General features: G+C 54.7%; 40 protein-coding genes. 19 read left to right on the top strand and 21 right to left on the bottom strand.

From position 1 onward, the window contains the following. Window positions 1–1,547: 1,547 nt before the first annotated feature. The gene (locus tag ACF8D4_RS17990; protein ID WP_144128465.1) at window positions 1,548–4,181 is read right to left on the bottom strand and encodes a TonB-dependent receptor; all 2,634 of its coding nucleotides are present in this window, start codon (window positions 4,179–4,181) and stop codon (window positions 1,548–1,550) included. A gap of 483 nt (window positions 4,182–4,664) precedes the next feature. Between ACF8D4_RS17990 and ACF8D4_RS17985 the strand changes: the two genes are divergently transcribed. Then, window positions 4,665–5,681 (top strand): LacI family DNA-binding transcriptional regulator, encoded by a 1,017-nt coding sequence (locus ACF8D4_RS17985; protein ID WP_234520735.1) that lies wholly within the window; start codon window positions 4,665–4,667, stop codon window positions 5,679–5,681. A gap of 63 nt (window positions 5,682–5,744) precedes the next feature. Here the strand turns inward: ACF8D4_RS17985 and ACF8D4_RS17980 are convergent, their stop codons facing one another. The 13 genes from ACF8D4_RS17980 to ACF8D4_RS17920 form a co-directional block, all read right to left on the bottom strand. Continuing rightward, window positions 5,745–7,034: an NAD(P)/FAD-dependent oxidoreductase gene (locus ACF8D4_RS17980; RefSeq protein ID WP_028779000.1), complete on the bottom strand. Its 1,290-nt coding sequence runs from the start codon at window positions 7,032–7,034 to the stop codon at window positions 5,745–5,747. A gap of 137 nt (window positions 7,035–7,171) precedes the next feature. Next, a complete protein-coding gene (locus ACF8D4_RS17975; protein WP_342203050.1) occupies window positions 7,172–8,533 on the bottom strand; it encodes an MATE family efflux transporter in 1,362 nt (453 codons plus the stop codon). Window positions 8,534–8,709: 176 nt separating this feature from the next. Continuing rightward, entirely contained in the window at window positions 8,710–9,843 is a 1,134-nt protein-coding gene (locus tag ACF8D4_RS17970) for a CobW family GTP-binding protein (protein WP_392466094.1), read from the bottom strand. 122 nt (window positions 9,844–9,965) lie between these two features. Continuing rightward, window positions 9,966–10,313: a hypothetical protein gene (locus tag ACF8D4_RS17965; RefSeq protein ID WP_223828920.1), complete on the bottom strand. Its 348-nt coding sequence runs from the start codon at window positions 10,311–10,313 to the stop codon at window positions 9,966–9,968. A 98-nt stretch (window positions 10,314–10,411) separates the two neighbouring features. Continuing rightward, the gene (locus ACF8D4_RS17960) at window positions 10,412–11,680 is read right to left on the bottom strand and encodes a DEAD/DEAH box helicase (RefSeq protein ID WP_392466092.1); all 1,269 of its coding nucleotides are present in this window, start codon (window positions 11,678–11,680) and stop codon (window positions 10,412–10,414) included. A 53-nt stretch (window positions 11,681–11,733) separates the two neighbouring features. Next, complete coding sequence (locus ACF8D4_RS17955; RefSeq protein WP_392466089.1) at window positions 11,734–14,787, bottom strand: EAL domain-containing protein; 3,054 nt, start codon at window positions 14,785–14,787, stop codon at window positions 11,734–11,736. 73 nt (window positions 14,788–14,860) lie between these two features. Then, entirely contained in the window at window positions 14,861–16,513 is a 1,653-nt protein-coding gene (locus ACF8D4_RS17950; RefSeq protein WP_392466088.1) for a glycogen synthase, read from the bottom strand. After that, window positions 16,513–17,781 carry a glucose-1-phosphate adenylyltransferase gene (gene glgC, locus ACF8D4_RS17945; RefSeq protein ID WP_044733960.1) on the bottom strand — a complete coding sequence of 423 codons (1,269 nt, stop codon included), beginning with the start codon at window positions 17,779–17,781 and terminating at the stop codon, window positions 16,513–16,515. The genes ACF8D4_RS17950 and glgC overlap by 1 nt, the downstream gene beginning before the upstream one ends. A 33-nt stretch (window positions 17,782–17,814) precedes the next feature. Then, a complete protein-coding gene (locus tag ACF8D4_RS17940) occupies window positions 17,815–20,355 on the bottom strand; it encodes a glycogen/starch/alpha-glucan phosphorylase (RefSeq protein WP_304715966.1) in 2,541 nt (846 codons plus the stop codon). Next, on the bottom strand, window positions 20,348–22,675 hold the full coding sequence (glgX, locus tag ACF8D4_RS17935; RefSeq protein ID WP_392466085.1) for a glycogen debranching protein GlgX: 2,328 nt from the start codon (window positions 22,673–22,675) through the stop codon (window positions 20,348–20,350). The genes ACF8D4_RS17940 and glgX overlap by 8 nt, the downstream gene beginning before the upstream one ends. After that, window positions 22,675–24,894, bottom strand: a complete 2,220-nt coding sequence (gene glgB / locus ACF8D4_RS17930; protein ID WP_304716022.1) for a 1,4-alpha-glucan branching protein GlgB — start codon at window positions 24,892–24,894, stop codon at window positions 22,675–22,677. Before glgB ends, glgX begins: the two co-directional genes overlap by 1 nt. Window positions 24,895–24,919: 25 nt before the next feature. Continuing rightward, complete coding sequence (malQ, locus tag ACF8D4_RS17925) at window positions 24,920–27,184, bottom strand: 4-alpha-glucanotransferase (RefSeq protein WP_304715968.1); 2,265 nt, start codon at window positions 27,182–27,184, stop codon at window positions 24,920–24,922. 341 nt (window positions 27,185–27,525) lie between these two features. Further along, window positions 27,526–28,038 (bottom strand): MarR family winged helix-turn-helix transcriptional regulator, encoded by a 513-nt coding sequence (locus ACF8D4_RS17920; protein ID WP_025011422.1) that lies wholly within the window; start codon window positions 28,036–28,038, stop codon window positions 27,526–27,528. Between the two features lie 271 nt (window positions 28,039–28,309). Here ACF8D4_RS17920 and ACF8D4_RS17915 point away from each other — a divergent pair, with 271 nt between their 5' ends. From ACF8D4_RS17915 to ACF8D4_RS17880, 8 genes are all read left to right on the top strand, one after another. After that, window positions 28,310–29,497, top strand: a complete 1,188-nt coding sequence (locus ACF8D4_RS17915) for a KamA family radical SAM protein (RefSeq protein WP_025889420.1) — start codon at window positions 28,310–28,312, stop codon at window positions 29,495–29,497. Between the two features lie 3 nt (window positions 29,498–29,500). Continuing rightward, the gene (locus ACF8D4_RS17910; RefSeq protein WP_025011420.1) at window positions 29,501–30,955 is read left to right on the top strand and encodes a sodium:solute symporter; all 1,455 of its coding nucleotides are present in this window, start codon (window positions 29,501–29,503) and stop codon (window positions 30,953–30,955) included. After that, a complete protein-coding gene (ablB, locus tag ACF8D4_RS17905; protein WP_219160846.1) occupies window positions 30,952–31,782 on the top strand; it encodes a putative beta-lysine N-acetyltransferase in 831 nt (276 codons plus the stop codon). The genes ACF8D4_RS17910 and ablB overlap by 4 nt, the downstream gene beginning before the upstream one ends. 359 nt (window positions 31,783–32,141) lie before the next feature. Continuing rightward, window positions 32,142–33,290 (top strand): L-threonine dehydrogenase, encoded by a 1,149-nt coding sequence (yiaY, locus tag ACF8D4_RS17900; protein ID WP_025011418.1) that lies wholly within the window; start codon window positions 32,142–32,144, stop codon window positions 33,288–33,290. Window positions 33,291–33,616: 326 nt separating this feature from the next. Further along, window positions 33,617–33,982, top strand: coding sequence for a hypothetical protein (locus tag ACF8D4_RS17895; RefSeq protein WP_025011417.1), 366 nt, complete (start codon window positions 33,617–33,619; stop codon window positions 33,980–33,982). A 435-nt stretch (window positions 33,983–34,417) separates the two neighbouring features. After that, complete coding sequence (locus ACF8D4_RS17890; RefSeq protein WP_025889419.1) at window positions 34,418–35,719, top strand: NAD(P)/FAD-dependent oxidoreductase; 1,302 nt, start codon at window positions 34,418–34,420, stop codon at window positions 35,717–35,719. 101 nt (window positions 35,720–35,820) lie between these two features. Next, window positions 35,821–36,057 carry a hypothetical protein gene (locus ACF8D4_RS17885; protein WP_025011415.1) on the top strand — a complete coding sequence of 79 codons (237 nt, stop codon included), beginning with the start codon at window positions 35,821–35,823 and terminating at the stop codon, window positions 36,055–36,057. Then, window positions 36,054–36,305, top strand: a complete 252-nt coding sequence (locus tag ACF8D4_RS17880; RefSeq protein ID WP_028778989.1) for a hypothetical protein — start codon at window positions 36,054–36,056, stop codon at window positions 36,303–36,305. The genes ACF8D4_RS17885 and ACF8D4_RS17880 overlap by 4 nt, the downstream gene beginning before the upstream one ends. Here the strand turns inward: ACF8D4_RS17880 and ACF8D4_RS17875 are convergent. From ACF8D4_RS17875 to ACF8D4_RS17865, 3 genes are read right to left on the bottom strand one after another with little or no spacing between them, the layout of a single operon-like run. Then, window positions 36,302–36,820 (bottom strand): YgjV family protein, encoded by a 519-nt coding sequence (locus tag ACF8D4_RS17875; protein ID WP_345853626.1) that lies wholly within the window; start codon window positions 36,818–36,820, stop codon window positions 36,302–36,304. The two genes, ACF8D4_RS17880 and ACF8D4_RS17875, sit on opposite strands and share 4 nt — an antisense overlap. A gap of 60 nt (window positions 36,821–36,880) precedes the next feature. Beyond that, complete coding sequence (locus ACF8D4_RS17870) at window positions 36,881–37,471, bottom strand: Crp/Fnr family transcriptional regulator (RefSeq protein WP_392466083.1); 591 nt, start codon at window positions 37,469–37,471, stop codon at window positions 36,881–36,883. A 12-nt stretch (window positions 37,472–37,483) separates the two neighbouring features. Continuing rightward, window positions 37,484–38,146, bottom strand: a complete 663-nt coding sequence (locus ACF8D4_RS17865) for a hypothetical protein (protein ID WP_109248559.1) — start codon at window positions 38,144–38,146, stop codon at window positions 37,484–37,486. Window positions 38,147–38,380: 234 nt separating this feature from the next. On the opposite strand from ACF8D4_RS17865, the gene ACF8D4_RS17860 reads away from it, so the two are divergent. Genes ACF8D4_RS17860 through ACF8D4_RS17840 form a run of 5 tightly spaced genes read left to right on the top strand, consistent with a single transcriptional unit; the run spans window position 38,381 to window position 41,946 of the window. After that, a complete protein-coding gene (locus ACF8D4_RS17860) occupies window positions 38,381–38,941 on the top strand; it encodes a YbhB/YbcL family Raf kinase inhibitor-like protein (protein WP_025011410.1) in 561 nt (186 codons plus the stop codon). Beyond that, window positions 38,938–40,086, top strand: coding sequence for an L-dopachrome tautomerase-related protein (locus tag ACF8D4_RS17855; protein WP_392468906.1), 1,149 nt, complete (start codon window positions 38,938–38,940; stop codon window positions 40,084–40,086). The genes ACF8D4_RS17860 and ACF8D4_RS17855 overlap by 4 nt, the downstream gene beginning before the upstream one ends. 16 nt (window positions 40,087–40,102) lie before the next feature. Further along, window positions 40,103–40,552: a VOC family protein gene (locus ACF8D4_RS17850; RefSeq protein WP_044733952.1), complete on the top strand. Its 450-nt coding sequence runs from the start codon at window positions 40,103–40,105 to the stop codon at window positions 40,550–40,552. A 34-nt stretch (window positions 40,553–40,586) separates the two neighbouring features. Then, window positions 40,587–41,477 carry a glycine betaine ABC transporter substrate-binding protein gene (locus tag ACF8D4_RS17845; RefSeq protein WP_304715973.1) on the top strand — a complete coding sequence of 297 codons (891 nt, stop codon included), beginning with the start codon at window positions 40,587–40,589 and terminating at the stop codon, window positions 41,475–41,477. Continuing rightward, a complete protein-coding gene (locus tag ACF8D4_RS17840; RefSeq protein WP_243889569.1) occupies window positions 41,467–41,946 on the top strand; it encodes an Atu1372/SO_1960 family protein in 480 nt (159 codons plus the stop codon). Before ACF8D4_RS17845 ends, ACF8D4_RS17840 begins: the two co-directional genes overlap by 11 nt. An 84-nt stretch (window positions 41,947–42,030) precedes the next feature. Here ACF8D4_RS17840 and ACF8D4_RS17835 read toward each other — a convergent pair whose 3' ends face one another. From ACF8D4_RS17835 to ACF8D4_RS17825, 3 genes are all read right to left on the bottom strand, one after another. Next, window positions 42,031–42,585, bottom strand: a complete 555-nt coding sequence (locus tag ACF8D4_RS17835; RefSeq protein WP_144221085.1) for a MarR family winged helix-turn-helix transcriptional regulator — start codon at window positions 42,583–42,585, stop codon at window positions 42,031–42,033. Between the two features lie 145 nt (window positions 42,586–42,730). Continuing rightward, on the bottom strand, window positions 42,731–43,303 hold the full coding sequence (locus tag ACF8D4_RS17830; RefSeq protein ID WP_025011406.1) for an alkylphosphonate utilization protein: 573 nt from the start codon (window positions 43,301–43,303) through the stop codon (window positions 42,731–42,733). Window positions 43,304–43,402: 99 nt separating this feature from the next. Further along, window positions 43,403–45,646: a TonB-dependent receptor domain-containing protein gene (locus ACF8D4_RS17825; protein ID WP_392466076.1), complete on the bottom strand. Its 2,244-nt coding sequence runs from the start codon at window positions 45,644–45,646 to the stop codon at window positions 43,403–43,405. Between the two features lie 180 nt (window positions 45,647–45,826). Between ACF8D4_RS17825 and ACF8D4_RS17820 the strand changes: the two genes are divergently transcribed. Continuing rightward, the gene (locus ACF8D4_RS17820) at window positions 45,827–46,501 is read left to right on the top strand and encodes a DUF2461 domain-containing protein (RefSeq protein WP_219013047.1); all 675 of its coding nucleotides are present in this window, start codon (window positions 45,827–45,829) and stop codon (window positions 46,499–46,501) included. Between the two features lie 61 nt (window positions 46,502–46,562). Here the strand turns inward: ACF8D4_RS17820 and ACF8D4_RS17815 are convergent, their stop codons facing one another. After that, window positions 46,563–47,135: a TetR/AcrR family transcriptional regulator gene (locus tag ACF8D4_RS17815; RefSeq protein ID WP_037468223.1), complete on the bottom strand. Its 573-nt coding sequence runs from the start codon at window positions 47,133–47,135 to the stop codon at window positions 46,563–46,565. 180 nt (window positions 47,136–47,315) lie between these two features. On the opposite strand from ACF8D4_RS17815, the gene ACF8D4_RS17810 reads away from it, so the two are divergent. The 4 genes from ACF8D4_RS17810 to ACF8D4_RS17795 all read left to right on the top strand — a co-directional run bounded on the left by ACF8D4_RS17810 (window position 47,316) and on the right by ACF8D4_RS17795 (window position 50,421). Further along, window positions 47,316–47,936: a glutathione S-transferase family protein gene (locus ACF8D4_RS17810; RefSeq protein ID WP_304715976.1), complete on the top strand. Its 621-nt coding sequence runs from the start codon at window positions 47,316–47,318 to the stop codon at window positions 47,934–47,936. A gap of 28 nt (window positions 47,937–47,964) precedes the next feature. After that, entirely contained in the window at window positions 47,965–48,636 is a 672-nt protein-coding gene (locus ACF8D4_RS17805) for a glutathione S-transferase family protein (RefSeq protein ID WP_156020060.1), read from the top strand. 156 nt (window positions 48,637–48,792) lie between these two features. Then, entirely contained in the window at window positions 48,793–50,109 is a 1,317-nt protein-coding gene (locus ACF8D4_RS17800; RefSeq protein WP_304715978.1) for an RsmB/NOP family class I SAM-dependent RNA methyltransferase, read from the top strand. 150 nt (window positions 50,110–50,259) lie between these two features. After that, window positions 50,260–50,421 carry a small highly charged protein gene (locus ACF8D4_RS17795; RefSeq protein WP_093982544.1) on the top strand — a complete coding sequence of 54 codons (162 nt, stop codon included), beginning with the start codon at window positions 50,260–50,262 and terminating at the stop codon, window positions 50,419–50,421. The last annotated feature ends 248 nt before the right edge of the window (window positions 50,422–50,669 follow it).

The raw sequence follows: 50,669 nt of genomic DNA, 5'->3' as shown, positions 1-50,669 counted from the left end.
GCCTTGGCAGCCTTTTTATTGGTTCACTATTATCTGTGCAAGGGACCGCACTAGAAAGGGGAGTAGGTACAATTCTTCCCAAACAGAGTCATTTGAAGCTACAGATATACACATATATTTCTGGCACAGGCGGAACTGTGACAGTCGAAAACAGGGACGTATTCACGCCGTGTCACAGGATCGCCTGTGCGAGAGCAAACCGCAGGTGATGGGCTACATCATGGTCGGAAGCCCGGCAAGCGCTAATGGGCGATTTTAAGTTGAAAGCCAAGCCGCTGTGCCAGCGGCCTAACGTCGTGGAGTTTCACCCCACACCCGAGGAAAGGGGGCTGTATCGACTCGCCCCCTTTCCAACCCCCCAGCGACCCGCGACGCAGCGGAAAACCCCTTGTGCTTATGATGCCAATTCGCTATCGCGCCAGACGCTCATCCCTGATTCGACTGGCGCTGCTTCGGCATCCATGCCTCGCTACGCGATTGTCATCAACGCCCTGCGGCCGCTTCGAGCGGGAATCGGTGCATTCTGTGAGAATGGAGTAGCTTGAAATATCTGGAGAGTTTACAGACATACGCCTATTTTCCAGGCACAGGCGGAACTGTGACCGTCGAAAACAGGGACGTTTTCGTCGAGCGCCCAGGGATGGGTTCACAGCGTGTCACAGGATCGCCTGTGCAAAAAGCGCACCGCAGGTGATGGACTACACCGTGGCCGGAAGCTCGGCCAATACTAACTTAGGAACTTTTTGGCTGGAAGCTATGTTAGCCGCTGTGCCAGCGGCCTAAAGTCGTGGTGTTCCACACCACACCGGCCAAGGGGCTTTGCTTGTCCCAAGCCCCTTGCATCCCCAAGGACACCCCGACGTAGCCGAAATCCCCGCGGGCTTATGAAACAAATTGACTACACTCAGGACTCGCCAAATGCTTCCATGCATAACGGCCAGCTCGCCTTCCTTGGCTCGCGCTCATGCACTTGTTGCTTCGCAACATTCGCCTTGCTCGACCTTCGAGCCTCGACATCCCTGTCTCGGCTGCGCCAATTTGCAACAACGCCAGCGGCGGCTCCGAAGGGGGGAATTGGTGCAATTCTGTGAGAACTAACTTGTTTGAAGCTACCTATATGCCCACAGGCATACACCTCATTTTCAGGCACAGGCGGAGCTGTGACCGTCGAAAACAGGGATGTTTTCGTCGAGGCTACAGGGACGTATTCACGCCGTGTCACAGTATCGCCTGTGCATAAGCCTGCGGCAGGCAATGAGAAACATCCATCGCCGGAGACCCAACCAATGCTATTTGGCTATTTTGAGCTGAAAGCTATGCTAGCCGCTGTACCAGCGGCCTAACATCGTGGAGCTGGTGCAATTCTACAAGAATCACGTTACTTGAAGTTTCTGAAATGTCAGCAAACATACACTTAATTCCCTGGCACTGGCTAAACTGTGACTTGCCGAGGAAGATTTTTATAAAGAACAGGGAAAGCGCTCAGGGAGCTGATGCAAAAAGCCGACCCTGGGGTCGGCTTTGGTATCGAAGATAAAGACCTGTACTTAGAAGCGCAGGGCTACACCTACTTTATATCTGGCTTCGCCTTCAAAGCTCCACACTGGGTAATCGGCCTTGAACTCGCTGATCACATCCTCTGCACTAATTGGGGAAACACCCGTCTGTATGCTGTCTTCTTCAGTGATGTTGACCGCTTCAAAGGTGATATCCAAATAGTCGGTTACCGAGTAGCTGGCACTGAGGTCCAAGGTCCCGTAAGACTCGTGCTGACGGTTACCGTAGAAGCCAGGCAGCTCGCGCATCATATACTCAGAGCGCCAGTTATAGGCCAGACGAGCGCTAAAGTCATCCATCTCATAGTAACCTACCAGGTTGACGGTATGCTTGGATGAGTCAGAGAACACGCCCACACGATCCGGATAGTTTTCTGCCGGAGAGGATGCATCGGCAAAGGTGTAGTTCACTGAGTAACCCAAACCATTGTCGAAGGAGTCCTGCAGCTGCAGCTCGATACCATCTATGCTGCCGCCGTCGGCATTGTATTTCTCGCTCACAGTCCAGCAGTCATAGATACCTACGCCACAAGAACTTTCACCTTCGGTTACCAGGTTGGGATCTTCAATACCTATCTGCTGATTCAGCTTCTGTTTGGTGGTGATAAAAGAGCTGACATCCTTGATAAAGTAAGTGGCGGCAAACAGGCCAGAATCACTGAAGTACCACTCCAGACTCAAGTCAGCCTGGGTCGCCTTGAATGGTTCCAGCGCCACACTGCCACGCACCAGTTTTTCATTAAAAGGTGTACCGTCGTTGTAACCCGGCAGGGTCGAGGTAGCAAACAGCTCGGCGTAGTTGGGGCGAGAGATCACCTGAGCGGCTGATGCGCGCAGTATCACATCCTCGCTCAAGTCGAAGGCGATGTTAACGCTCGGCAGTACATCGTTATAGCTGGACTTGTCTGTGCTCAGATCATCGGCGAACTGGCCCTGATCGTTCAGCGCGTAATAGTCAGACTCAATGTCGGTAGAGATGTAACGGAAACCGAAGTTACCGCGGAATCCTTCCCCGGCAAAAGTAGCCATGGCGTACAGAGCCAGGTTCTCTTCCTGGATAGTGCCGTAACCAGACTTGTCAACGGTAAAGCCATCGATGGCGGCATAGGCATCGGCAATCATGGCATCAAATATCGGCTCAGGCAGAGTGAAACCGGCGCCGGATGACATGGTGCCATTGTAGTAGGCAGAAGCGTCCTTGGTCAGTACCTTGGCGTCATTGACTATCGCCGCATCTGTCATCTGGGTGACTTCATGATCGGCATAGCTCACACCTGTCTTGATGGCACTGATAGCGCCCCAGGCTACCGGGAAGTTGAAGTCCAACTGAGCGAAGGTTTCTTCATCCGTGTTGGGCTGCTTCTTCAGCGCCCAGCCGGCAGTGGCCAATGGGTCGTTAAAGTCACCGGCCTCAAAATACTTGTTGGCGATGTCGATGTTGATCTTGTCGCCGGTGGCGTCATAGATACCGGCAAAGTCAGCCGGGACACCGATTGAGTTGCCATAGTTGGCAGTCAAGTCGGTACCGCCCTCTGCTTCGGTGCGGCCTATACGGCCTTCAACAGTGAAGTTATCCGCTTCATAGTTGAAGTTGAAATCCACTGTATCCGAGCTCATGCTCGCCTTACGGGCCCAGGTTTGTGCCCAGGCAAAACCGCCCTGATCGCTGTGATTTATCTTGGTACAAACGCCGGCGGCATTGACCTGCTCACAGGTGTAGTCGCCTTGTTGTGTGGGAAACAGGAAGATGGAGGTGTTGGCGTTGTTGGCGTCCAGCTCCAGATTCATGTAGTTGAGCCCCAGTTCCAGTCTGTCGGTGGGACGATACTGCAACACCAGATTGATTGCGGTGCGCTCACGATCCTGTTGGAAGGTGGTTGGCACTATCTCACCCCAGCCAAGCAGGGTTTCAATGCCATTGCGCTGATAGTCCGTTTGGCTCCAGGAACCTGCCAGCAATACACCGAAGTTTTCATCTTCGTTTTTCCAGCTGTAGAGACCGGATGCTTCAGGATCTATCTCTTCCGAGACGCTACCATAGTCCCCTTTGGCGCTCAGGAAAACCGAGTTGGCATCCAAATCCAGCGGTTTGCGGGTGTTGATTATGACAGTGCCGCCTATGCCCCCTTCGGCAATATCGGCCTGGGAAGATTTGTAGACTTCAATCGAGCCCACCATCTCTGGCGGCAGCAAGGTGTAGTTGAAACTGCGGTCGATGGCCTGCTGATCGAACCAACCGGTAGAAGCTACCGAGTGGCCATTAAGCTGGGTACTGGTCAGCTGCGCCGAGGCGCCGCGGATAGAAACCTGTTGCCCCTGACCGAACTGGCGGTTAACGGCGACACCAGGAATACGTCCCAGAGACTCCCCCACATCACTGTCGGGGAATTTACCTATATCTTCTGAAGTTACCGCATCGACTACGGCATCTGAAAAACGCTTGGTATTGACCGAAGCCTTCATCGAGGCACGCATACCACGGACTTCAATTTTTTCAATATTGGCAGTTTCGTTGCTGTTGTTATCTGCTGCCTCGGCAGCCAGCGCGCCAACAGATACCGCTCCCCCAAGGAGGATAGCGATATTTGCAGCGAGGGCAGTTTTCTTAAAGGTAGATGTTCGCATCTCGTTTCCCTTCCATCACTTTATTATCTTTTTTGTTGCCATAACCATTCCCTTCAAGAGAATGACAACGCTGTCATGTCTGGAGATAAACATTACACAATAATTAACAGTCTTGCCACAACAAAATAACGCTAGAGTGAATAAAAACTGTCATATTGCTGTGTTAATGGGAGAAAACAGATTTTTATTCTGGTTAAAAACTGTCCAGGCAGAAGTTTGTGTAACCAAGGGCGTTAACAATAGCGGGAAACGAATTTATATAATGGCCTAATCACTAAGGAAGTCGGATAACGCCGAAAGCTAATTGCTGTGCAAGCCACTCTCTACAAAAGAGAAGACCATGAGGACTTATTCGCACCTTCCCTAAATTCTGCGTTGCCAAACTGGCTAAAAGTCAGCAGTATAAGATGCTCGACAAGCGGCCATGCCGCTTCCGGCCCCCGCTGGCTGTGAGTATTCGCCTGACATCTCGGACTAAGTTGAATGAAAGTAACCATCAATGACGTGGCTAAATATGCCGGCGTTTCCATCAAGACAGTATCCCGGGTCACCAATAATGAGCCTTCGGTTAAACCGGCCACTATCGACAAGGTCAATGCTGCAATCAAGGCGTTGAATTACCAGCCGAATTTAGCTGCCCGCAACCTGGCTGCCACCAGTTCTTATGTCATAGGCTTCGTCTATGACAACCCCAATGCCTACTACATTATCGATATGCAGAACGGTATTCTCTCCGCTTGTCGGGACAAGGGCTATGAGCTGCTGATCCACCCCTGTGATGCCAAGGCCGATGGTATTTGTGAACAACTGACCACTATGGTGAAACATGCCCGCCTGGCCGGACTGGTACTGACGCCGCCGCTGTCGGAAGACCCCAAGGTACTCTCCGCCCTGGATGCCATAGGCGCCAACTATGTTCGCATCATGGCAGGTGACAGAGTAAAGGCCGATACCGGGCTGGCGGTATTGGTTAACGACAGATCCGGCGCCGTGGCCATTACCCAACATCTTATCGATCTCGGGCATCGGCAGATCGCCTTTCTCAGCGGCGACTATCATCACCAATCCACCAAGGAGCGTCTCGAAGGTTATCGTCAGGCCTTGAGGGATAACGACCTGGACGAGTCTCCCGAGCTGATTGTCGAGGGTGAATACTCGTTTGAATCCGGAGTTGAAGGTGCCAAGAAGCTGCTCAAAGGGGCTAACCGGCCCAGCGCCATAGTGGCCTGTAACGACGAAATCGCCGCCGGAGCCCTGTTTGCCGCCAGGCTGGAAGGGGTGGATATTCCCACCGAGCTCTCGATTGTCGGCTTTGAGGACAGTCCCTTCTCACGCCAAACCTGGCCCAAGTTGACCACAGTGCATCAGCCCAACGGCAAGATTGCCCAGATAGCTACCGAGCTGTTGATCGCCAATCGCCGTGAGCAGAGCGCTCGCAGCGAGATCTTCACCCCAGAGCCGGTTATCAGAGACTCGAGCGCCAGGGTGCAAGCAAGCTGAAATTCCAGCCACTAAAAAGGCGCTCTACAGAGCGCCTTTGCGATAAGATTCAAAATCACTTTATCAGTGCAGCTTGAGTTTGGGCCTGTGCCATTTCAGCAGCCGCTGTGCCAGACGATACACCAATGCCGAAAACCAACCGTACAAACTCGCCAGATGGCGTTGATACAGAGACATGTACATCATCCGTGCCACGTAACCCTCAATAAACAGGGAGCCGGATCTCAGGTTGCCCATCAGATTGCCCACCGCCGAGAAACGACTCAGTGACACCAATGAACCATAGTCGCGGTAGACAAAAGGATTTTCTGCCTTGCCCTTCAAGCGGTTGAGAATATTTTTATACAGGGTTTCCGCCATCTGCGATGCGGCTTGGGCCCGGGGAGGCACAGGCTTGCCGTTGTCCTGCACCAAAAAGGCGCAGTCGCCCAAGGCGTAGATATCCTTGTGGCCCTTGACCCGCATACAGGCATCGACCTCGATAAGGTTACGGTTATTGACCGGCAACTTATCAAACTGCTGCAGTACATCCGGCCCCTTGACGCCCGCGGCCCACACCTTAAGCCCGGCAGGGATCAGCACATCTTCCTGGGTAATAAAGCCTTGCTTGGTCACCTCTTTGACCTGCACTCCTATGTGCAAGCGTACCCCGATATGATCCAGTACAGACTGGGCTCTGGAGCTCACCTTGTCCGGCAGAGCCGGCAATATCTTGGGCGCCGCCTCAATCAGGTGAATTTCCAGATGATGCTTGTCGACATTGAGGTAACCGTATTCTTTGACCGAGTCCAGCACATGATGCAACTCGGCAGCCAGCTCAACTCCGGTCGCGCCGGCGCCCACTATGCCGATACTGAGCTTTTCGCTGGTTTCATCCAACAGCAACAAGTTGTCCAGCAACTTGTGGTGAAATTGATTGGCGCTGTCGAGGCTGTCGAGGAAGATACAGTGCTCTTTGGCACCCGGGGTGTTGAAGCTGTTGGCCACCCCGCCGATGGCAACTACCAGATAGTCGTAGGGCAACTCACGCTCGGCGATAATCTGCTCGCCATCATCATTGCTGACTCCGGCCAGGGTGATGGTCTTGGCCTCGGGATCGCATTGCAGCATTTCACCGCGCAGGAAACGATAGCCATTTTTCAGGCCATGGTCGCGATACAGCAAGCCTTCTACCGATTGATCTATCACCCCAACGGCCACTTCGTGCAGTTTGGGCTTCCAGATATGTACCGGACTCTTGTCTATCAGGGTTATTTCAGCCTCTTCCTTCAGGCCCAATTTGCGTCCCAGCTTGGAAGCCAGCGCCAATCCTCCGGCGCCGCCGCCCACAATTAAAATCCGCTTACCGGTCACAAATTCCCCCAAGAGTATGAACTAATGCAAGATAGTCTTTTATAACATGATCCTGCTCAAAAATAACCTGAGTTCTAAATTAATATTTCTTTATATATCACTGATGCAGGTGAATATTTGCCATCATTTCCTGTCGCTCAAGGCTGGTGTAATGCCACCTTGGTGCGCTTCAAACTGTAGAACATCCACAGACACAATAGGCTGCTGCAGGATGCCAAGGAGATCCACACGCCCGGCACGCCAAAGGCCCAGGCAAACACCCAGAGGAATAGGCCTATCAGCAGCAACTTGCTGCCAGTGAGTATCGAGGCCTCTGCCGGACGATTGATGGCCTGGAAGAAACTGGCTCCCACCAAAATCAAGCCTTCCATCGGCAAGCCCCAGAAATAGAGATACATGCCCTCAATGGCAACCGGGGCCAGGGTCGGGTTGTCACCGGCAAACAGATACACCATCCATTCCGGGCGGCTGTAGATAAGCACCAAGCCCAGCAAGGCGCAGATTAAGGTGACGGAAAACACCATTTTGGCGGTCTGCTTGACCCTGTCATATCGACCGGCACCGGCATTGAAGCTGAGAATGGGTTGGGTGCCGAGGGCTATGCCTTCAAACACAAAGTAAAACAGGGCTTCGGTATAACTCACCACGCCATAGGCGGCCACATGCAGCGAAGTGCCGGTCCAGAGCAGCGCCATGTTATGCATGGTCAATACAATCGACAGATAGAGATTCATCAGGAAACTGGGCATCCCCAGCTTGACGATTTCCCAAACCAGCTCCAGGCTCAGCTTCATCTGCTGCCAGTCGATATTGAGCCGGGTGCGCTTGCCAAAGAAATGTTGCAGACACAGGCCGCCGGTGACCGCCTGGGACAACATGGTAGCAATGGCGGCGCCGGCAAGACCGAATGGAAAGACCACAATAAACAGCCAATCCAGCAGGGTGTTAAGCACGCCCCCAAATACCAGGATCCAGGTGACGAAACTGGGGCGACCGTCGTTACGTAAAAGCGCCGAGAAGGCCATGGAAATGATGGGGAAAATGCCCAAGGCAAAGTACCAGAACAGGTATTGGTAGGCGCCTTCATAGACCTCACCTTCGGCTTTCAGCCAGCGCAGAATGTCGTCGGTCAGCATGGTACCGGCAAGCGACACCACCAACGCACTCAACAGACAAAGACTGAAGGTATTGCCGAGAATTTTTCTGGCCCTGGCGACATCACCGCGGCCAAGATTGATGGAGATAAGCGCGGCGCCGCCCATGCCCAAAAGCGCACCGAGCGCATAGAGAATGGCGCCCACAGGGTAAGCCAGCATAATACCCGCAAGACCCGTTTCCCCCAGGTAGTGGCCGATAAACATCCCGTCTATGGTGACGTAAATTCCGGTCACCAACATGGACATCACAGTGGGGACAGTGTAACGCCAAAAGAGTTTACTGACAGGTTGCTGCAGTAAGGCGAGATCCTGCTCAGTCTGGGGGACGCTGTTTGGGGTCATGACGCTTTCTCAACATCAAAGGTGTTAAACCATAAGTTCGATATCAGAGGCCATATTAGGAGGCGACAGCTCGGCCTCCATTCAAATTGGCACTCCGAAATCAATCACCTCGGAAAAAGTGGATGGCGGATTGTACCCGAGTTATCAGCCTGGATGCCACAGCCTTGAATAGGGCGTTATTCGGCGACTTTCATGGCGAGCAGTTGCTGCTCCAAAGATTCAGGCTGCAAAGGGGCGCGACTGATGATTTCCAACCTGGAGTCCATGGCATCATCGAGCTCTTCAACGCTCAATTCACCGTCGAGCATATTGAGCGCCGCTATGCCGTCTTTGGTGATCATCACAGCTTTTAGTCGCACCACATCGAGTGCCTTGGCCCAGCGATAGAGGCGCTCGAGATCGAACAGCCAATCCGGAGCAAAAATCCAGCCATAGCTATAACAGCCCTCGCCTTTGTTACTCTTGAACACTATGCCGCGAGCGTCCCACTCTGGTGCTTCCGGGCTCTGCGGCTCGGCGCCGAGTGGCTTGATGGCAAACACACCGGCATTTTGCCACAGCAGCCCGGCGCCTAAGGGAGTGGCTTTAGTGTTCAAATTGGCCTTTGCCGGCCGAGCCAGCGCCCGCAACAATTCATCATTGAGCTTCAGCTCTTTGGACCAGTAAAACAGCTCCCCTTCCAGTTGCTGAGCGGCAATAAAGGTGGCTATTTGTTCCCTCAAGTGTGCAGCTAGCCGCTTACTCTCCTGATCACTTTGCGGCTCATTACCTTTTGCACTTAGCGGCTCATCCCCAGGCAGAACCATTGACTCTTGCTGTTGCCAGAGGTCCTGCTTGCCGGCCAGCAGGATATCGGCTATCTGCAGCTGGGAGAGAAAATTCTTATGTTCGGTATAACGCTTGTCACTGAGTTTGCGCGGGTCAAACAGACAGATACTGGCCTTGAGGCTGAGCACTTCGGCAAACTGTTTCGAGCTTAGGGTTTTCAAAATCTCTTTGGGATGGCCAAGGCCTGTTGGCTCTATCAGTAATCTGTCGGGTTTGGCCCGGGCCAGCAGCTGAGTCACCGCCACTTGAGTCGGCACCCCGGCGGCGCAGCACAAACAGCCACCGGGCACTTCTCGTATGACAACGCCAGAGTCGCTCTGGCCCATCAGGCCGGCATCTATTCCAATTTCACCGAACTCATTGACCAATACCGCCCAGGTCTCGCCCGCAGGCTTATTGGCCAGCAGCGCTTTAATAAAGGTGGTTTTGCCTGAGCCGAGAAAGCCGGTGATCAGATTGGTGGCAACGGGTTTGAGGATCATCTGTGACTCCATTCCTTACAGCATTGAGGCAGCAGAGTGTAACCCAAGCAGGGAAAGAGTTAGCTCGAAATTGTAAACAGATGCAAAATGGGCGCTATTCGCGCCCATTTCTGTATACCTGACTAAGGCTTTAGTTCGTGATCCACTATCGGTGTCAGCCCCTTGGCACGATTTTTCATGGCATCGTCCAAGTCAAAGCCGCCGGCACGCCAGCCTTTGGCCTCAGCCGCAGAGAAGCTCTGCAAGTGCCACTCTTTGGCATCTTGGAGTTTAAAGCCTGCATCCTGCCAGGCGCCTGCGCTTGAGGCATCGAAACCGGCAACATGCCACTGCTGGGCGCTTCGGGAGTCAAAACCTGCCTCTTTCCAGGAGGCTATCTCGGTTGAACTCATACCGGACCAGTCTTTGGGAATGGAACTGCAAGCCACAAGCATACTCAACCACAGCAAGATCACTAATTTTCGCAACATACTCATCTCCTGATACCTTTACTATTCCTTAAGCTAAGGGGGCTGCGCTGCCGACGGCTTATTGAGGCAACGCATTGAGTATAGCAGGGCAGATTGCATTATCTGCGTCTTGGGCCTTTGGGAGCCTGGCCCTTGCGACCGGGTTTATGGCCCCTGTGAGTCTTGGCATGTCGGGGTTTCTCTATTGGCTGCGAGTAACGCTCCGGCAACGGCGCGCCCTTCTCGTAACCCGGCAGTACTTCTCTTGGCAGCTTGTAACCGAGCAGGGCTTCTATTTCAGCCAGTTTTTGCTCTTCGGCCGGGCTCACCAAAGAGATGGCTTCGCCGCTGCGCCCTGCTCTGCCGGTACGGCCAATGCGATGAATATAGTCATCAGCCTGCGATGGCAGCTCGAGATTGATAACCCTTGGCAAGGCAGGAATATCCAGGCCTCGGGCCGCGACATCGGTTGCCACCAATACCCGAATCTCTCCATCGATGAACTGCGCCAGAGCGCGGCTGCGGGCGCCCTGAGTCTTGTCACCGTGAAAACAGGCGCTCTTGATGCCGTCGAGTTTTAGCTCTTGCTGCAACTGCTCGGCACTCTCCTTGGTACTGACAAAGGCCAACACCTGTTGCCAGTTGTTGCGACCAATAAGCTCGGCAAGCAACTCGGCTTTACGGCGATAGTCCACCGGATACACCTTTTGCTGGATCTGCGCCTGAGTGCGGCTCTCTTTATCTACTTCAAACCATTCTGGCTTATCGAGCAGCTTGTGCCCGAGGCGCTTGACCGCCTCGGGGAAGGTCGCCGAAAACAACATGGTCTGATGCCCATCTGGCAGATAGCGCCCCAGACGCTCGATATCCGGCAAGAACCCCAGGTCCAACATGCGGTCGGCCTCATCCAGCACCAGGGCCATTACCTTATCCAGCCTGAGATGATCTTGGCTCAGGTGATCGAACAGCCGCCCCGGCGTCGCCACCAGCACCTCAATACCGGCCGCTATCGCCTTGCGTTGAGGGTTGAAGTTGGCGCCGCCGAAAATGGCCAAAATGCGAAATGGCGTATGGGCGGCGTATTTGCCCAGCTGAGTCGCCACTTGTTGTGCCAGCTCGCGGGTTGGTGTCAGGATAAGCACTCTGGGCGCGGCGCCATATTCTGGCTCAGCGAGCCCCTGTTGCTGCCACTCGTCAATCAAGGCGGCCAACAGCGGCAAGCCAAAGGCCGCGGTTTTGCCTGTGCCTGTCTGGGCCGAAGCCATAATATCCCGTCCGGCCAGCGCCGCCGGCAGTACCTGCTGCTGCACCGCCGTCAACTCACGATAGCCGCACTGGGCAACGGCTTCGAGCAGCGCTCCCGGCAGCTGGGTTTCAGAAAACTGCATCTTCAACACCTGAAACATAAAAAGGCCGGCGAGTATACCGCAAACACAAGTTATCAGCTGGCATTTCCACCACCTATGACCTGATGCTTGCCAAGATATTTTTGCTCAAAGCCTTCGATATCCAACGCCTGGGAGTAGAGGTAACCCTGGGCATAGTCGCAGCCTATGCGGGTCAAGATCTCGGCCTGACCGGCTGTCTCCACCCCTTCGGCTATCACCTTCATCCCCAACTTGTGTGCCATGACTATGATGGCTTCACAGAGGGTCAAGTCACTCTCATCTGTTTCCAAATTACGGGTAAAAGATTGATCTATCTTGAGATAGTCGATATCAAACCGCTTCAGATAAGCCAGGGAGGAATAGCCGGTGCCAAAGTCATCCAGAGACACCTGAATGCCGGCATCCCTATAGGCCAACAGCTTTTCGGTCACTCCCATATTGGCATCCAGCAACAGGCCTTCAGTTATCTCTATACAGATCCCCGAGCCAGAGACACCCAGACTTGTCAGCAGCTCCAGCCACTCGGCAAAGCGGTTGCCTTCGTCGCGAAACTGGATTGGCGACTTGTTGATACTGATCTGCACCTCGCTCCCATAAGCCTCGCGCCAGGCGGCACTCTGACGCGCCGCCTGCTCAAACACCCAGTTACCGATTTCAAAGATAAGCCCTGTGTCTTCTGCCACCGGAATAAACTCAGCCGGCGAGACACTGCCGCGCTCACTGTGATTCCAGCGCAGCAAGGCTTCGGCCTTGAACACCTTACCGCTGCCCAGCTCGACTATGGGTTGGAACCTGAGTTCGAATTCGCGCCGCTCCAATGCCTGACGCAAATCCTGAATAAGCCGCATCCTGTATCTGGCGTATTCCTGCATAGAAGCAGTGAAATAGTTGAAACGGTTGCGGCCCTGATCTTTGGCGGCATACATGGCCTGATCCGCATGTTTAAGCAACAACTCCACTGTCTGACCATCATCGGGATACAGGGTAATGCCGATACTGGCGCTGATAAAGGCGGTTTCATCGCCCAACTTGAAGGGCTCCGCCAGACTGCTGAGAATATGGTTGGCAACCCGCTCGACCCCGTTATGATCCTGCACATCCGAGAGCAGCAAGGTGAACTCATCGCCGCCGAGTCTGGCCACCACGTCGGACTCACGCACACAGGCCTGCAGCCGCTCCGAGGTTTCCACCAGCAGTAAATCCCCCATGTCATGACCCAGGGTATCATTAACCTCTTTGAAGAAATCCAGATCCAGAAACAGCAGCGCAAAACCATGGCCATGGCGCTTGGCCTTACGGATTTCATTGCCAAGATGCTCGGTGAACATGCGCCGGTTTGGCAAACCTGTCAGGGCATCATAGTTGGCCTGACGCCAGATAAGACGTTCATTCTGCTTCTTGTCGGTGATATCGGAAAACAGCGCCACCCTTCTCAGAGGGGTATCATCCGTGCTGTGAATGGTATTGATGCTGAGCCAAATCATTATCTTGCGGCCATCACTGCAGCGCAGCCACATCTCTCCCTGCCAGCGCCCCTTGTGGCTGAGATCATGATTCAGCTCACGGTAAAACCTCTCATCGTGGTCGTCGCACTTGAGCATATCTATGTTACTGCCCAGCACATCTTGTGGCTGATACCCAGTGATGGCGCTGAACGCCGAATTGACCGTCATTATGGTGCCGACATCATCCAGCACACTCATCGCCTCGCTGGAGTTTTCATAGACGGAAGCCGCCAGCTTGAGTGAGGCTTCCAGCTGTTTTTGCTCGGTAATATCCACATGCACGCCGCAAACCCTGAGCGGCCTGCCCTTCTCGTCACGACTGACCACCTTGCCGGTATCCTGCACCCAGCGCAGTTCGCCGTCCGGACGGATCAGCCGGTACTGCACCTTGTGTTGCTCGGTTTTTCCCGCCAGATGCTCATCCAAGGAGCGCAGTACCCAGGCCCTGTCCTTGGGATGAATACCATCGAGCCACAGGCGTTTGTTGTCGTTGAGATTGTTAAGGGAACAGCTAAGAATTTCGGCGCTGCGTTTGTTGCGCACTACGGTATCCTTGACTGGGTCCCAGTCCCAGAAACCGAGTTGACCGCTTTGCAGCACCAGCTCCAACTGATCGCGACTGGCGGCAATCGCCTGCTCGGCCAACTTGGCCGAGGTAATATCGATATAGCCGGCTATCACCAACTGTACCTGCTGATGATGGCGCTGACAGGCCACTGTCATATGGGTATAGACATACTGCCCCTGCTTGGAGACGAAGCGTTTTTCCATCTCATATTCGTCGATTTCACCATCCAGCATCCGCCTGAATTGCGCCATATCGGCGGGCAGATCATCCGGGTGGGTCAGCTCAGACCAGGTCAGTTGCGACAACTCCTGCTCTGTATAACCCAACATCCGGCACATGTGGGGGTTTATCTTGAGCCAGCGTTGATCCGGCGAGGTGATGGAAATCCCTATGTTGCCCACATGGAACTGGGAGCGAAACAGAAAGTCATCCTGCAGCCGAATGCGGTTGTCGCGCTCAAATTCCAGCCGCCGCGACAGCAAGCGCCCCAGCAACACATTGGTGAGTGGGAACAAGGTCAGTACAGGCAAACTGATACTGGCAAGCACCCCTTTGGCGGTTTCCCAGGGCAGCAGTAACATCCAGGCCAGCATCACCAGATGCACCAACAGGGAAAAACCGGCCAGCTCCGGGTAGCCTATATCGGCGAGGGATTGCTTGCGCCGTTTGCGCCACAACAGGCCTATCAAGCCGCTGGAGAAGATCACCCCGACACCGACCCAAACAGCACCGCCACCGAGATAGATGCGAAAAGCGGCGGTAATCACGCAGGCGATTATGGTCGGCAGGCCGCCGAAAAACAGGCCTGAGATACTTAAAAGTACGGAGCGACTATCGAAGAAGATCCCCGGCTCATAGCTCCAGGGGGTAAGCATCACCGCAATACAGATGCCACCGATAATGACGCCAATCAACAAACGCCACAGCAGAAAGTACTCCCGCTGCTGCTGTCTGGGAATAGCATCATAAATAAACACCAATGCCAGCAAAAATGCGGCATTTTGTGCCAAAGGAAGGAAAATGCTCTGCTCCATCTGCCCCCAAGCCTGTGAATAACAAAGAAGAAATCTACAGGTCTAGTGTAGCAGAGCACCTTCGGAAACCTGACTAATTTATGGCGCTTTCCACTGGGCGCCGCTTATCCTTGCTGGAACTTTCCACCTGGTAGAGTTGCGTCAGATAAAGCCTTGCGCTGTCTTGCCATAAAAAGCGGCTGGCGGAGGCTCTTTTTCTAAGGGCATTCCAGTTGGCTGTGGAATAGAGCTCCAAGGCCCGGGACAGGGCATCGAGCAGCGCCTTGGCCTGTTCATCCAGCCCGAACCCTGCGAATACCAAGCCATTGTCACCGTCGCTGAGGGTATCGGCCAGTCCGCCTGTGGCATGCACCAAGCAGGGTTGGCCTGCTCTCAAAGCCAGCATCTGGCTGATACCGCAAGGCTCGAAGGAGCTTGGCATCACAAACAGATCGCCGCATTGATAGAGGGCATCGGCCAGCTCCTGATGATAACCATTGATAAAGCGAAAATTGCTGTTGCTCGCGGCGATGCGACCAAAGAGTGCCGCTATCTGCTCATCGCCGCTGCCAAGCAACCAAAAACAGGCGCTGTCGCTGAACTGCGCCAGCCTTAGCAACAGCTCTTCCAGCACCGTCTTGCCCTGCCAGGGATGACACAGCAAGAGTAACTTCTGTTCAGTGAGCCTGCCAACCGAGGTCAGCAGCATTCCCGGTGACTCAGATATCTGCCCCAAGCGGATTTGAGCAATCATATCTGCCGGCGTCACTGCTTCGCTGCGCCCGAGTTTACTCAATAATGCCTCTGTGGCTATCTTGGGCAGTTGCAACTTGAGTTGCCGCCGCTTGCTGGCCGCGAGCGGTAGTCCTTTTTGATAGTCACAGCCGTTGAGAATGCCGAACACCTGGCCAAGCTTGGCTTTGGCCTGCAGGTCAGCCTCCAATCCCTCGCCGCCAAAGAAGCCCAGTTCAGGCTGTGACGGACGCAGCACTTCCTTGGCGTAAGTCGCCGAGACCAGATGGATAACATCGCTGAACTGAATCGCCGCCCGCAGCGGATTGATGCACCCGGGGTAGCGGGTATCCAGCGCCAGTTGCAGTTTGGAGTTTACCCCTTCGGCCAACAGCCAGGGATACCAAGCTGCCAGGGAAGATGCCTCGCCGGCAAGCGGCCGCACACCCTGCATCGCCAGGTTGTGAATACTGAGGACACAGGGCACTTTTGATAGGCCACGATAGGCGGGATCCAGTGCTCTTAAGATGGCAAAGCCGCCGCAGTGCCAGTCGTGCAGGTGAAACCTGTCCGGCAGCGGCAGTAATCCCTGTTTCAGCGCCGCCGCCACTGCAGCGCCGAAGAGGGCAAATTTGCCTGCATCTGTGGCAAAGGGGCGCTCAGGGCCATCAAGGCTGTAGACTTCACGCTTAACACCGCAAAAACCTTCATGAGCCAGAAGATAGATCCACACCCCCTGGGAGCCTGGCTGAACCGCCGGATTGGCAATCCGATACAGCCGCGCCCGGGTGTTGCCTGCGCCGAAAGCAAATTCAAACTCGCACAGAAAATCGGCCCCCTGCTCCTTGGCCAAAAAGCCATAGTCCGGCATTATGATATGCGCCGCCACGCCTTGGCTTTGCAGCGCCGGAGGCAACTCGGCCAGCACATCTGCCATACCGCCGACTTTGGCGCCGGCCAGGGCGGCATTTTCCGCTGCCAACATCAACACCTGCAGTTTTGCTTTAGCCGCCATTATTCGTACCCCACAGGCAGTCCCAACATGTCACGGGTCACCAGCACCACACCGTTTTCCGAGACCCGAAAGCCCTTGGCCCTGTCGTGGTCATGGTTGAAGCCTATCTCCATCCCCTCGGGGATAATGCAGCCCCGATCTATGATAGCCTTGCGAATCCGGCAATGACGCAGCACTACCACATCGGGCAGGATCACTGAGTCTTCCACCTCTGAGTAAGAACAAACCCTGACCTCATTGAAGAGGACGCAGTGGCGCACAGTGGCACCTGAGATAATGCAACCGCTGGAAACCACAGAGTCCAGCGCCATGCCGCGCCTGTCATCATCGTCAAATACAAACTTGGCCGGCGGCAGTTGTTCCTGATAGGTCCAGATGGGCCATTTGGCATCATAGAGATTGAGCGCAGGCGTCGGCGACAGCAGTTCCATATTGGCTTGCCAGAAAGAATCCAGAGTTCCCACATCGCGCCAGTAGGCCTGCTCGTTGGGAAAGGCGCTGCGAAACGGATAGGCATAGACCCGGTGCTTTTCTATGATGGCCGGAATAATGTCCTTGCCGAAATCCCGGTTGGAATCGGCGTTCTGGGCATCTTTTTTCAGCTGTTCAAACAAAAACTCTGTGTTGAACACATAGTTGCCCATGGATGCCAGGCAGGATTCGGGGTTATCCGGCAAGGGCCTGGGTTCGACCGGTTTCTCTTCAAACCCCAGAATACGGTTGCTGCTATCCACCTCCATCACCCCAAAGGCGTTGGCCGCTTCGGCCACCGGCACCTCCATACAGGAAACCGTCATATCGGCGCCGGACTCGGCATGAGCGGCCAGCAGCCCGGCGTAATCCATGCGGTAGATATGATCGCCCGAAAGCACCATCACATAGCGCGGCAGCTCGTGACGTATGATGTCTATGTTCTGAAACACTGCATCGGCTGTGCCCTGATACCAGTTGTCCGAATAACGTTGAGATGCCGGCAATATCTCCACCGACTCCCCCAACTCCTTTTTGAAATGCCCCCAGCCGCGGGTCACATGGCGGATAAGCGAATGGGACTTGTACTGGGTCACCACCCCTACCCGGCGGATCCCCGAGTTGATGCAGTTGGACAGCGGAAAGTCGATAATCCTGAACTTGCCGCCGAAATAGAGCGCCGGCTTGGCCCGCCAATCGGTCAGCTCATGGAGGCGGGAACCCCGGCCTCCGGCCAGGATCAGGGCATAGGTTTCACGGGTAAGGTTACTGATATAACGCGGACTCGGATTCGGCATAAAAGCGTGCTCCCAATTAACAGAAAAAGGCGCTCACTGCGCGCCCCAGACATGGTCGCGATAACCGGCTATGGTGACATCGCTGGAGAAGCGGCCACTGACCGCGGTGTTGCGAATACTCATGGCGGTCCAGCGCTGAGGGTCCTGATAAGCCTTGGCGGCTTGCAGCTGGGCCAGACGGTAGGTTTCAAAGTCGGCCGCCAGCATCCAGGGATCCTTTGGCGACTCAATGGCGGCTATGATGGGGTCGAAGATCCCGGGCTCCTGCAGATTAAAGTGACCACTTTTGAGCAGCGCCATTACGCCGCCGAGCGCCGCCGAAGACGCTATATATTGCGCCGGGCAGTAGTGCGCCTTGAGTTCCTCCACCGCCAGGGCATTGAGGCCAAACAGAAAGAAGTTGTCTTCACCTACCTCTTCGAGCATCTCGATATTGGCACCATCCAGAGTGCCTATGGTCAGGGCGCCATTCATCATGAACTTCATATTGCCTGTGCCCGAGGCTTCCTTGCCGGCGGTGGATATCTGCTCTGACAAATCCGTACCCGGGCAGATCACCTCCATGGCGCTGACGTTATAGTCGGGCAAAAAGGCAAACCTTAACCAGGGACTGACTCTGGGATCCTCATTGACCATATGAGCCACGTTGTTGGCCAGTTTGATCACCAGTTTCGCCATGGCATAACCGGGCGCCGCCTTGCCGCCAATCAAGACGCAGCGTGGCTGCATCCCCTGGGTATCGCCACTGACAATCCGCTGATAGAGATGGATCACATGCATGATATTCAGCAGTTGCCGCTTATATTCGTGGATCCTCTTAACCTGCACATCAAACATCATGGAGGGGTCGAAGTTCACCTGGCAGCGCTGCGCCACCAGCTCGGCCAGCGCCTGTTTATTGGCCTGCTTCACCTCGCGCCAGGCGGCAATAAATGGCTTGTCCGAGGTAAAGGCGTTGAGGGCAGTCAGGCATCTTAGGTCGCTCAGCCAATCCTGCCCCAGGCGGCTGCTGATGAGCGCGGCCAAACGGGGGTTACAGTGAGCCAGCCAGCGCCTGGGCGTCACACCATTGGTACGGTTGTTGAACTTATGCGGCCAGAGCTCGTAAAAGTCCCGAAACAGCCCTGTGGTCAACAGCCTTGAGTGCAGCGCCGCCACCCCATTGACCGAAAAGCTGGCCACTATTGCCAGATAAGCCATACGGATATGGGGCTCATCCCCCTCTTCTATGATGGACATCTGCCGCAGACGTGACACATCGCCGGGCCAGTGATGCGCCACCAACTCCAGGTATCTGGCGTTGATTTCATAGATGATCTCCAGAATACGCGGCAGCATCTGGGCGAACATGCGCACCGGCCAGCGCTCCAGCGCCTCCGGCAACAAGGTATGGTTGGTGTAGGCCATGCAGTGGCTGACTATGTCCCAGGCGGCTTGCCACTCCAGCTGATATTCATCGATAAGCAGGCGCATCAACTCGGGAACCGCAATCGCCGGATGGGTATCATTGAGCTGCAGCACATGAAACTTGGCAAACTCACTGAAGTCCCGGCCTTTGTTGGCAACCCAGGTCGTCAACAGATCCTGCAAACTGGCAGAGGACAGGAAATACTGCTGCCGCAGCCGCAACTCTTTGCCGTTTTCGCTGCTGTCATTGGGGTACAGCACCATGGTGATCTGCTCGGCCAGATTCTTGGCTGCCACGGCTTCGGTGTAATCACCCTGGTTGAACTCGGCAAGGTCAAACTCATCCGTGGCCTCGGCCTTCCAAAGCCTCAGGGTGTTGACCCGGCCGTTGCGATAACCCGGCACCGGCATATCATAGGCAACCGCCAGTACATCCTGGGTATCCATCCAAGCCCTGTGCCGGCGGCCATCGCGGTCGACATGGCTCTGCACATGACCGAAGAAAGGCACTGTCACATTGTGCTGTGAGGCCCGCACTTCCCAGGGGTTGCCATCCCTGAGCCAGCGGTCCGGCTGCTCCTGCTGATAACCATCGACTATCTGCTGGGCAAACATGCCGTACTCATAACGAATGCCATAGCCAGTGACCGCCAGTCCGAGACTGGCGCAGCTGTCCATAAAGCAAGCCGCCAGCCGCCCGAGACCGCCATTTCCCAGACCGGCGTCATGCTCTTGCTGTTGCAGGGTTTCAAGCGCTACCGCATAGCCTTGCAGCATCTCCCGACACTCGTCGGTCAGGTCCAGATTGAGCAAGGCGTTGCCCAGGCTTCGGCCCATCAAAAACTCCAGCGACAAATAAGCCACCTGTTTGCGCTGGTACAAAGCATCCTGGCTGCGACTGGCGCACCAATCGTCCAACAGCTGCTCTTTGACGCTCAGGGCCAACGCCTGATAAAGCTCCTGTGGCCTGCGCTCATTGCGGTTAAGATCGTATCTCAGCTGTCTGGCAAAGGCCGCCGGCAGTGAATCACAGGGCTCGCAGTCTTGGTGCGCCAGATGGCCTGGGGCTTGTTGAGTGGCTGGCGCTATTGGCGATGCGGCTTTTGATGCTGTTGTCGATTGACTCTTACTGCGGCTCTTGACTCTATTCCTTGAAGTATCAGTCATGGCTGGCTCCTTTGGCTGAGGACGACAGATAACGGCCACCTGCAGCCAGCAGCTGAAAACTGAAGGCGGCAACGGCGAAAGATGAAGCTGTGGGATAGCAGGATTGCAGTTCATCCCGTCCGGCTTCGCTGGAAAGCAGCAATTGCCACTGCTCACCGGCTCCGGGCGGCGGAGCTGGCAGACAAAAATGGCTGTTGCTGTCACCGGCATGCAGCAGGATCAGCAGGGCTTCGGTCTGAAGTTTGTTTTCTCCTTGAGGGCTCATATTGGGCTGACGGCTCTTTTTCAGCTGACGGCTCTCTGCCCGCTGAAGGCTCTTATTCAGCTGAAGGCTCTTATTGAGCTGACGGCTCTGCATCAACTGCAAGCTGCGGCACTGGACTTCGCCCCAATGACCGGGTGTCATGGCCTCGCCGGAGGCAGCAAACCAAGCCAGGGCTCTGGGAGCCTGGAGGGCATCGGTGTGAACATAGTCATCGCTTTCATAAAAGCCGCAATCCCGGCGAATATGGATAAGCCGGCGAACAAAGGCGCCCAGCGCAGTATCCTCCCTGTGCCAATCGAGCCAGCCCAATGGGTTATCCTGACAATAGGCGTTGTTGTTGCCGCTCTGGGAGTTGCCGAACTCATCGCCGGCCAGCAACATGGGCGTGCCCTGGGAGAGCAGTAAACTCGCCAGCAGATTACGGCTTTGGCGCGCCCTCAAGGCCTTTATGGCGGCATCTTTGCTCTCGCCTTCCACGCCATGGTTGGCACTGAAGTTTTCGTGGTGTCCATCGCGGTTGTTTTCACCGTTGGCCTGATTGTGCCGCTCGCGATAACTCACTAAGTCCCTCAGGGTGAATCCATCATGGCTGCAGATAAAGTTGATTGAACTTTGTGGGCCGCGCCCCGAGTGTTCAAACAGATCGCCGGAGCCGGAAAGGCGCCTGGCAAGCTCGGGCAAGAGCCCGGCATCACCGCGCCAGAAACGCCGCAGGGTATCGCGATATCTGTCGTTCCATTCGGAAAAGCGATTGGGGAACTGCCCCAACTGATAACCGCCCGGGCCTATGTCCCAGGGCTCGGCTATCAGCACACATTGCTGCAGTTCAGGGTCTTGCAGCAAGGCATCGAACAATCCGGCGCGATTGCTGAACCCCTGCGTCTCACGGCCAAGGCTGGTGGCCAGATCGAAACGAAAGCCATCCACCCCCATGATATCGACCCAGTAACGCAGCGAGTCCATCAGCAGCTGTACGACTCTTGGATGGCTGATATCCAGGCAGTTGCCACAGCCAGAGTCATTGATATAAAAACGCTTATCTGCCGGATGCAAACGGTAGTAGCTGACGTTATCCAAGCCGCGAAAACTGACGGTCGGCCCCTGACGATTACCCTCGGCGCTGTGGTTAAAGACCACATCCAGCACGAGTTTGATACCGGCATCATGCAGGGCAGAGACCATCTGCTTGAATTCGCCAATGGCATCGTCAGAGGCCGAATATGCCCCATGGGGAGCGAAGAAACCTATGCTGTTATAACCCCAGTAATTGCTGAGCCCGCTATCCAGCAGAAAAGGCTCGGACAGAAAGGCGTGCACCGGCAGCAGTTCGACACAGGTGATCCCGAGCGACTTGAGATAAGCTATCGCCACCGGGTGCGCCAAACCGGCAAAGGTGCCGCGAAGCTCAGGGGGGATCCCGGCCATGGCGGCGGTGAAGCCCTTGAGGTGCATCTCGTAGATCACTTCATTACGCCATTGGCCGCCCGGTAAGCGCTTGCCGGTAAAGCGGGTATCGGCTACCACTTGGCATTTGGGCATGGCCCAGGCGTTGTCACAGGGATCGGCCCATAAGTCATCACCTATTCCGGCACTGCCGGACTCCCGCTCCGGGGACCCTGGTACTGGGGATTCAGCATCCCCCGGATGGCAAACAGCGGCCAATGGCCGGCCCTGCTCATCGACTCTGGCATAGCCAAGTTGCCAGGGCCCATACTGCCAGCGACCACAAAAGGCTCTGGCGTAAGGGTCCAGCAGCAGCTTGGCCGGATTGAATCTGTGCCCTTCCTGAGGCTGATAAGGGCCATGCACCCGATAGCCATAGCAGAGTCCTTCACCGGCCCCCTGCAGCAAACCATGGAACACCTGTTGCGAGGACGGCATAAGCTCGAAACGGCCCGACTCCTGCCATTGGCCATTTTTGTATTCAAACAGGCACAGCTCTACCCGGGTTGCATGAGCCGAAAACAGCGCAAAATTCACCCCTTCCGGCTCGCCATTGGCTTCATGCACCAGAGTCGAGCCCAGAGGCCAGGGTTTGCCTGCAAGCATCTGCATCAGCCACGCTCCAAGGCGAAATAGACGCTCGCCAGGGGCGGCACCCGGATCAGCGCGCTATATGGCATGCCCTGCCAGGGGATCTCCTCGGCTTCTATGCCTCCGGCGTTGCCTTGATTACTGCCGCCGTAGAATGCGCTGTCGCTGTTGAGCAGCTCGCGGTAACGTCCGGGCTCTGGCAATCCCAGTCGATAGCCTTCCCTGACACAAGGGGTAAAGTTACAGATAACCAGCACCATGTTGCCGTCGGAATCGATACGCGTAAACGCCAGCAGGCTGTGCTGACTGTCGTTGCAGTCGAGCCAGCGAAACCCTTGCGGCTCGCCGTCACACTGCCACAATGACGGCTGCCGGCGGTAACAGAGGTTAAGATCCCGCACCCAATCGCTGAGTCCCTGATGAGATGGATACTGCAGCAGATGCCAGTCGAGGCTGAAGTCATGTTGCCATTCGCGCCGCTGGCCAAACTCGCCGCCCATAAACAGCAGCTTTTTCCCCGGGTGAGCCCACATAAAACCGTAAAATGCCCGCAGCGTGGCAAACTTCTGCCAGTCATCGCCGGGGATCTTCTCCAACAAGGCGCGCTTGCCATGCACCACTTCGTCGTGACTCAGCGACAAAATAAACTGCTCGGTATAGGCATAGATGAGGGAAAAAGTCAGTTGCCCGTGGTGATAGCTGCGATGTACCGGCTCCTTGGTGAGATAATCCAAGGTGTCGTGCATCCAGCCCATATTCCATTTGAAGCCGAACCCCAGGCCGCCGGCAGCGACATCCCGGCTAACGCCATCCCAGGCGGTGGACTCTTCGGCAATCATGATGATCCCCGGGTACTCATGGTAGAGACGCGTATTGAGCTGCTGCAAAAAGGCTATCGCTTCCAAATTCTCACGGCCGCCATATTCGTTGGCCTGCCACTGGCCCTCTTCGCGGCTGTAATCCAGATAGAGCATGGAGGACACGGCATCGAGGCGCAGGCCATCGAAATGAAACTCCTCCAGCCAATAGCAGGCATTGCTGAGCAGAAAACTCTGCACCTCTTTGCGGCCATAGTTGTAGATCAAGGTGTCCCAGTCGGGATGACGGCCACGGCGGGGATCTTCATGTTCATACAAGCAAGTGCCATCAAAATGCGCCAGGCCGTGGGGGTCGGAAGGAAAGTGCGCCGCCACCCAGTCGAGCAGCACACCGATACCCGCCCTGTGGCAGGCATCCACCAGCAGTTTAAGCCCCTCGGGATCGCCAAACCTGTGACTGGGAGCAAACAGCCCCACAGGTTGATAGCCCCAGGAACCGTCGAAGGGGTATTCACTCAGCGGCATAAATTCCACATGGGTAAAACCGTGAGATTGCAGGTAAGGTACCAAGAGCTCGGCCACCTCTGCGTAGCTGAGAAAACCGCCTTCGCCGTTACGCCTCCAGGACCCCAGATGCAGCTCATAGATACTGACCGCCTGTCGGTGCCAGGTGCTTTGTGCCCTGGCGGCCATCCAATCACTGTCCTGCCACTGCCAATCACTGTCCGCCATCGGCACTATCGAGGCGTTGTGGGGCGCACCTTGCATCTGTCTGGCACAGGGGTCGGCCTTTTCCAACCAGCTGCCATCCTGGGTTTGCAGCAAAAACTTATAGTGCTCACCGCCCCGGACTTGCGGCAAAAACAGCTCCCAAAGACCTGATGCCGGGTGGCGGCGCATGCTGTGGCGGCGCCTGTCCCAATGATTAAAATCCCCCAGCAAAGACACGCTTTTGGCATTTGGAGCCCAAACACAAAAACGCACACCTTTTACGCCCTGGCACTCCAGCCAATTGGCACCGAGCAACTGCCAGCCTTTCAGCAGACTGCCTTCATTGAAGAGAAAACATGCCTGTTCATCGAGCGAAGCATCAAAGCGGTAAGGGTCGTCCAGCACCAGCTCCGCCTGGGGATAGCTAATGCGGAGCCTATAGTCGAAGGGTTTGACCCTGCGCCCCATAAAGCCACTGAACAGGGGCTCGGCGCCAACGACAGGGGTAAGCTCGGCCACCTTACGGCCGGTTTTCGCATCCAGCACCTCGACGACGGCGGCGCCGGGCAGCACGGCGCGCAGTAACAAGCGGCTGCGGCCATTTTGCTCAACCAGATGCATTCCGAGCCAGGCGAAGGGATCGCCATGGCGCCCTTCGGCCAAGGCGCAGGCAGCGGCAAAGTCCAGTTCCGGGACCAGGCTTTCCAGCATTGGCTCACTAAAGTGCGGCGCGGGTTCATTGGCGACGATTTGCTGTTTCATCTGCATCTCCTGTTGATTGAGCTCGAAGCCGCTCCGGCTCAGCGCTGCCACTTTGCTCGCGCACCCGGCGGATATCCCTGAGCAGGGTTTGCAGCAGCTCGGAATCATTGAGCCTTTCCACGGCCAACGAATAACGTCGGCGCCAGTTGGGATACTCAGCGCTGGTGCCCGGGATATTGACCGCCACCTCATCGCCGAGCAGATCTGTCAGCGGCAGGCTGAAAAGCGCACTGCGCCCCGAGGCGACTGTGACGGCGAGGTTATGGATCAAGTTGTGGGTATAGGTGACAGAGTTCGGCTCAAGTGCAGCTTTTATCTTGTTTTCAAAGGGATAAAAGCGCGAGAGCCAAACTTCAAGAGCCTGAATTTCCCTGCGGCGGTCATCGCTTTCCCTTGCGTATTGTTCAGCCCCCTGCAGGCCAAGTTCCCGCCTGAGCCTGAGATCTTCGGCTTCCAGCCAGGCTTTGAGCGGCGCTACATCATGGTTGCTCAGCATCATGATGGCGTTTGGCTTGTAGTCATTTGGCGGCCGAAATCCACCAAACTCAGGGAAATCCTGCTGCTCACGGCAAAAATAGAACAGCTCATTGGAGTACAGCCCGCCAAGCTTAAGTGGCGCTACGATTTGGGGTGGCACCAGCCCAAGGTCTTCGCCAATCACCAGGCAACGGGCACGCTGGCTCTCCAGCAATAAAATCGCCAGCAGGGTATCGAAGGGGTAATAGACATAGGCGCCTTCAGGCTCGCCAGACTCAGTTTCGACTGCAGTTTCAATCTGGTTTTCGGCCTCGGCCGGCCACCACCAGAGACGAAACAGCGACATCACGTGATCTATCCGAATGGCACCACAGTGACGCATGTTGGTGCGCAGCAACTCAATAAAGTGGCTAAAATCCGCCTGCTTGAGACCGACGGGGTCCAGAGGCGTCAGCCCCCAGTTCTGCCCCTGGGGCGCAAAGGCATCCGGCGGCGCCCCTATGCTGGCACCTTGGCAAAACTGACTCTGATGCTGACTCACCTCAGTGCCGCTGCCAACAGTGCCGACAGCCAGATCCCGGATAAGGCCGATACTCATGCCGGCTTCTATGGCGCGGGATTGACACAAGGCCAACTGCTCTTCGGCAACAAACTGCAGATAGAGATAAAAGCCGGCATCTGCGGGCCAGTCTCCGGTGGCGAAACTTGCCTGCTCCCGGGCATAGTGCTGCAGCGCCAGTCCCTCCCGGCGCACAAAGCCTTCGTAGCCCTGGCGCCTGGGAGCATCCTTGGGCAAAGCGTTGAAACGCTGCCACATTGCTTTGAGGCGGGCACACTTATCACGGCTGACAGCGGCATAGTCCAGCCAGGGGCTGAAGGCCGTTTGCTCGGCAAAAGATTCAGCATCACAGTTTTTTGCCATCCCTTCGGCGCAGAGCGGCGGCGAGATATACAAGGGGTGCAGGCGGCGTCTGTCTATTGGGCTGTAGGGACTTGGGGAGGCATCCTCAGTGAGCGCCAGCGCATGCAGGGGGTTGAGCAGGATAAAGTCCAGCCCCTTGGGGGCCAGTTGGGTTATCAGCTTCAGCAGGGCTCCAAAGTCGCCCATTGCCTCAGGGCCGGGAGTATCCTCCTGCCAGAGCGAAAACAGCTGCACGCTGACGCCCCAGGGCCTGCGATGAGGCTCGTTTTGCCGCGCCGTATTTTTTTGCAGTACGCCTTGGAAGGCCTGCCTTGGCGCCACCATCAAGTTGCCCATAGCAAGCAGCCTCTCATCGCCATCAGGCTCAATGATAGATAAAGACACCCTGTGGTAGCCAAGTCCGGGGGCGATGCCACAGTTGCCGGAAACCTCGTCCAGTTTAAGCTCGTGCTCAAGATAGCAGCGCTCACCGATACGATAATCGCCGCGCACCGGGCAGTCTGCCGCTGAAAAGCTGACAACAAACTCCTCACCCAGTTCACTCGCCAGCGTCAGCTGCAACGCCTTGGATGGCAAAGACTGCGCCTCGAGTCTGAACCTCAGACCGAGACTGTCGAGATAGCACCACTGAAATGAAGGCAACAGCTGCTGCCAGGGTTCGGCATCGAGCTGATAGACCCGCCGCTCAATCCAGAGCTCGCTCGCCTCTTCGGGTATAGGGCCACACATGGCGCTGAGGATCTGTTTGCGTATGCCGGCAGATGTAGGACAAAAACGCCCATAGCTGTCGCTGAAGCCGTCCCCTATCCCTTGCAGATACAGCAACTTCTCCAGTCCCATCTCAGCACTCCACGCCAATCACCTTAAGTTCCCTGTGAGCAGATAGCATGCCAGGGCAAAATAACAGCAATAAGACAGAGGTGTGTCAGCCAAGTGACAAGTATTTAATATTTTAATTCAGTAGCTTGTGAAAATTCGCCCTGATGTTGGGCGAGCGTCTCGCAAAAGGCACCAAAAGTAAATGAGTTGCCCCAATGACTCAAGACTGTGCAATCTTTCACCAATTGAGTGCAAGACATCGCCGACAAAAGCCGGGATTGGCAACCAGGGGTTGAAAACGGGGTTCAGACAGAAATCAATCTTGGGGTCGCTGACGGCGACCCGCTTGTAAAGAGGAAAACTCAGCTCTTGGTTTGCTTTGGAGTCACAGCTTCCGGCTCATCGCTCGGCTGAATTTGTCCCACCAACAGCATGGGGGCGGCATCCAGCTCTTCGGCATCCATCATGGTGGCAATCCGCTCCACGGCCGACAAGAGCTGGCTCTGCTCCCAGGCCTCCAGCGCCTGATAGCGCTTGATAAAGTGCTCCTGCAAGGGTTTGGGCGCCTGTGCCAGCAAGGCAGCACCGGACTCGCTCAGCAACAGGTGTACCTTGCGCTTATCGGTTTGGCTGCGCTGGCGTATAACCAAACCCTTGGCTTCCAGACGGTCGATGATGGTGGTGACTGTGGCAGGACTCAGATTGATCTCGGTCGCCACCTGTTTGGCGAGCGGCGATCCCATGGAAGCGATTTTCTGCATCACCATAAGCTGCGGTCCGGTGAGGCCCGAGTGCTTACTGAGCTGCCTGGAATGCAGGTCGATGGCGCGGATCACTTTGCGCAGCGAGATTAATAACTGCTCATACTTTTCCATGAATACTTCCCACTCACACTGGTTCGAAAAGGGCTACTGAAATCACCAATAGCCGAAAGGCGCCAGCTTATCAGAAAAGCTCTGCAAACTCATAGCCCATCGACTCAATAGCGGAATTTTCAAAAATACCACCGCCGACAAATGCAACTTCAGATCAACAAATTGCTCATCTTTTGTTGATACAAAAACCTCATAGTGCAATCATTAGATAACTAACGATTAGAGCTCGAATTAATTGTTGAGTGTTAATTATCAGAAAAGGACTATCCCCATGTCGGCCACCAGCCTGAAGTACAAGAGCGAAGAAAATCCTATTCCACTGAAAGTCATCACAGAGAAGCGGCCATTTTCCAGCCATCAGGCGCTGATGCAGTTTGATGTTGCCAATCACTCCTGGCGGGAAACCCTGTCACTGAGCTTTAAGAATGACAAACAACTATCCCAGGTATTCAACAATATTCGCGCGGTCGATGACCAAGTTTATGAAGTGATTGCCGCCAGGATCACCCCCTATATAGCCCAGCTGATGGACAAAGATGATCCCAACTGCCCGATTCGGTTGCAGTATGTTCCTGAGCAGGATGAGTTGGAGGTCGCCCCCCATGAAATGGGCGATCAATTGGCGGAAGATGACATGATGCCAGAAGGCACCTCGATAGTGCACAGGTATCCCAATCGGGTGTTGTTCCTGGTGCATAACATCTGTGGCTCCTATTGCCGTCACTGCACCCGCAAACGCATGGTGTCCGATCCGCTCAACGTGATCTCCATGGACAGGATCCGTCGCTCGGTGGAGTATCTGCGCCAACATACAGAGGTGCAGGACGTGCTCCTGTCGGGCGGCGATCCTTTGCTGCTCACAGATGACAAGCTGGATGAAATTCTGTCGATGATCCGAGAGGCCAGACCGGATCTGAAAATTCTGCGTATCGGCAGCCGTTTATTGGCGCAGCTTCCCACCCGGGTCACGCCCGAGTTGTGCCGGGTACTGAAGCGTAACAGAGTAACACTGATCAACACCCAAGTAAACCACCCCAGAGAAATCACCCCCTTATTCAGCAAACATATCGCCATGCTCAGGGAAACCGGCATCATGCTCGGCAACCAGAGCGTGCTGATCAAAGGCGTCAACGACAGCATAGACACTATGCAGGAGCTGGTGATGGAGTTGGTATCCATAGGCATACGTCCCTATTACGTCTATGCCATGGATCCGGCGCCGGGCAACAGCAAGTTTCAGGTCAGTTATCAGCGAATGCTGAAAATCTATCATGGCATCCGCGGCTGGGTATCCGGCCCGGCAATTCCCACCTTTATCGTCGATGGCGTCGGCGGTCTGGGTAAAATGCCGGTGCAGCCGGAATATGTCAGCAGGCAAACAGGCCCGGAAGGCGAGCGTCTGATAGCCACCAACTTTGAAGGGCGCAGCGCCGACGTATCATTCCTGCTACAGGAGTGATCCATGCACCCTTTGGATTATGGGATTTTCCTGGCGTACCTCGTAGGTTTACTGGGGTTTGGTTACTTCCACTTCAAACGCCACAGTGACGGCGATGACTACTATCTCGGTGGCCGCAATATCAAAGCCAGGCACGTAGGCTTTTCCATTGCCGCCACTGATGTGGGCGGCGGATTTTCCATAGGTCTTGCCGGTCTCGGCTTCAGTATGGGGCTGGCGGGCAGCTGGCTGCTGTTTACCGGTTTGCTGGGGGCCTGGTTATCTGCTGTGTTTGTTATTCCCAGGGTCAAACGTCTGGAGCAGGGCGAGCGCTTTTATACCTATCCGGATCTGCTCAAGCACAGATTCGGGGCCAGAGTCGCCATGTTGGCCGCCTTGATTTCCTGTATCGGTTATCTGGGGTTTACCGGCGCGCAGATCCTCGCCGGTGCCAAACTGGCGGCCGCGACTCTGCTGCCCAAGGGCTTCGATGCCTTGCCGCCGCTGCAGTTGGCGCTCTGGGTCATAGGCGGAACCACCATACTTTACACTGTATTTGGGGGTCTCAAGGCGGTTATCTATACCGACAGCGTCCAGTGGCTCATTTTATTGCTGGGCTTGATTGGCTTTACCCTGCCCTACGCCCTGGTCGAGGTCGGTGGCTGGCAGGGGCTGAGCCGCAATCTGCCGCCGTCCCATATGTCACTGACCGCCATAGATCCCATCACGGCCATCAATTGGCTACTCACCATCACACCCGTGTGGCTAATTGCCATGACTCTCTATCAGCGAATGTTTGCCTGTAAAGATAGCGCCACCGCCAAGCGCGCCTGGTATCTGGCCGGGGTGCTTGAATATCCCCTGATGGCAATATCCGGCGTTTTGCTGGGGATGTGCGCCAGAGTCATGTTGCCGCATATGGACAGTGAAATGGCGGTGCCGGCGATGATCCGCGATCTCTTGCCAATGGGCTTTACCGGGCTGATTATCGCGGCATATTTTTCCGCGATCATGTCCACCGCAGACAGTTGCCTGATGGCAGCATCCGGCAACCTGACCCAAGATCTGCTCGGGCTGGATCCCAGAGGGAACAACACCCTGAGACTGTCGATGATTGCCACTCTATTGCTGGGGCTGGTAGCCATCTATCTCGCCAGTCAGGCCAGGCAGGTATTGGATGCCATTCTCTATGCTTATGCCTTTATGGTTTCCGGGCTGTTTGTCCCGACTCTGGCGGCGCTGTTTTGGCCCAGAGTCAGCTCCACGGCGGCACTTTGCGCCATGCTGGGAGGTGGCCTCACGGCGCTGGCGCTACTGACAGAGCTGCTCAAGCTGCCGGATGGCTTGGCTAAACTCGGTCTGGATCCCAGTATCTATGGCATTTTGGTCTCCGCCGGTCTATTGGTGCTGGTCAACATCATTCACCAACCAGCTCCCAAGCCCCGGCTCACCTCGCATCAGGACAGTTCACACTCATGACCCAAGCTCAATTTGATCAGCAACTCAACTTACTCGGCGCCCACATTCAGCATGGCCCGGCCAATGATCGCATCTATCTGATCTCCCTTGGTAATGCCGAACCCGGGCCTTTACTGGATGCACTGAGAGCCCTGGCTCTGCAACATGGCTACGGCAAAATCATCGCCAAGCTACCTGAGCATAAGGCCGGTCTGTTTTTGGCATATGGTTTCAGCGAAGAAGCCAGGATCCCCAATTTTTATCAAGGCCAGGACGCCGTATTTCTCGCCCGCTACCAGGACAAAACCAGGCAGTTTCGCACCATGCCGGAGTTGGATACCCTGCTGGAGCGCGCCAGGGCGGATATCAAGCCTGAATTCCATTCAGCGGCCGAGGTCAGTCGCTGCCGCGAAGAGGATCTGCCGCAGATGGCCAGGCTCTATAGCGAGGTGTTTCCCAGCTACCCCTTCCCCATTGAAGATCCGGAATTTTTACGGCAGAACATGGCCAGTGATGTCGACTACTTTGGGATCCGCCAACAAGGGCAACTGATAGCCCTGGCTTCTGCCGAAAAGGATCCCAAGAGTCTCAGTGCAGAGATGACAGACTTTGCCACTCTGCCACAGGCCCGCGGACAAGGCTGCGCCAGAGCCTTGCTCGCACATATGGAACAAGCAATATTCCACCAGGGCTACCGAACCGCCTATACCATAGCCAGAGCCGTTTCCGTTGGTATGAACCGCACCTTTGCCGCGGCAGATTACCGCTATGGTGGTCGTCTGCACCTCAATACCCAAATAGGCGGTCAGATAGAGAGCATGAACCTATGGCACAAATCAATCGCTTAAATTTTGTTCAACCCAAAATGTAAACCTGACTTCCCAATATCCCAATATTACTGGCAAGCATAAGGTGCAATTCCCCGCCCCATCCGCGAGAATTCCATGCTTTCGGCTAATGGCCCTACAAGTATTAAGGGGTAATATGGTGGCCGTGGGAGCCGCTGCCATCATGGAAAGAAAGGCGTTATCTGCATCTGTGTCATAAAAACAGCTTTTATGTCACTTAGTTTCAACTTTCTCTTAATTTTCCTTCTTTTCGGCGCAGTTCTTGGCGCTGTCTCACACTTTTTGGTCGGATGAGTTGGTAATTTGACATCAAGAGAGAGATACAGATTTCATTTTCAACAGCATATATAGGTGAACTTATGGCTGCTAAATTCTTTATCCCTTCAGTAAACGTCCTGGGTCAGGGCGCTGTAGACGATGCTATCGGTGATATCCAAACTCTGGGATTCAAACGGGCATTGATAGTGACAGACAAACCTCTGGTCAGCATAGGTCTGGTGGGACAGATCGCCGAAAAGCTAGGTCAGGCAGGCATTACCGCCACTGTATTCGATGGCGTTCAACCCAACCCAACCGTTGGTAACGTGGAAGCGGGCCTTGAGTTACTGCGCGCCAACGACTGTGACTTCGTGATCTCCCTGGGCGGCGGTTCACCACACGATTGCGCCAAGGGTATTGCCCTGGTTGCAGCCAATGGTGGCTCCATCAAAGATTACGAAGGCCTGGATCAGTCCACCAAGCCCCAGTTGCCGCTGGTGGCTATCAACACAACCGCCGGTACCGCCAGTGAAATGACCCGCTTCTGCATCATCACAGATGAAAGCCGTCATATAAAGATGGCCATTGTCGACAAGCACACAACCCCCATCATCTCGGTCAACGACCCTGAGCTGATGCTGAAAAAACCTGCCAGCCTGACAGCGGCAACCGGTATGGATGCCCTGACTCACGCGGTAGAAGCCTATGTTTCCATCGCCGCCAATCCAATCACTGATGCCTGCGCCATCAAGGCTATTGAGCTTATTCATGCCAACCTGATCAATGCGGTAGAGCATGGTGACAATATCCAGGCCCGTGAACAGATGGCATACGCCCAGTTCCTCGCCGGTATGGCATTCAACAACGCCAGCCTGGGTTACGTACATGCCATGGCGCACCAGTTGGGTGGTTTCTACGATCTGCCCCATGGCGTTTGTAACGCACTCTTGCTGCCTTATGTGCAGGAATACAATGCTCAGGTCGCGGCTCCAAGACTGAAAGATGTTGCCAAAGCCATGGGTGTTGATGTCAGTGCCATGAGCGATGAACAGGGTGCTGCGGCAGCTATCAAGGCGATTAAAGAATTGGCTGCGGCAGTAAAAATCCCTGAAAACCTGACAAAAATTGGAGTAAAAGCCGAAGATATTCCTGTGCTTGCAGAGAATGCTCTGAAAGACGCCTGCGGCTTTACCAACCCCAAACAGGCGACTCACGAGGAAATTTGCCAAATTTTCACTAACGCACTTTGATACATATGTAATATAATTTCACAGTCTGCTTTTTCCCTGCAATGAGAAAGCTGTACAAGAGGCCCGCTCACCGAGCGGGCCTCTTCTCTTTCAGTTACCACTCGCTTCAAGCTTCCAAGCCCATCAGCTCAGCATTTCAACGGTTATTCGGCAACAGCTAAATTTTGAGATCTGTCCCCGGTTTATTTCTGTCGAATACAGGCTAAATGAGATTAAGAGCAACAAGCAATAAGGAGTACACCCCGCGTTTGTAACCCTTGTCACAGTGGCCGATTGTTAGTTCAGCCCCTATGATAAATTCAGGAATCAACCAGGCAGGATACCTTATGACAGCCATTACCCAGATAATCAATTACACAGTTCGTTGCCCCCATTATCAGGATCAGAGCGCCGAAGCGACATGGCGCAATCACATCGAAATCAATCACTCGGCAGAAATCGCCCTCGACCGACTCAGTAAGTGGCATGCTCACTCTGGTAACAGGGTATTTTGTTTTCAGAACATAGTGGTGCGTAAGGCTGAAAAGGAGGAGGCTTACTTCGCCATGATCAGCGAGAGATTAAAACCCAGCGGCCATGCCCTGGTCACGCTCAAAGTTTTTATGGACAAGTGCACCAAAGACACCTCTGTCGAAGAGATAGTGGAGCACATATATCAAGACTGTCAGGCTCGCCTGGAAAGCCTTGGTTGAACCGCCCTGGAGCCGATTCCCCCTGAGTCAATCAAGCTTCCATAGGCAATGCTCTCAATTGGCCGTATCCTTGTCATCTCCTGGTAAAGATACGGCCAAACAAGCGCCAGTTCACAGATTTACTACGGACAACGGCGATAGATCACAGTTATTCAATTCATTCCGGCACAAATCCGATAGATAATATCATTTCTGAGAAAATCATTTCCTTATTTTTCAAAAGCTAATAAAAGAAAACTCAAACTTACCCCAAATATAATCCATTTTTAGGCCAATTGTTGGCAAACCCTGCCACTGCTAGACTTTCCACCGCGGGCCAAAGTCTAAAGATCTCAATCATTCAGGCCTTGCGGGGTTGATGCAAATCAGGGCGACCGAGTTCGCCTGCCGGAATAACAGAATTTGTTTTTAAATCTGCAACAGGAAAGCCATTAAATGCACGAGTTAGCCAATATCGTCATCGTCGGCGGCGGCGCCGGTGGTATGGAGATCGCCACCAAACTGGGCCATAAACTGGGCCGCAAAGCCAAGGCCAGAGTCACGCTTATCGATGTCGCCGACAGTCATGTCTGGAAACCCCTGCTCCATGAGGTCGCCACAGGCGCATTGGATGTCGGGGTTGATGCCATCAGTTACCGCAGTCACGCAGCCGCTCACGGCTATCACTTTCAGCAAGGCGCCATGACGGACATAGACCGCAAGGCCAAGCAAGTGATACTGGCGCCCATTTGTGATGACAAAGGTGAAGAGCTGTTGCCATCACGGCGCATCGACTATGACTATCTGGTGGTTGCCATCGGCAGTATCGCCAACGACTTCAATATTCCCGGGGTGCGGGAACACTGCGTCTTCCTCGACAACACAGAACAGGCCATGGCCATCCGCCAGCGCTTGTTGAACAAGTTTATGCGTTATGCCAGCCATCAACAGTTGGATGAGAAGATCAAAATCGCCGTCGTCGGCGCCGGTGCCACCGGGGTGGAGATGTCGGCCGAAATGCATCACGCAGTGGATCAGCTCAAGGGTTTTGGCTACAAGATAGATACCAGCCTGTTGGAAGTCACCCTGATTGAGGCCGACAAACGAATACTGCCCAAGGTGGAAAAGGAAGAGATCTCGGCGGCAGTCGCCAGAGAGCTGAGCACTCTGGGAGTCCGGGTGATGACCAATACCCGTATCACCCAGGTGACAGCCAAGGCGTTAACTACCAGTGAAGGCGAAGAGATCCCGAGCGATATGGTGATCTGGTCCACCGGGGTCAAGGCGCCTGAGTTTCTCCACGGCATTGGCGGACTGGAAAGCAATCATATCCATCAGCTGCTGGTCAAACCCAATGCCCAAACCACGCTGGATGAGCATATCTTTGCCATTGGAGACTGTGCCGCTTGTCCGCAGCCGGACGGCAGCTGGGTGCCGCCAAGGGGCCAAGCCGCCAGGCAGATGGCCTTGATGACAGCGGATAACATCATAGCCATGCTCAGCGGCAAGACTCCCTCGAAAGAGTACCTTTACAAGGATCTCGGTTCACTGGTGAACCTGTCACGCTTCCACACGGTCGGCAACCTGATGTCTTTCATTGGCGGAGGCGTCATGGTCGAAGGCAAGATAGCCAGATTTGTTTATACCTCTCTCTATCGCCGCCATTTGATAGAGCTGCACGGTGTGGTCAAGGGCACCCTGCTGATGTTTGCCAAGGGGATAACCCGGATAATCCATCCCCATCTCAAGCTGCATTGATAAAGGGGGGGGCCAGGCGCCCCTCTTTTATTTGCCACGCCGGCAAGGCTATAATCGCTGCAGACTTATTTACCCGTAACAGACGAATTCAGATACTGCCTATGACAGCTCAATCCGCCGACTTTTCCAATATCAACCAAAGCAGCGCCCAGTCCTTCAAGGCGCAGAAAAATCTGATCAAACAACTGCTGGCCGGTAAAAAAGTGCCCTGCCCTAAATGCCAACAAGCCTTGAGTGCCACCCTGCCACCGGCAAAATCCACCTCAGAGCTTGCCAGCATCCGCTGCCCCAAGGGCTGCACTGATATTGAGCTGGAAACCGAACTGCCGGGCAAGTGAGTAAGCCCAATAAAAAAGGACCGCAACAGACGGTGGAAATCATCTGCTGCGGCTGCAAGGCAAAACTGTTCAAATATCGAAAGGGCGGCAAAGGCGCCTTGGTTAAATGTTTTGTCGAACGGATCCTGACAGATCATACGCAAACGCCCTGTACCTGCCCCGGCTGCGGCCAGGTCTTCGCCCGTCAGGCACTGATCCGCGGCGTGCCTGCATTCAAGATTATCGGTGGCAAGGCGCGCATGAATTAGCCCCCTTGTGCAGGCGCCGAGCCTTTGCGGCGCAGATAGAAACGGTAGTATCCCAACAGATTGCTGCCGATAAACACAGACTCCATCAATACCGCCATCGGCGAACCCAACAGGATATTATTCAGCAGCCAGCAACCGCTGCCGAAAAACATCAGCTCCCTTAATCGTTTGTCATCACGGCAAAAGGCCGCCCTGGTCTGCAACAAACTGCCGGCCAGACTCAAAAGATCGAGCCATTGATTGAAACTCAGGGCCACGGCCGTGACCGAAGCGGCCATAAACAGCCACATCAGACGTCTGTCAACGGTGAAGATACTGACAAAGAATCTGACACTGGCAACCAACATTAAAATGGCCGGGCTCCAGTGGTTGAGCAAGATAAAATGCGCCGAGATCAGCAGGCCCGACACCACCAGACAAGCGAGCACGGCGCGCCTGTGCCTGAACTGGAATGACAAAAGATCGCTAAACAGCGCCAGAGTGACCAACAGCTGTGAAATAACAAAAATGGACAACACAGTATCCCGGAAGATTGAAACCGGCCGCTATTGTGCTGTGCCATTGAGGCGATGGCATTAACTTAGGTTAAGACGCCGGCGAATACGGCTGAGGCTCTCTGGGGTGATGCCGATATAGTTGGCCAACTGCACCTGGCTCAGGGCTCTTATCCAGTGTGGCCAATGATTTTTTAACCACAGGTAGCGCTGCTCTGGCGACTTGAGCAATAGAAAAGCTTCTTTCTGCTCCTTGTAGCGCAGCTGGGCACGCAGCAATGAAAGCTCAGCGCGCTGAAACCCGCCAAGCTCAAACAGGCTCAGGGGCACGACCACCAGAGTGCTGTTTTCCAGTGCCTCAAGTTGATAACGGGCAGGCTCAGCACTGAGAAAACTGCTGTAAAGCAGACAAAATTCGCCAGGGAAATAGAACTCTTTGCAGCGCTGCTGCCCATCACTCAGATAGTGGCAGGCCCGCAGCAGACCATTGAGCAATAAAAAGCCCGACTGCTGTTTGCCACCTTGTGCCAGCAGCACCTCACCTGCCTGACAACTTTTCAGCTGAGCCTTATCCAAGAGTGGCGCCAAAGCACTGGGTTCAAGCCCCAACTCAAGGAAAAAGTCTGTCAGCACCCGGAAAGCGGCCTGATGAGACATAGATTCATGGCTCATTCAGTCGGGCGCCTATTGGGAAGAAGACGGCAGAATCGAGGTAAGCGTCACAAAGAAAGTGCGTTCCACATACTCGCCCGGCGCTTCGGCCATGGATTGCTCCTGGGTGCGGGTCTTCAGCGCCAGAGTCACGCTGTAAGGCGGGTCGAACGGCTCTTTGGGGGTAATGGCTTCAATCTCAATTCGGTCGCCGAGAAACTGGCTGGCCAGATGCGCAATGGCGCCGGTTTGATAGTCAAATCTGAACATGCCCAAATACCAGAACACACCTGAGCCCTGGGTTGTCACCGCGAACGGAACAACAAACTGCATGGATTCGGCATTGCCGGGCAAGTTTAAGGGGGTCAACTTGCGGTAATCGAGCAACACCTCCCCACGAACCACTTCATCCTGATATTCGCCAAACGCCAGATGCTGCTCTTCCTTAAAGCCGGTAAGAGTGACTGACTTGTTGCTGTCCGGCAAACGGATCCTGAACTGTTCACGGGTATCCAGACTGAACAGCCGCTTCATCACCCCCTTGGCCCCGCCATCGAATTCAGCCAGTGGACGCACCATATCGTTCTCCCTGACATAGAGGTCATCCTCGGTGAAGTTGAACCTGTAGATCCCAAGAGCGATCACCGCCAGAAACACCAGCCCCAACACTACAGCCACACGAATAAACAGCTTCATAATCCATCCCGTTAACACACACCCGGCCATATCGGCACACAGACTTACCTTAACCCCAAAGCCTAATGGCCGCAGCCGGGATCTGAATTCCTGTCAGCCCGGGTTCAGTCAAAACCGCCTTTTTCAAAAAATTTTTGAAACTAAAGCCAACGGCTGCCCGCTTATCCCAGGAAAGCTTTTCTCTATGATAACGCCAATCAACCAAATTCACTTTAATTTAAAGGATATTACACCATGAAATACGGTATCGGATACCTTTTGGGGCTTGGTGCTCTGGCATTACAACCCTTGGCCCATGGCGCAGATTTACAACTGAAAAGCTCATTAACGGCCAATCGAGTCATACCGGCAGACTACTACTGGAACCAATTCGGTTGCAACGGTGCCAACCTGGCGCCCAGGCTGGACTGGCAAAATGCGCCGGCAGGAACCAAGAGTTTTGCCATCACCTTTTACGATCAGGATGCTCCCACAGGTTCAGGCTTCTGGCACAGGGTGGTATATGACATTCCCGCCAATGTCCACAGCCTGCCGGGCGGCAAAGATGGCGGCCCCTTACCGGAAGGCGCCATTGAGTCAAACACAGATCTGGGAAAACCCGGTTTCTTCGGCCCTTGCCCGCCCGAGGGACGTCAGCACAGATACAAGTGGACAGTCCATGCGCTGGATGTGGCCAAACTGCCGGTAAAACCCGACTATTCAGCGGCGCTGACCGGCTTCTTCCTCTGGCAACACACTCTGGCCAAGAGTGAACTCGTGCTGCTGGCCGGCCCAAGAAAGGAGTCAACCCAATGAAACTCCTGACTCTGTCTACCCTACTGGCCGGCGCACTGGCCTCCTTTGGTATCTCAGCCGCCGCGGCATCCGCTTCGCAGTTTTCTGATAGTCAAGTTCAGGTCTACCGCACTACAGAGCAGGCTGTCGGTGGTATCAGCTTCACGCCAAGCGGGCGTATGTTGGTGAGTTTTCACCCCTTTTACGAGCCTGAAACCAAGGTGGCGGAAATCCTCGCCGATGGCAGCAGCAAACCATTTCCAAACCGCGACTGGCAAGGCTGTGTCCGCGCCGACGGCAGCCAGAAAGATCCCGATACCTGCCTCAACTGGGTTCTTGGTCTGCGTACCGATGCCAACGGCATTGTCTGGTTGCTTGACTCGGGCCAGGCCAGCCCCAGAGTCACCCCTAAACTGGTGGCCTGGAACAGCAATACCGACAAGCTGGAGCGGATTATCCACTTGCCTTCGCCGGTATCCCTGCCGGAGTCGCAGCACAATGACTTACTGATATCCCCCAAGCATCAGTTGATTGTTATCGCCGATGAAGGCATTGCCACCGGGCCTTTGGGCGACAAGGCTGCTCTGGTGGTGGTAGATCTCAAAACAGGCCAGAGCCGCCGGGTACTGCAGGGCCACCCGAGCGTGATGCCCGACACCAAGCGCCCGATAGTGATAGATGCCGGCACAGCCGGGCAGAAATCGATTCCCGTTTATGTGGGCGTCGATGGTATTGCCATGGATAAAGATGAAGAGTGGCTCTACTTTGCCCCGCTCAACAAGGGGGAACTATACCGGATCCCCATGTTGGCGTTGGCCAATCCTTCCCTGCCGGCAAGCGTGCTGGCCAATCAGGTGCAGTTTTGGGCCCACAAACCCAATAACGGCGGCCTGAGCATAGATGTCGACGGCAATCTCTACCTCACCGAAGTCGGCGAGCGCCGTATCGGCATTATTCCGGCAAGCAGTCGTGAGTATCGCCCCTTTGCCGCAGATCCGAGAATGATCTGGCCAGACGGTGTCAGCCTGGGTGCCGATGGCTTCCTCTACAGCGCCGCCGCACAGCTGCCGTTGTCTGCGCCACTGAACGATGGCAAGGCCGAAAACCCCCCCCCTTACTACATCTTCCGCTTCAAACCTTTGAGCGCCGGTGTAGCAGGAAACTGAAACCAAGGAGTCCATCATGAATATTCAGGGATTGGATCACTACACGCTGCGCAGCAGTAAGCTGCAGCAGACCCGTGATTTCTACTGCCGGGTTGTCGGCTTGAGCGAGGGCTACCGCCCGGCGTTCGCCTTTCCGGGCCATTGGTTGTATGCCGCAGACAAACCTGTGCTGCATCTGGTGGCCGCCGAGCAAAACCCGGCACTCGAGGCCTACCTAGGACAAAGGCGCAGCACCAATGGCTCCGGCGTCGTGGATCATCTGGCCTTTCGCGGCGCAGACCTAAGTGCCATGCAGCACAAACTGCTTGAACTTGAGCTGCATTTTCGCGAGCGGCAGGTCCCTGAAATTCTTGAACATCAACTGTTTCTGGAAGACCCCAACGGCATTACCGTCGAGATGATTTTTCCCTTCTCACCGGACAATAAGGTCCTGGGAGAAGCCATGCCCAAGCTGAGATTTCGCTGATCCTAACGGCCATACCATTGACAGGAGAAACCCCATGCCAAACCCGATACCAAACCAAGCAGTCACTTCAGCATCACAGGCAACGCCGCTGCGGCTGGGAGTCACCAATCTCAGCTTTCACCGGGCCACTGCCGCCATTGTTGTCCATGTGCTGGATATCATGGGTAAATCGGTGCAATTGAGTTTTTCCGATCATCAGGCCAACTTCGACGCACTTGGCCGGGGCGAGCTTGATCTGCTCTGCTCCGCCTGGTTACCCCACAGCCACGGTATCTATCTGGATAAGGTCAGGCAAAATCTAGAGGTGCGGGAACTGGGGCTGCATTATGAACCCTATGCCCTCTGGGGCGTGCCAGAATATGTGCCGCAAGAGCAAGTGGATTCGGTGACAGATCTACTGCGCCCAGACGTGTTGGAGAAAATGCGCCGCCACATTCAAGGCATTGGCCCGGGTGCCGGCATCAGCCGTTTCTCAAAACAGATGATGCAGGATTATGGTCTGCAACAGGCCGGCTATGAGTTCCATACCGGTACTGAGCAGCAATGTTTCGACGCCTTTGAGGATGCACTGCAACACAAGGCCTGGGCCGTGGTGCCCCTGTGGCAACCCCAGTTTTTGCATCATAAATACAAGATACGGGAACTCAAGGATCCCAAAGGCCTGCTGGGTGGCAAAGATCGCGCCGTACTCTTGCTGGCAGAAAATGCCGCCGGTCACTTTACTCAGGCTCAGCTGCGGGTGCTGGATAATATTCGGATGCTCAATAGGGACATTGCCGAGCTGGACTATGCCATCAACCGAGAGGGCCTTAGCGCAGAAGAAGCTGCCGGACGTTGGCTGAGTGCTCATCCGGTTATCCTGTCCCAATGGCTGTCTCCCCTTTGGCGTCGTCAAACCTGTGAGGAATCTAACCATGATGCATGACACACCTGAGCAGCGGCTCAACGCCCTGGGAATGAGTCTGCCCCGGGTCGCTTCGGCGCTCGGCAACTACGAGCCTGTAGTGATCAGCGGCCATCAACTACTGACCTCAGGCCAGTTTCCCTTTGAAGATGGCAAGATAAAGTATCAGGGTCGGCTAGGGGTAAATCTGGAATTGTCGGATGGCTATGCCGCCTGTCAGTTAGCGGCGCTCAACGCCATAGCCCAATTGCAACAGGCGTTGGGAAACCTCTCACGGATAAAACAGATTATCCGCCTCGAGGGAGTGCTCAATGTGGCCGAAGGCTTTTTCGACCACCCCAGAGCCTTGGATGGCGCCTCGGATCTGCTGCTGGCGGTATTCGGTGAAGCCGGACGCCACACCCGGATGATCTGGAGTAACCCAGTAATGCCACTGAACAGCTTGTGTTTGGTCTATCTGGTGGCGGATCTGCACCCTCTGGAGGATTGAAGTCACTTAAAGGCCAGCTTGCTTTTAATCCCCGGCTTGCCGGGGCGGATCATCGCGGTCGTCTGCACCGGAAGCTCATCAGGCTCAGGACTCAAGTTCAGCCAGCCAGCCCTTAAGCAGCGCAGCCAGTTTCTGCCTGTCTTTGACCGAGATCCCTTTAAGCAACTGCTGCTGAGCCGCCATATGGGCCGGCAGTGCGGCCTCTACCTTGGCCTTACCTTCGGCAGTAAGCTGTACATTCACCGCCCGACGGTCTTCGGTACAGTGACTGCGGCAGATGAGCCCTTTCTGCTCCAGCTTATCCAAACGGCTGGTCATGGCGCCTGAGGTCAGCATCATGCTCTGGTGCAATTGCCCCGGAGTCAGAGTGTAAGGCTCACCGCTGCGACGCAAGGTTGCCAGCACATCAAACTCCCCCTGACGCAGACCGAACTCACCATGGCAGCGAAGGATTTCGGTTTCTATATGCTTATGTATTCTGGCCAGGCGACCAAAGACTTCCATCGGTTGCAGATCATCAGTAACACCGGCGGCCAGCCACTGACTGACTATGGTATCTACGCCATCCTTGATATCTTTGGCTTGTGGCTTGTGGGCTTGTGGCTTGTGGGTTTGTGTTTTTAGCTCTTCCTGCGACATAATTATCTCGATAACAAGATTCTTAACAAGGAATCATATTCCAGCGTGCGACAAATCCCAAGCCCTGAAATGAAAAACGCCGCAGAAATCGATTTCTGTGGCGTTTTTTAACTGCATTAATCAGCGAAGAAGCGAACAGCTCCGCTTAAGATTTCTTCACATAGCAGCTCAGGATAACGATGCGGGTACCATTGACCCGGCCTTCGATATGCTCAGGGTTGTTGGTCAGAGCTATGTTACGCACGGCGGTGCCGCGCTTGGCCACAAAGCTGGTGCCCTTCACGTTGAGATCTTTAATAATCACTACGGTATCACCGGCGGCCAACTGAGTGCCATTGCTGTCCAGTGTCGGCGCCGAATCATCGCTGTCGGCCGCCAGAGACTCGGCATCGCCCCAGGCTTTAAGATCGTCTTCCAGATAAAGCATATCCAGCAGATCCTGAGCCCAACCTTCGCCACTTAGGCGCTTGAGCATGCGGTAAGCCATTACCTGTACGGCAGGAACCTGACTCCACATACTGTCGTTCAGGCAACGCCAGTGGTTAACATCCATGGTGTCCGGAGCGGCAATCTGACCTTCACAGGTAGCGCAGATCATGATGTCACCGTCGGTGCGATCACCCGAGTGAGGCAGATCGTAGACAGACAGAGCGCCTTCGGCTCCACAGAGTTCACATTTCCCGCCACAGCGGCTTTGCAGTTCAGTTTCTGAAGTCATTACTAATATTCTTCGGTCAGGCAAAACGCACATTATGCCGCAAAATCAGAGCTTGATCAGGTTTGCAGCTCACAAAAGCACAAAATAACTGGGGTTTTATCAGAACTGGTACGCCAGACTGAGGCGAATATCCCGTCCCTGAGCCGCAATACCATCGGCCAGATGCGGACTGTAATACTGGTTGGTCAGGTTACGCAGCGCCAGCCTCAGCTCAAGCCCCTGCAACATATCTTCCGGCTGGAAGGCAAGATACAAGTCTTGCAGAAAATAGGCCTGGCTGGGTCTATCGCTGACAAACAGGCCCTCATCCGGCACCTTCTGCTGCGCATCATACCAGCTGCCACGCCAGGAGAGCGACAGCTCGGGAGTCAGGTAATACCCCAGGTGCAGACGCATATTGAGCGGAGGAATGTCTCCCAGGTTTTCATCCCTGCCACTGCTGTCACGCAGGCTGCCGCTGTGCTTGCCGCGGGTATAGGAAGCCGTATAGTCGGCAAACCAATCGTGCCAACGGTATTGAGCCTCGAAGTCGCCACCGTAGATATGGTAGCCGTCGAGATTCACATAGCCGCTCTCAAGTGGTTGACTCTTGTCGACCCAGAGCCCTTTGCGCTGAGCGATATCCTGTTTTCCCTGATTCCAATACAGAGTCAGTTGGGTCGAGAGCCTGTCATCGCCGGCGAAGACCCCATCAAAGGCGCTGCTCAGCCCAAGCTTATAGGCGTGCAGCCGCTCGACATCTACCCCGCGACTGGTCGCCTGAGCACTACTGGCCTTGGCATATTGCACCGCATAAATCTCATCCACCACAGGTGCCTGCAGGCTGTAGGCATAGTCCAGGGTCAGGAAACTGACATCACCGAGACGGTATTCCAACCCAAGCCTTGGCGACCAACCGCTGTGGCGGGTAGAGGAAAAGTCATGGCCGACACTGGGGTCGTTGTAATCCGGCGCCAGATTGCCATGGCCTATGCTGTAAATACTGTCGAACCGCAGCGATGGTTTTAGGATGAGGTTGTCCGTCAGGGCAATGCTGTCGCTGATATAAAAGGCGTAGGTATCCTGGCGACCTCCAGGCTGATAGTAAGGCGTGTACAGGCCGAAGTTTTTCTCCGCCTTGTTCTGATAACTCTTGTTGAATACCAGTGAGCGGCGATCGAGCGAGCGGTACTGCAGCCCCACAGTCAGCAAGTGGTCACCCAACTGGCTGGTGTTGTTGATATCGATAAAGTCCCTGTCGTATTCGAGCCAGGACTCGTGGCCAAAGTTACCCACAGAAACAAACATCTTATCGAAGGCTATCTGGGGCCTTACCCAGTGCCTGTCGTTACTGCTGCTGGACAGCGCCAATTGCAGATCCCACAGCGGACTGGCCGGTGTATAGCGGTAGTTGAGTGAAACTGTGCTGTCTTTGTAACTGTTGAGGGCGGTATTGGCGTATTCTGCCGCCTCAAAAGAGCCGTACTTTTTGATATTGAACTCAGATACAGTGGGCATTTCGCCGCGGCGGTTGGCCCAGGGTTTACGGCCTTCATCATCGTAGGAGGTATAGCTCAAAGACAACTTGTGCGCCCCCAGCTCATAATCCAGCTTGGCCAGGAGGTTGTTTTGCCGATAGCCTGAGAAACGAAACACCTGGCCGTTGCCCAGCTCAAGATCACCGGCATCTTTATAGCTGTAGTTAACAAGTGCCGACAGCCCTGAGTTCAAGCGGCCATAAAGCGTACCTGTGTAAGTCTCCAAGCCGTTGTTATCGGCATAGCTGGCCTTGACTCTGGCGCCCAAGGTTTTGCCGTAATCCAGAAAATCATCGGCACTCTTGGTCACCACATACATGGAGCCACCGAAACCACCATTGCCGGAGCGGGGATCGTGGGCGCCCTTGATCACCTCAATTCGCTTGACCATATCCGGGTCGATAAAGAAAGAGCCGTAGCGATACTGTTCAAACCCGACCGGGGCGTTGTCGACATAGACATTGAGATCTTCTGTCTCACCAAAGCCCCAGACATTAATTTTCTCACCGCCGCTACGGGGGCCGCCATCAAGAGTGATGCCGGGCACAGTGTCCAACACTTCGGCAAAGTTTCCCGCCTGTTGCTCCTCTATGTCCTCCAATGTCACCAAGGCTTCGCCCGGACGGGTCAGCGTCAGTTCCCAACGAAAAGGCTGGCCACGCACCTCTATGATCTCTATCGCTTCCACCTTAGGCTCACCCAGCACACTGGTACCACTCTTGGGCGGCTGAGAAGTGGCGGCCAGCAAGGGCCAGGGCGCCAAGGCACACAGCAGTAATGGCAGCTTGCCGCTCGGCGCCATTCGCCGGGATTGTTCGCTTGTCATCTATCATCTCCCCTTAAAAAGAAGGCGGCATTATAAGAATCAAGCTGACAAATGAGAATTATTCTCACCGATATTTACACAGGATCCAATTTGGTTATCTTTGTTTTAAAAATGTAAAACCACTTGACTCACAACAGGCTTTCACCTGAGATATCGCCGTGAAGAAAATGGAGAACAAAAATGAGCTTCAGCGAACAAGGTTTTGCCTTTCTGACCCGGCTGGAAAACAACAACGACAGGGCCTGGTTCAAGCAACATCAGGATGAGTATGAAACCCTGCTCAGGGGGCCGGCACTGGCATTTATTGAACAGATGCAGCAGCCTATTCAGGCCTTGTCTCCCAGATTGACGGCGGTCGCCAAGAAGGTCGGAGGCAGTTTGATGCGGCCACAGCGGGACACTCGCTTTGGTCACGACAAGTCGCCCTACAAGCTCAATGTCGGGATCCAGTTTCGCCATTTTCAGGGTAAAGATGTCCACGCTCCCGGGTTGTATCTGCATCTGGCCAACGATGGATGCTTTATCGCTGCCGGGATCTGGCGCCCCGAATCCAAGGTGCTCGGCGCCATCAGGCAATGTATCGACGACAACCCACGCGCCTACAGCAAGGCGTTGGAGGAATTACAGCGCCATGGGTTTACGATGGACGGTGACAGCCTGGTGCGGCCACCCAAGGGGTTCGATAAAAGCCACCCATTGATAAACGAGTTGAAACGCAAAGACTTTGTGGCGCTTAAGATGCTGACAAAAGAGCAGGTTTGCGGCAATAATTTTGTCGACTTCTGTGCCAGTGAGTTCCAACACACCCAGGCGTTGATGCGCTATCTGTGCTTTGCCCTGGACTTGGATTATTGATGTCTGTTCCTGGATTATTGATTGCCGTACCCGGGCTTAAACCGCCCAGGGACAATCTGGCTCAACGTCCAAGCTGAGCGCGCATCACACTCAGCGCCTGCTGCAACTCCTGATGCAAACCGGCCTTGCCGAGCACCCGAATCCCCTGCAGTTGCAGCAGTAACCAGGCCGCGAGCGCCTCGGTATTGTCGCTGTTAAGCTCGCCGCGCTCTCTGGCGTGGGTCAGCGCCTTGGCAAACGCCTCCTTGATGGAGTCAAACAAGTGCCGACTCTCTTGCTGTACGACAGCATCCTCCAGGCTCATCTCCAGCAGCGCATTTTGCAGGAAACAGCCGTATTTTTGCTCTCGCTGCAGGGCCACAAACTGTTCAAGATAATCAATTACCTGTTGCAACCCTGCGCCTTCGGCGCGCAGGCTGTCGAGCGCTGGCAAAGAGTTTTGCTGCAGATACAGACGCAGCGCCTCCCGGTACAGGTTCAGCTTGTCGCCATAAGTGTTATAGAGACTGAATCTGTTGATCCCCAGATGCTCGACCAGATCCGCTACTGAGGTGGCGGCATAACCCTTTTGCCAAAAGAGCTCCATTGCCAATTTCAGCTTATCTTCCCGGTCAAAATTGCAACTTCTTGCCATACTGCTCCCAAGCGTTCCCAGCGAATGACGTGCTGTATATTTAGCCAAATTAATTCTTGACTGATCGTTCTGATATCCCCTAAAGTCTAACCTAAACGATCGTTCCGAAAAAGATTTGAATACATTTTCCTGACAGCCAAGCCAGGGGCAAAACGGCCCAAGACAGATGGAGAAAGATAGATGAAGCTGTATGAACTCGGACCTACCCCAAGTGCCCGCAGAGTCAGTATTTTCATGGCGGAGAAAGGCATAGATATCGAGCGGGTAAACGTCGATCTTCGCGGCGGAGAAAATCTCTCGGCCGAATTCAAGGCCAAGAGTCTCAATGGCCGCATTCCGCTGCTGGAGCTGGATGATGGCAGTTATCTGTGCGAGTCTGTGGCCATCTGTCGTTATCTCGACGAGCTGTTCCCTACCGAGCTTAAGCTCTTTGGTAGCACGCCGCTGGAGCGAGCAAAGGTGGAGATGTGGCAGCGCATCGTTGAACTGCAGGGGTTGTTACCTGCCTTTCAGGCATTTCGCAATATCAGCGGCATCTACAGCGACCGGGAAACCTGCATTCAAGCCTGGGGCGAAGAATCCCGCAAGCGCCTGGAATCTTTCCTGCCTTTGCTGGAGCAGCGCCTGAGTGAATCCCCTTATCTGGCCGGTGAAAACTACTCCATTGCCGATATCACCGCCTATATCTTATTGGGATTCATCAAAAATCTGCAGATTTCACTGCAGCCTTTCCCTGTGCTGCAGAGCTGGTATGAGCAAACCGGACTACGCCCGGCAATGAACCAGCCAAAACAAGGATAAAAGAAAGGTTAAAATCAAGGAGACACACATGATTGAACTCTATACCGCCGCCACCCCCAACGGCTTTAAAATCAGTATTGCGCTGGAAGAGATGGGCTTACCCTACCGGGTACACCATCTGGATCTCAGTGCCAATGAACAGAAACAACCCGAGTTTTTAGCCATCAATCCCAACGGCCGGATCCCGGCCATCATAGACAGGGATAACGATGATTTCGTGGTGTTTGAATCCGGTGCCATCCTGCTTTACTTGGCTGAAAAAACAGGGAAATTCTTACCTGTTGATGCCAATAATCGCTCCAAGGTCATCCAATGGCTGATGTTCCAGATGGGCGGCGTAGGCCCCATGATGGGACAAGCCAATGTGTTCTACCGCTATTTTCCGGAAAAGATCCCGGCCGCGATAGAGCGTTATCAAAAAGAGGGCCGGCGCCTGTTTGAGGTGATGGATAATCAGTTGGCCAAACATGCCTATCTGGCCGGTGATGAGTACAGCATAGCCGATATGGCCACCTGGCCCTGGGTGCGGATTTACGACTGGAGCGGCATAGATATTCAAGGTCTGCCTCATCTGCAACGTTGGCTGGATACGCTGGCTCTGCGCCCGGCCTGTCAAAAAGGTATAGTCACCCCAGAGTCCAGGGACCAATTAAGCGATGAAGACAGGGCCAAACAGATAGCGCAAATGGTTACCCGCTAAGTCTGAGTCGTGTGGTAAGCATTAGTAAACAGTAGCAACCATTAGCAACCATTAGCAACCATTAGCAAACATTAGCAAACAAGGTGCCGGGGACAGGCCACGGCACTTCTGTTAATATTGGCGCCATTGCTATCCACACTTGATGCAGAGAAACCTTTGACCGCGCCAAGCTCCTCACTGACTCAGGCCCAAAAACGTGCCGCCAGTTATGCCAACACCATCAACACACTGTTTATTGAAATCCTCGACAGTCGCCAGAGTGCCGATCGGGTGCTGGCGAACTATTTCCGCAGCAACAAGAAACACGGCTCCAAAGACAGAAGAGTCATTCGGGAAACCCTGTTTGCCTTGTTTCGTTGGTGGGGTTGGTTGCGACAACTTGAAGCTACCGATGAGCAAAGCCTGTGGTTCCAGCGCCTGGCATTGGCGGCGGCGATAGAAGCCCACCCTTGGACGGATATTATCTGTGCCTGGCAACAACAAGCCGGCAAGTCATTCGCCCTGCCTGAGCAGGCTCTGGCCCCCAAAGCCGCCGCCGCATTGGTATCCAAGGTCTCTGGCCGACATGTCTTGGCAAGAGACCTGGCGCCGGACTGGTTCTGGCAGGCCTTGGCGCCGCTGCCAGAGGCCCGGGAAGAGCTGCTGATAGACGCGCTTTGCAGCCGCCCGCCCATCTGGGCCAGGGTGCAAAATATGCCGCTGTCCAAGGCCCTTGCCGAACTCAGAAGCGCCGGAGTCGATGCCAGCGCCGCCCCCGTCTTCAAGGACGCCATCAGCCTTGGCAGCAAGAGTATCAATCTCAATGAAATCAAACTCTATAAAGAAGGGTTTATTGAGGTGCAGGATCTGGCCTCCCAGGTCATAGGCCAGGTTTGCGCCCCAAGGGCCAATGAAAACTGGTGGGACGCCTGCTCCGGCGCCGGTGGCAAGAGCCTGCAACTCAGCTCGCTGATGCAACAAGATGGCGCCGCCAAAGGCGTTTGGGGCACTATTACCGCCTCGGATATCCGCCCGGCTGCGCTCAATGAACTGGAAAAACGCGCCAAACGCGCCGGTTTCAACATCAAGGTTGCGCCTTGGCGCAGTGATGCCCTGCCGGTTGCCAGAGAAGCCTTCGACGGCGTGCTGGTCGATGCCCCCTGCAGCTGCACCGGCACCTGGCGCCGAAATCCGGACATGCGCTGGCTGGATGACAGCCAGGCCATCAGCGATAAACCCGCGCTGCAGCTCGACATACTCAGCCGCGCCTGCGATGCGGTCAAGCCAGGTGGCACTTTGGTTTACGCCACCTGCTCACTGGCGGACAGCGAAAACCGCCAAGTAGTCGATGCCTTCCTGGCCAAGCGGCCCGAGTTTACTCTGGAAACGCTCAACCACCCATTCAGCGGTGAACAGACACAGTATTTGACGATTTGGCCCTTTGAAGCCAATGCCGATGGGATGTTTGTTGTTCGTTTTCGTAAACAAGGCTAGCAAGAGTCAGGTTAATGCCTGAAGGAAACCGGGGACAGACATGCAATAATTTTTACCTTGAGACGCTAAATTTCTCACTTTAGCTTGACCGGCGCTTTAGGTAAAAAGGAGCGGTGCAACCTATATGCACTGTGTTATTGGAAATGGATCATGTCAAACCACTATGATTTCGACGACGATGATGCTCCATGGGGAGATCATGTCAGGGGTAAGCAAAAGAACAAACGGGTAAAACAGCGCCGCCGGGACAGCAAGAGACGTTATCCGGACGAATATATGGAGCCTGAGTTCCTCAGAGATAAATGGAAATAATCTTGGCTTAATCTCAAGAAAACCAATCAAAAACAAAGGGGCTGAAGGTGCGAATAAGGAAAGTGCGAATAAGCCCCATTTGTGCTCTGCGTCGACTCACAGACCTGGATCCAAGGCGTATGTACTAGCTCAGACTTGAGTATATCTTGGCCTCGGCATGGCACCCTTCCTTTTTAAGCCTGCGGCAGGCAATGAGAAACATCCATCACCGGAGGCCCAACCAATGTTATTTGGCTACTTTGAGCTGA

It is taken from the genome of Shewanella sp. YQ_9 (assembly GCF_043103185.1).
Lineage (GTDB): Bacteria > Pseudomonadota > Gammaproteobacteria > Enterobacterales > Shewanellaceae > Shewanella > Shewanella algae.
Note: the sequence above shows the minus strand (reverse complement) of the source record. Positions and strands in the feature narration are given on the sequence as shown.

Coding starts and splice junctions, on each gene's coding strand:
- ACF8D4_RS17915 (WP_025889420.1), top strand. CDS start 28,310: ATGTCGGCCACCAGCCTGAAGTACAAGAGCGAAGAAAATCCTATTCCA.
- ACF8D4_RS17965 (WP_223828920.1), bottom strand. CDS start 10,313: ATGTTGCGAAAATTAGTGATCTTGCTGTGGTTGAGTATGCTTGTGGCT.
- ACF8D4_RS17850 (WP_044733952.1), top strand. CDS start 40,103: ATGAATATTCAGGGATTGGATCACTACACGCTGCGCAGCAGTAAGCTG.
- ACF8D4_RS17795 (WP_093982544.1), top strand. CDS start 50,260: ATGTCAAACCACTATGATTTCGACGACGATGATGCTCCATGGGGAGAT.
- yiaY (WP_025011418.1), top strand. CDS start 32,142: ATGGCTGCTAAATTCTTTATCCCTTCAGTAAACGTCCTGGGTCAGGGC.
- ACF8D4_RS17990 (WP_144128465.1), bottom strand. CDS start 4,181: ATGCGAACATCTACCTTTAAGAAAACTGCCCTCGCTGCAAATATCGCT.
- ACF8D4_RS17865 (WP_109248559.1), bottom strand. CDS start 38,146: ATGAAGCTGTTTATTCGTGTGGCTGTAGTGTTGGGGCTGGTGTTTCTG.
- ACF8D4_RS17825 (WP_392466076.1), bottom strand. CDS start 45,646: ATGACAAGCGAACAATCCCGGCGAATGGCGCCGAGCGGCAAGCTGCCA.
- ACF8D4_RS17835 (WP_144221085.1), bottom strand. CDS start 42,585: ATGTCGCAGGAAGAGCTAAAAACACAAACCCACAAGCCACAAGCCCAC.
- ACF8D4_RS17805 (WP_156020060.1), top strand. CDS start 47,965: ATGATTGAACTCTATACCGCCGCCACCCCCAACGGCTTTAAAATCAGT.
- ACF8D4_RS17940 (WP_304715966.1), bottom strand. CDS start 20,355: ATGACTGATACTTCAAGGAATAGAGTCAAGAGCCGCAGTAAGAGTCAA.
- ACF8D4_RS17920 (WP_025011422.1), bottom strand. CDS start 28,038: ATGGAAAAGTATGAGCAGTTATTAATCTCGCTGCGCAAAGTGATCCGC.
- glgX (WP_392466085.1), bottom strand. CDS start 22,675: ATGCAGATGCTTGCAGGCAAACCCTGGCCTCTGGGCTCGACTCTGGTG.
- ACF8D4_RS17830 (WP_025011406.1), bottom strand. CDS start 43,303: ATGACTTCAGAAACTGAACTGCAAAGCCGCTGTGGCGGGAAATGTGAA.
- malQ (WP_304715968.1), bottom strand. CDS start 27,184: ATGGGACTGGAGAAGTTGCTGTATCTGCAAGGGATAGGGGACGGCTTC.
- ACF8D4_RS17890 (WP_025889419.1), top strand. CDS start 34,418: ATGCACGAGTTAGCCAATATCGTCATCGTCGGCGGCGGCGCCGGTGGT.
- ACF8D4_RS17815 (WP_037468223.1), bottom strand. CDS start 47,135: ATGGCAAGAAGTTGCAATTTTGACCGGGAAGATAAGCTGAAATTGGCA.
- ACF8D4_RS17950 (WP_392466088.1), bottom strand. CDS start 16,513: ATGGCGGCTAAAGCAAAACTGCAGGTGTTGATGTTGGCAGCGGAAAAT.
- glgB (WP_304716022.1), bottom strand. CDS start 24,894: ATGCTGGAAAGCCTGGTCCCGGAACTGGACTTTGCCGCTGCCTGCGCC.
- ACF8D4_RS17960 (WP_392466092.1), bottom strand. CDS start 11,680: ATGCAGTTTTCTGAAACCCAGCTGCCGGGAGCGCTGCTCGAAGCCGTT.
- ACF8D4_RS17955 (WP_392466089.1), bottom strand. CDS start 14,787: ATGGAGCAGAGCATTTTCCTTCCTTTGGCACAAAATGCCGCATTTTTG.
- ACF8D4_RS17820 (WP_219013047.1), top strand. CDS start 45,827: ATGAGCTTCAGCGAACAAGGTTTTGCCTTTCTGACCCGGCTGGAAAAC.
- ACF8D4_RS17845 (WP_304715973.1), top strand. CDS start 40,587: ATGCCAAACCCGATACCAAACCAAGCAGTCACTTCAGCATCACAGGCA.
- ACF8D4_RS17840 (WP_243889569.1), top strand. CDS start 41,467: ATGATGCATGACACACCTGAGCAGCGGCTCAACGCCCTGGGAATGAGT.
- ablB (WP_219160846.1), top strand. CDS start 30,952: ATGACCCAAGCTCAATTTGATCAGCAACTCAACTTACTCGGCGCCCAC.
- ACF8D4_RS17870 (WP_392466083.1), bottom strand. CDS start 37,471: ATGAGCCATGAATCTATGTCTCATCAGGCCGCTTTCCGGGTGCTGACA.
- ACF8D4_RS17895 (WP_025011417.1), top strand. CDS start 33,617: ATGACAGCCATTACCCAGATAATCAATTACACAGTTCGTTGCCCCCAT.
- ACF8D4_RS17885 (WP_025011415.1), top strand. CDS start 35,821: ATGACAGCTCAATCCGCCGACTTTTCCAATATCAACCAAAGCAGCGCC.
- ACF8D4_RS17910 (WP_025011420.1), top strand. CDS start 29,501: ATGCACCCTTTGGATTATGGGATTTTCCTGGCGTACCTCGTAGGTTTA.
- ACF8D4_RS17970 (WP_392466094.1), bottom strand. CDS start 9,843: ATGATCCTCAAACCCGTTGCCACCAATCTGATCACCGGCTTTCTCGGC.
- ACF8D4_RS17860 (WP_025011410.1), top strand. CDS start 38,381: ATGAAATACGGTATCGGATACCTTTTGGGGCTTGGTGCTCTGGCATTA.
- glgC (WP_044733960.1), bottom strand. CDS start 17,781: ATGCCGAATCCGAGTCCGCGTTATATCAGTAACCTTACCCGTGAAACC.
- ACF8D4_RS17975 (WP_342203050.1), bottom strand. CDS start 8,533: ATGACCCCAAACAGCGTCCCCCAGACTGAGCAGGATCTCGCCTTACTG.
- ACF8D4_RS17810 (WP_304715976.1), top strand. CDS start 47,316: ATGAAGCTGTATGAACTCGGACCTACCCCAAGTGCCCGCAGAGTCAGT.
- ACF8D4_RS17985 (WP_234520735.1), top strand. CDS start 4,665: ATGAAAGTAACCATCAATGACGTGGCTAAATATGCCGGCGTTTCCATC.
- ACF8D4_RS17855 (WP_392468906.1), top strand. CDS start 38,938: ATGAAACTCCTGACTCTGTCTACCCTACTGGCCGGCGCACTGGCCTCC.